The sequence below is a fragment of the Bacillus sp. USDA818B3_A genome (assembly GCF_009928415.1).
Lineage (GTDB): Bacteria > Bacillota > Bacilli > Bacillales > Cytobacillaceae > Neobacillus.
In genome coordinates, this window is sequence record NZ_JAABNN010000022.1 from 1 (window position 1) to 56938 (window position 56938).

At 41.0% G+C, this 56938-nt stretch carries 59 protein-coding genes (1 of these 59 cut by a window edge); 37 read left to right on the forward strand and 22 right to left on the reverse strand.

All coding sequences use genetic code 11. From position 1 onward, the window contains the following. Nucleotides 1-99: 99 nt before the first annotated feature. Complete coding sequence (locus GXK58_RS22705; RefSeq protein ID WP_160725473.1) at nucleotides 100-1548, reverse strand: L,D-transpeptidase family protein; 1449 nt, start codon at nucleotides 1546-1548, stop codon at nucleotides 100-102. A gap of 384 nt (nucleotides 1549-1932) precedes the next feature. Here GXK58_RS22705 and GXK58_RS22710 point away from each other — a divergent pair, with 384 nt between their 5' ends. The 10 genes from GXK58_RS22710 (at nucleotide 1933) to GXK58_RS22755 (ending at nucleotide 12620) form a co-directional block, all read left to right on the forward strand. Beyond that, complete coding sequence (locus tag GXK58_RS22710; RefSeq protein ID WP_160725474.1) at nucleotides 1933-2460, forward strand: DUF3231 family protein; 528 nt, start codon at nucleotides 1933-1935, stop codon at nucleotides 2458-2460. Between the two features lie 249 nt (nucleotides 2461-2709). Then, nucleotides 2710-4470, forward strand: coding sequence for a DUF4153 domain-containing protein (locus tag GXK58_RS22715; protein ID WP_160725475.1), 1761 nt, complete (start codon nucleotides 2710-2712; stop codon nucleotides 4468-4470). A gap of 63 nt (nucleotides 4471-4533) precedes the next feature. Next, nucleotides 4534-4959 carry an OsmC family protein gene (locus GXK58_RS22720; RefSeq protein WP_160725476.1) on the forward strand — a complete coding sequence of 142 codons (426 nt, stop codon included), beginning with the start codon at nucleotides 4534-4536 and terminating at the stop codon, nucleotides 4957-4959. Between the two features lie 159 nt (nucleotides 4960-5118). After that, nucleotides 5119-6087, forward strand: a complete 969-nt coding sequence (locus GXK58_RS22725) for an SIS domain-containing protein (RefSeq protein WP_160725477.1) — start codon at nucleotides 5119-5121, stop codon at nucleotides 6085-6087. 17 nt (nucleotides 6088-6104) lie between these two features. Then, nucleotides 6105-6923, forward strand: a complete 819-nt coding sequence (locus tag GXK58_RS22730; protein ID WP_160725478.1) for a fructoselysine 6-kinase — start codon at nucleotides 6105-6107, stop codon at nucleotides 6921-6923. Nucleotides 6924-6997: 74 nt separating this feature from the next. Beyond that, entirely contained in the window at nucleotides 6998-7711 is a 714-nt protein-coding gene (locus GXK58_RS22735; protein WP_160725479.1) for a GntR family transcriptional regulator, read from the forward strand. A gap of 295 nt (nucleotides 7712-8006) precedes the next feature. Further along, complete coding sequence (locus GXK58_RS22740; protein WP_160725480.1) at nucleotides 8007-9605, forward strand: amidohydrolase; 1599 nt, start codon at nucleotides 8007-8009, stop codon at nucleotides 9603-9605. Nucleotides 9606-9646: 41 nt separating this feature from the next. After that, nucleotides 9647-11101: a YfcC family protein gene (locus GXK58_RS22745; protein ID WP_160725481.1), complete on the forward strand. Its 1455-nt coding sequence runs from the start codon at nucleotides 9647-9649 to the stop codon at nucleotides 11099-11101. Between the two features lie 249 nt (nucleotides 11102-11350). Continuing rightward, complete coding sequence (locus GXK58_RS22750) at nucleotides 11351-11980, forward strand: FMN-dependent NADH-azoreductase (protein WP_160725482.1); 630 nt, start codon at nucleotides 11351-11353, stop codon at nucleotides 11978-11980. Between the two features lie 193 nt (nucleotides 11981-12173). Beyond that, the gene (locus tag GXK58_RS22755) at nucleotides 12174-12620 is read left to right on the forward strand and encodes a hypothetical protein (protein WP_160725483.1); all 447 of its coding nucleotides are present in this window, start codon (nucleotides 12174-12176) and stop codon (nucleotides 12618-12620) included. A gap of 40 nt (nucleotides 12621-12660) precedes the next feature. Here the strand turns inward: GXK58_RS22755 and GXK58_RS22760 are convergent, their stop codons facing one another. From GXK58_RS22760 to GXK58_RS22775, 4 genes are all read right to left on the reverse strand, one after another. Further along, entirely contained in the window at nucleotides 12661-13497 is an 837-nt protein-coding gene (locus tag GXK58_RS22760) for a glycerophosphodiester phosphodiesterase (RefSeq protein ID WP_160725484.1), read from the reverse strand. A gap of 207 nt (nucleotides 13498-13704) precedes the next feature. Then, nucleotides 13705-13848, reverse strand: a complete 144-nt coding sequence (locus tag GXK58_RS22765) for a YvrJ family protein (protein ID WP_160725485.1) — start codon at nucleotides 13846-13848, stop codon at nucleotides 13705-13707. Between the two features lie 202 nt (nucleotides 13849-14050). Beyond that, the gene (locus tag GXK58_RS22770) at nucleotides 14051-14269 is read right to left on the reverse strand and encodes a DUF2922 domain-containing protein (RefSeq protein ID WP_160725486.1); all 219 of its coding nucleotides are present in this window, start codon (nucleotides 14267-14269) and stop codon (nucleotides 14051-14053) included. Between the two features lie 57 nt (nucleotides 14270-14326). Then, complete coding sequence (locus GXK58_RS22775; protein ID WP_160725487.1) at nucleotides 14327-14545, reverse strand: DUF1659 domain-containing protein; 219 nt, start codon at nucleotides 14543-14545, stop codon at nucleotides 14327-14329. A gap of 246 nt (nucleotides 14546-14791) precedes the next feature. Between GXK58_RS22775 and GXK58_RS22780 the strand changes: the two genes are divergently transcribed. After that, entirely contained in the window at nucleotides 14792-16438 is a 1647-nt protein-coding gene (locus tag GXK58_RS22780) for a C39 family peptidase (protein ID WP_160725488.1), read from the forward strand. 479 nt (nucleotides 16439-16917) lie between these two features. Here the strand turns inward: GXK58_RS22780 and GXK58_RS22785 are convergent, their stop codons facing one another. Then, a complete protein-coding gene (locus GXK58_RS22785) occupies nucleotides 16918-17397 on the reverse strand; it encodes a sigma-70 family RNA polymerase sigma factor (protein ID WP_160725489.1) in 480 nt (159 codons plus the stop codon). Between the two features lie 269 nt (nucleotides 17398-17666). On the opposite strand from GXK58_RS22785, the gene GXK58_RS22790 reads away from it, so the two are divergent. The 3 genes from GXK58_RS22790 to GXK58_RS22800 all read left to right on the forward strand — a co-directional run bounded on the left by GXK58_RS22790 (nucleotide 17667) and on the right by GXK58_RS22800 (nucleotide 21604). Then, a complete protein-coding gene (locus GXK58_RS22790; protein WP_237389757.1) occupies nucleotides 17667-18119 on the forward strand; it encodes a DinB family protein in 453 nt (150 codons plus the stop codon). Nucleotides 18120-18451: 332 nt separating this feature from the next. After that, nucleotides 18452-20173, forward strand: coding sequence for a putative bifunctional diguanylate cyclase/phosphodiesterase (locus tag GXK58_RS22795; RefSeq protein WP_237389758.1), 1722 nt, complete (start codon nucleotides 18452-18454; stop codon nucleotides 20171-20173). A 99-nt stretch (nucleotides 20174-20272) separates the two neighbouring features. After that, on the forward strand, nucleotides 20273-21604 hold the full coding sequence (locus GXK58_RS22800; protein ID WP_160725491.1) for a hypothetical protein: 1332 nt from the start codon (nucleotides 20273-20275) through the stop codon (nucleotides 21602-21604). Between the two features lie 15 nt (nucleotides 21605-21619). Here the strand turns inward: GXK58_RS22800 and GXK58_RS22805 are convergent, their stop codons facing one another. Then, the gene (locus tag GXK58_RS22805; RefSeq protein WP_160725492.1) at nucleotides 21620-22663 is read right to left on the reverse strand and encodes a CdaR family transcriptional regulator; all 1044 of its coding nucleotides are present in this window, start codon (nucleotides 22661-22663) and stop codon (nucleotides 21620-21622) included. A 550-nt stretch (nucleotides 22664-23213) separates the two neighbouring features. On the opposite strand from GXK58_RS22805, the gene dapA reads away from it, so the two are divergent. The 6 genes from dapA to GXK58_RS22835 all read left to right on the forward strand — a co-directional run bounded on the left by dapA (nucleotide 23214) and on the right by GXK58_RS22835 (nucleotide 29990). Continuing rightward, on the forward strand, nucleotides 23214-24110 hold the full coding sequence (gene dapA, locus GXK58_RS22810; protein WP_160725493.1) for a 4-hydroxy-tetrahydrodipicolinate synthase: 897 nt from the start codon (nucleotides 23214-23216) through the stop codon (nucleotides 24108-24110). Nucleotides 24111-24135: 25 nt separating this feature from the next. Beyond that, entirely contained in the window at nucleotides 24136-25461 is a 1326-nt protein-coding gene (locus tag GXK58_RS22815; RefSeq protein WP_160725494.1) for a gluconate:H+ symporter, read from the forward strand. 145 nt (nucleotides 25462-25606) lie between these two features. Next, nucleotides 25607-26494, forward strand: coding sequence for a 2-hydroxy-3-oxopropionate reductase (garR, locus tag GXK58_RS22820; RefSeq protein ID WP_160725495.1), 888 nt, complete (start codon nucleotides 25607-25609; stop codon nucleotides 26492-26494). A 100-nt stretch (nucleotides 26495-26594) separates the two neighbouring features. After that, nucleotides 26595-27947 (forward strand): glucarate dehydratase, encoded by a 1353-nt coding sequence (gudD, locus tag GXK58_RS22825; protein WP_160725496.1) that lies wholly within the window; start codon nucleotides 26595-26597, stop codon nucleotides 27945-27947. 76 nt (nucleotides 27948-28023) lie between these two features. Then, nucleotides 28024-29151, forward strand: coding sequence for a glycerate kinase (locus GXK58_RS22830; protein ID WP_160725497.1), 1128 nt, complete (start codon nucleotides 28024-28026; stop codon nucleotides 29149-29151). 143 nt (nucleotides 29152-29294) lie between these two features. Next, a complete protein-coding gene (locus tag GXK58_RS22835) occupies nucleotides 29295-29990 on the forward strand; it encodes a FadR/GntR family transcriptional regulator (protein ID WP_160725498.1) in 696 nt (231 codons plus the stop codon). Between the two features lie 94 nt (nucleotides 29991-30084). Here the strand turns inward: GXK58_RS22835 and GXK58_RS22840 are convergent, their stop codons facing one another. Together GXK58_RS22840 and GXK58_RS22845 are read right to left on the reverse strand one after the other, a co-directional pair. Beyond that, nucleotides 30085-30384 (reverse strand): c-type cytochrome, encoded by a 300-nt coding sequence (locus tag GXK58_RS22840; RefSeq protein ID WP_160725499.1) that lies wholly within the window; start codon nucleotides 30382-30384, stop codon nucleotides 30085-30087. 208 nt (nucleotides 30385-30592) lie between these two features. Then, nucleotides 30593-30730, reverse strand: coding sequence for a hypothetical protein (locus GXK58_RS22845; RefSeq protein WP_160725500.1), 138 nt, complete (start codon nucleotides 30728-30730; stop codon nucleotides 30593-30595). 380 nt (nucleotides 30731-31110) lie between these two features. Between GXK58_RS22845 and GXK58_RS22850 the strand changes: the two genes are divergently transcribed. Further along, entirely contained in the window at nucleotides 31111-31275 is a 165-nt protein-coding gene (locus GXK58_RS22850) for an aspartyl-phosphate phosphatase Spo0E family protein (protein WP_160725501.1), read from the forward strand. Between the two features lie 180 nt (nucleotides 31276-31455). On the opposite strand, the gene GXK58_RS22855 is transcribed toward GXK58_RS22850, so the two are convergent. The 4 genes from GXK58_RS22855 to GXK58_RS22870 form a co-directional block, all read right to left on the reverse strand. Further along, nucleotides 31456-31767 carry a hypothetical protein gene (locus GXK58_RS22855; protein WP_202171439.1) on the reverse strand — a complete coding sequence of 104 codons (312 nt, stop codon included), beginning with the start codon at nucleotides 31765-31767 and terminating at the stop codon, nucleotides 31456-31458. A gap of 97 nt (nucleotides 31768-31864) precedes the next feature. After that, nucleotides 31865-32302, reverse strand: coding sequence for a MarR family winged helix-turn-helix transcriptional regulator (locus GXK58_RS22860; RefSeq protein WP_160725502.1), 438 nt, complete (start codon nucleotides 32300-32302; stop codon nucleotides 31865-31867). A gap of 10 nt (nucleotides 32303-32312) precedes the next feature. Beyond that, the gene (locus GXK58_RS22865; protein ID WP_160725503.1) at nucleotides 32313-32792 is read right to left on the reverse strand and encodes a glutathione peroxidase; all 480 of its coding nucleotides are present in this window, start codon (nucleotides 32790-32792) and stop codon (nucleotides 32313-32315) included. 69 nt (nucleotides 32793-32861) lie between these two features. Further along, on the reverse strand, nucleotides 32862-33146 hold the full coding sequence (locus GXK58_RS22870) for an HNH endonuclease (RefSeq protein WP_160725504.1): 285 nt from the start codon (nucleotides 33144-33146) through the stop codon (nucleotides 32862-32864). An 89-nt stretch (nucleotides 33147-33235) separates the two neighbouring features. Between GXK58_RS22870 and GXK58_RS22875 the strand changes: the two genes are divergently transcribed. The 3 genes from GXK58_RS22875 to GXK58_RS22885 all read left to right on the forward strand — a co-directional run bounded on the left by GXK58_RS22875 (nucleotide 33236) and on the right by GXK58_RS22885 (nucleotide 37091). Further along, nucleotides 33236-33622, forward strand: a complete 387-nt coding sequence (locus GXK58_RS22875) for an FxsA family protein (RefSeq protein WP_160725505.1) — start codon at nucleotides 33236-33238, stop codon at nucleotides 33620-33622. Nucleotides 33623-33730: 108 nt separating this feature from the next. Beyond that, nucleotides 33731-33946 (forward strand): spore germination protein, encoded by a 216-nt coding sequence (locus GXK58_RS22880; RefSeq protein ID WP_160725506.1) that lies wholly within the window; start codon nucleotides 33731-33733, stop codon nucleotides 33944-33946. 142 nt (nucleotides 33947-34088) lie between these two features. Further along, the gene (locus GXK58_RS22885) at nucleotides 34089-37091 is read left to right on the forward strand and encodes an EAL domain-containing protein (protein ID WP_160725507.1); all 3003 of its coding nucleotides are present in this window, start codon (nucleotides 34089-34091) and stop codon (nucleotides 37089-37091) included. Between the two features lie 141 nt (nucleotides 37092-37232). Here GXK58_RS22885 and GXK58_RS22890 read toward each other — a convergent pair whose 3' ends face one another. From GXK58_RS22890 to GXK58_RS22900, 3 genes are all read right to left on the reverse strand, one after another. Then, nucleotides 37233-38138 (reverse strand): DMT family transporter, encoded by a 906-nt coding sequence (locus GXK58_RS22890; RefSeq protein WP_160725508.1) that lies wholly within the window; start codon nucleotides 38136-38138, stop codon nucleotides 37233-37235. 108 nt (nucleotides 38139-38246) lie between these two features. Further along, nucleotides 38247-38759 (reverse strand): hypothetical protein, encoded by a 513-nt coding sequence (locus GXK58_RS22895; RefSeq protein WP_160725509.1) that lies wholly within the window; start codon nucleotides 38757-38759, stop codon nucleotides 38247-38249. Next, nucleotides 38759-39229 (reverse strand): hypothetical protein, encoded by a 471-nt coding sequence (locus GXK58_RS22900; RefSeq protein ID WP_160725510.1) that lies wholly within the window; start codon nucleotides 39227-39229, stop codon nucleotides 38759-38761. The genes GXK58_RS22895 and GXK58_RS22900 overlap by 1 nt, the downstream gene beginning before the upstream one ends. Nucleotides 39230-39408: 179 nt before the next feature. Between GXK58_RS22900 and galE (GXK58_RS22905) the strand changes: the two genes are divergently transcribed. The 3 genes from galE (GXK58_RS22905) (at nucleotide 39409) to GXK58_RS22915 (ending at nucleotide 41582) form a co-directional block, all read left to right on the forward strand. Next, the gene (gene galE / locus GXK58_RS22905) at nucleotides 39409-40422 is read left to right on the forward strand and encodes a UDP-glucose 4-epimerase GalE (RefSeq protein WP_160725511.1); all 1014 of its coding nucleotides are present in this window, start codon (nucleotides 39409-39411) and stop codon (nucleotides 40420-40422) included. Between the two features lie 21 nt (nucleotides 40423-40443). After that, nucleotides 40444-40920: a GNAT family N-acetyltransferase gene (locus GXK58_RS22910; RefSeq protein ID WP_160725512.1), complete on the forward strand. Its 477-nt coding sequence runs from the start codon at nucleotides 40444-40446 to the stop codon at nucleotides 40918-40920. A 173-nt stretch (nucleotides 40921-41093) separates the two neighbouring features. Next, nucleotides 41094-41582 (forward strand): hypothetical protein, encoded by a 489-nt coding sequence (locus tag GXK58_RS22915; RefSeq protein WP_160725513.1) that lies wholly within the window; start codon nucleotides 41094-41096, stop codon nucleotides 41580-41582. 58 nt (nucleotides 41583-41640) lie between these two features. On the opposite strand, the gene GXK58_RS22920 is transcribed toward GXK58_RS22915, so the two are convergent. Together GXK58_RS22920 and GXK58_RS22925 are read right to left on the reverse strand one after the other, a co-directional pair. Next, nucleotides 41641-42855, reverse strand: a complete 1215-nt coding sequence (locus tag GXK58_RS22920) for an aminotransferase (protein ID WP_160725514.1) — start codon at nucleotides 42853-42855, stop codon at nucleotides 41641-41643. Beyond that, on the reverse strand, nucleotides 42852-43358 hold the full coding sequence (locus GXK58_RS22925; RefSeq protein WP_160725515.1) for an Lrp/AsnC family transcriptional regulator: 507 nt from the start codon (nucleotides 43356-43358) through the stop codon (nucleotides 42852-42854). The genes GXK58_RS22920 and GXK58_RS22925 overlap by 4 nt, the downstream gene beginning before the upstream one ends. 328 nt (nucleotides 43359-43686) lie before the next feature. Between GXK58_RS22925 and GXK58_RS22930 the strand changes: the two genes are divergently transcribed. Then, on the forward strand, nucleotides 43687-44952 hold the full coding sequence (locus GXK58_RS22930; RefSeq protein WP_160725516.1) for an MFS transporter: 1266 nt from the start codon (nucleotides 43687-43689) through the stop codon (nucleotides 44950-44952). Between the two features lie 189 nt (nucleotides 44953-45141). Here GXK58_RS22930 and GXK58_RS22935 read toward each other — a convergent pair whose 3' ends face one another. Together GXK58_RS22935 and GXK58_RS22940 are read right to left on the reverse strand one after the other, a co-directional pair. Continuing rightward, nucleotides 45142-46440, reverse strand: a complete 1299-nt coding sequence (locus GXK58_RS22935) for an NCS2 family permease (RefSeq protein ID WP_160725517.1) — start codon at nucleotides 46438-46440, stop codon at nucleotides 45142-45144. A gap of 185 nt (nucleotides 46441-46625) precedes the next feature. Then, nucleotides 46626-47420, reverse strand: coding sequence for an N-acetylmuramoyl-L-alanine amidase (locus GXK58_RS22940; protein WP_160725518.1), 795 nt, complete (start codon nucleotides 47418-47420; stop codon nucleotides 46626-46628). A gap of 245 nt (nucleotides 47421-47665) precedes the next feature. Between GXK58_RS22940 and GXK58_RS22945 the strand changes: the two genes are divergently transcribed. Then, nucleotides 47666-48031, forward strand: coding sequence for a P-II family nitrogen regulator (locus GXK58_RS22945; RefSeq protein ID WP_160725519.1), 366 nt, complete (start codon nucleotides 47666-47668; stop codon nucleotides 48029-48031). Then, complete coding sequence (locus GXK58_RS22950) at nucleotides 48031-49350, forward strand: ammonium transporter (protein WP_160725520.1); 1320 nt, start codon at nucleotides 48031-48033, stop codon at nucleotides 49348-49350. The genes GXK58_RS22945 and GXK58_RS22950 overlap by 1 nt, the downstream gene beginning before the upstream one ends. A 38-nt stretch (nucleotides 49351-49388) precedes the next feature. Here GXK58_RS22950 and GXK58_RS22955 read toward each other — a convergent pair whose 3' ends face one another. Then, the gene (locus GXK58_RS22955; protein ID WP_160725521.1) at nucleotides 49389-50837 is read right to left on the reverse strand and encodes a GGDEF domain-containing protein; all 1449 of its coding nucleotides are present in this window, start codon (nucleotides 50835-50837) and stop codon (nucleotides 49389-49391) included. 166 nt (nucleotides 50838-51003) lie between these two features. On the opposite strand from GXK58_RS22955, the gene galE (GXK58_RS22960) reads away from it, so the two are divergent. The 4 genes from galE (GXK58_RS22960) to GXK58_RS22975 all read left to right on the forward strand — a co-directional run bounded on the left by galE (GXK58_RS22960) (nucleotide 51004) and on the right by GXK58_RS22975 (nucleotide 55086). Continuing rightward, the gene (gene galE, locus GXK58_RS22960; RefSeq protein WP_160725522.1) at nucleotides 51004-51975 is read left to right on the forward strand and encodes a UDP-glucose 4-epimerase GalE; all 972 of its coding nucleotides are present in this window, start codon (nucleotides 51004-51006) and stop codon (nucleotides 51973-51975) included. A gap of 171 nt (nucleotides 51976-52146) precedes the next feature. Next, nucleotides 52147-53451, forward strand: a complete 1305-nt coding sequence (locus GXK58_RS22965; protein WP_160725523.1) for a putative bifunctional diguanylate cyclase/phosphodiesterase — start codon at nucleotides 52147-52149, stop codon at nucleotides 53449-53451. Nucleotides 53452-53599: 148 nt separating this feature from the next. Further along, the gene (galU, locus tag GXK58_RS22970; protein WP_160725524.1) at nucleotides 53600-54505 is read left to right on the forward strand and encodes a UTP--glucose-1-phosphate uridylyltransferase GalU; all 906 of its coding nucleotides are present in this window, start codon (nucleotides 53600-53602) and stop codon (nucleotides 54503-54505) included. Nucleotides 54506-54642: 137 nt separating this feature from the next. Continuing rightward, nucleotides 54643-55086 carry a ferritin family protein gene (locus tag GXK58_RS22975; RefSeq protein WP_160725525.1) on the forward strand — a complete coding sequence of 148 codons (444 nt, stop codon included), beginning with the start codon at nucleotides 54643-54645 and terminating at the stop codon, nucleotides 55084-55086. A gap of 64 nt (nucleotides 55087-55150) precedes the next feature. Here GXK58_RS22975 and GXK58_RS22980 read toward each other — a convergent pair whose 3' ends face one another. Continuing rightward, nucleotides 55151-55414, reverse strand: coding sequence for a hypothetical protein (locus GXK58_RS22980; protein ID WP_160725526.1), 264 nt, complete (start codon nucleotides 55412-55414; stop codon nucleotides 55151-55153). 290 nt (nucleotides 55415-55704) lie between these two features. On the opposite strand from GXK58_RS22980, the gene GXK58_RS22985 reads away from it, so the two are divergent. The 3 genes in view from GXK58_RS22985 to GXK58_RS22990 are tightly spaced (each overlapping or abutting the next) and all read left to right on the forward strand, a layout consistent with a single transcriptional unit that may run on beyond the window. Then, nucleotides 55705-56322 (forward strand): transposase, encoded by a 618-nt coding sequence (locus GXK58_RS22985; RefSeq protein WP_237389759.1) that lies wholly within the window; start codon nucleotides 55705-55707, stop codon nucleotides 56320-56322. Next, complete coding sequence (locus GXK58_RS27655) at nucleotides 56307-56783, forward strand: magnesium chelatase domain-containing protein (protein ID WP_337248212.1); 477 nt, start codon at nucleotides 56307-56309, stop codon at nucleotides 56781-56783. Before GXK58_RS22985 ends, GXK58_RS27655 begins: the two co-directional genes overlap by 16 nt. Then, on the forward strand, nucleotides 56771-56938 hold the 5' end (the start) of the coding sequence (locus GXK58_RS22990) for a YifB family Mg chelatase-like AAA ATPase (RefSeq protein ID WP_337248213.1). 885 nt of this gene lie beyond the right edge of the window; 168 of the gene's 1053 nt are visible here — the first part of the coding sequence; it begins with the start codon at nucleotides 56771-56773; the stop codon falls past the right edge of the window. The genes GXK58_RS27655 and GXK58_RS22990 overlap by 13 nt, the downstream gene beginning before the upstream one ends.

Consider the following 56938-nt stretch of genomic DNA (forward strand, 5'->3'; position numbering starts at 1 on the left):
AAAGTAAAAGAGATAGCGTAAGCTATCCCTTCGAAATCAGTTTCTTACTCTACTTTAAAAAGGACGGTTCTGCCGAAGTGGAAGAACCGTCCCCATATTTTAATAGATAACTACTGGTTCATATGTGCTGAGATTTTCGTACACTATTTTCATATCGTTTGGTTTTGTGTTTACACACCCATGCGACCCATCGTTGAGATAAGCTGTGCTTGACCAATTTCCCCGCCAGCTGGCATCATGGAATCCTTGTCCATCATTCGTAAAAGGAGCCCAATAATTAACCTTTACGGAATAACTCGGTTTTCCTCCCAGTTCTCTTCCCGTTAGGGTAGATGGTGACCGTTTATAGAGAATATACCAAACACCTTTTGATGTATCGTTACCGGTGCTGTGTTTACCAGTCACGACATTGGTTGTAATGACTAATTTTCCATTTTTATAGATCCAGATACGCTGCTGTGCAATTGATACTTCGGCATATGTATCACCAATGCCATTGTTTGATGTAGTATCATAACCGTAACCTTCTCCGCCCCAGCCATGTCCGATAATATTGGACGCAGATATGGATGTTTCCCCTTTTTCAAAAGCGGTCTGAACCTGCGCTGCTTCTTTATCTACATCTAATGCCCAGCCATAACCTTGGCCTCTGACAGAAACGACTGAACCTGAATGGGTCTTAAAGTTGAAGTTTTTATTTAATGTCGATTGAGAACTATTAATTTCTTCAATTTTCGCATTTATTTCACTTGGGTCAATCGTTACCTTCATGTCTTTTGACACAGAGGCACTTTTAATTAATTCACTGGCTTTTAATGAATACACTTGATTTTGTACTTTATACTCAACGGTTTGCTGAAGGAGCGCCTGCAATTTTTCTTGTTCTTTTTTTACTGTATCACTGTCTTCTTTTACTGGCTGTATTAGTGCAGCATTAAGATGAATTTCACTGGAGTATCCCTGCTTATCGAAGTCTTTTAAGAGAGTGGCCACATCATACTGCTTACCATCTACACTTTTTGTAACGATCACTTTACCTTGTTCCAGCTTAGCTTGTGCATCTGTAGGCACTTTTAAACTCTTATTCATAGAAGCTAGTTTTTCTTCCACTTGTTTTTTCAAGCTTTGGCTGCGATAGGAATCTGCCTGGCTTGGTACTAATGTGTAATTCTTTTCCTTAGAGGAAGGGAAAAATGACTTTTGGCTTTTTAATAATTTTTCAACCTCTTTCAGGTCTGTATCTGTAAAGCCCATTTTTGTATCTTGACCATCTAAAATTTGCTGCTCTCCAACAAAGACTACGTTCGTTAAGACAGTTGATTTTAGCTTGGTTAGTGCTTCATCTGAAGTCATACCGCCAACATTTATGTCATTAATTTTGATGTTTTTATTAAAGTGGTTTGCCTGATAATAGCCGATTGCTGCTGCAATTAATGCAAAAATAAGGATAATACCTGTGGTGATAAACTTCCAGTTGGTATACCATTTCCCCTTTTTTGCCTGTCTACTGCCCAGGTCTTCCACTGTTTCGGATGCTGTACTTGCCATTACGATTCCCCCATTTACTCTTAACTTCCTTCGACATAAACCTATTGGTTTTGTAACAAGTATTACAATTATTTTACCTTATTTTTAAATTTCTGCTACTATTCTATTATATATATGACGAGAATTTTGTCACTATTTGTATGTAGATGGAATTTATTAAATTTATTGTTGTTATCTGGAAGAAACAGTTGCCAAAAAAAGGCAGACTTTCTAGTGTTATAGCGGTTCTATCATTGTTTATATAATTAAAAACTTAAATTTTCCTTAAAATGGAGACTTTGTCATCACGATTAAAAAAACACCAATTCGTTAAGCATGTTTTTCTTAAATATGGAAAAAATACATCAGAACTATATTATCCAAAGTTTGGTGGGATTTTAAGACATGAAACTATTTGATATGATGCATGATGCCTTTCAGCCTTTTATGGATGGGGAAATCAGACCATTGAATGTGATGGAGGTTTCCAACCTTTGGTTTTTTCTTTTAGCGACGGAGATCACCATGCGTAACGAAGAACTTGGCTTCAACTTGGCTCAAGATCCGGAATTGAAACAACTTTTAAAGGATATAAGAGAAACCGTTCATCTTCCCATTCGCGATGAGCTTATTGAGTTTTTGAAAAAAGAAGGAGTTCCATTGCCGAAAACAACCTCAGAAAAGCCACTTGGTGATTTTCAGAGTATACCGGAGGGGGCAAAATTGAATGATGAGGAACTGGCTAATTTAATGTCTTATAACCTGGCTTCAGGTGTAACCTATGCGGCGCGAGGCCTAACTGAGTCGATTCGTGCAGATGTTGGGCTAATGTTCTCGAAAATGATTATGAAGAAGACGATGGCAGGTTTAAGGGTTAAACAATATTTAGACCGGCACGAATGGCTTCGGATTCCTCCTTATTATCATAGCTAATTCAAGGATAACCTGCCTTCAATGCAGGTTATTTTAATTTTATGATAATTAATCCTCGAAGACAGAAGATAACAAAATTTGTAAATTATTATCGATATTATTGTAAATTCCCCAGGAAATGTGGGGGAGCTTAGAAAACATTGTCGAATGACACTGAAACTAGCGAAAAAAGAAGATGAACGCGTAATAGGAATTACCAATAAAAGTCATTAGTGCGTGATATAATTTAGGTAAAAAGGGGGGATGAAGATGAAATGGTTAACAAGGATGAATGATAAACTTACAGGCTTGAACCATGCGATTGGCCGTTTTCCATTGACGACAATCTTTCTGATCGCCACAGCTATGATTAGTTCCTATCTGGTTCACTCTCAAAAGGACAATGTAAAATTACTTTTAACCCTTGTAATGGGAGCATTCCTAAGCACGGCCGCACAAGTGGCCTTTGAACGGTTTTATTCTAAACAATCAGCCCGGTTCCTGTTAATGGGTCTAGTGATCGTGCTGACGGGAGGGTATTACCTGCTTATTCACCCAGTACCAGTGATGAGCAGGGAGATTGAAATTAGAACGTCAGTCGCTTTATTCGCCTTACTTTGGGCGTTTATTTGGATCCCTGTTATCAAAAGCCAGATTAGTTTCAATAAAAGCTTTATGATTGCATTTAAATCCCTTTTTCATTCGCTCTTTTTTTCATTTATTATTTACGGTGGAATCGCCGTTATCCTTGCCGTTTTTAGTCAGCTTATTGTTGAGATTGACGGTACCGCCTATGCTTATACAGCTAACATTGTCTTTATCCTGTTCGCCCCCATGTACTTTTTATCGCTTATTCCTAACTATCCTAGTGCAAAGGACCAGGAAGATATAAAGGGTGTGGAGGAAGCGGCCAATTGCCCGAAGTTTTTAGAAATCCTCTTATCCTATATCCTCATTCCTTTACTAGCCATTTTTACTCTCATCATCGTTCTCTACATTCTTAAAAATATTACTGGGGTATTTTGGACAGATAGCTTGCTTGAACCGATGCTGGTTTCTTATGCAGTTACCGTCATTTTGCTGTATATATTAGTAAGTGAAATTGAGAATAAATTTACCTCCTTTTTTAGAAAGATATTTCCGAAGGTGTTAGTGCCTATAGTGCTCTTTCAAATTGTTTCGTCGGTCATCAGTCTGATGGAATCGGGCGTGACGTATACCCGGTACTACGTTATTTTGTTTGGAATATTTGCTGCAGCAGCAGGAATTTTATTGAGCATCCTGCCTGTTCGGAAAAATGGATTTATTGCGGTCCTATTGATTATTTTTTCGGTTATCTCGATCGTGCCTCCTGTCGATGCATTTACAATCAGCCGCAATAGTCAGATTGCCACGCTTGAACAAGAGCTTTTAAAATACAATATGTTGGAAAATAATCGAATTAAACCGAATAATTCCGTTTCCGAACAGGATCAGAAGATTATTACAAGAACCGTTTATTATTTAGAGCAAATGGGATATATAAAAGAAATTGACTATTTTCCAAAGGATTTTAATGTTTATAACGATTTTTATGACACATTTGGCTTTAAAGAGTATCAGGAGCACTTGGGTACGGGGAATGACGGTGTTTACCTAATGACCGAACCGGGGACGACTATTAATATTGCAGGTTATGACCGATTTATACAAATGGAGCTTTTTAAATCTGACCGTAATGGCGAGGAACAAATTAGCGAATTTAAAGAAGCGGGTAAAGTTTATACGCTGTTAAAGGTCACAAAGGGTAACGAAGTTGATTTGAAACTGATGGCAGAAAACAGTCGGGAGCTAATCAGCTTTCCTACCCAAGAAATTTTCGACAAGTTCTATAACTATACTGGAACAAAGGAAACGATAACGACATCTGAGGCCACTTTTACTAAGGAAAACGACCGGGCCAAAATGACGATTGTGGTGCAAAATGTCAGTATTGAGAAGGAATACAATCAGAATAATGCGGGTATTTATATATTTGTTCAAATTAAATAGGTTACTTTAAAAATAAGCTTGGCCCCAAGTGGTAAGAATATACAGATAGAAAGGGGGATGTCGATGGAACTTACGATTAGTTGGAAAGGGAAAATGGCTTTTGCTGGAACGACTCCATCAGGCCATGAAATCAAATTGGATGCGAGTGACGAGGTCGGTGGAGAAAATACGGGAGCCAGACCGACTGAGTTATTACTTCCGGCGGTTGCGGGCTGTACTGGGATGGATATTATTTCAATCTTGCACAAAATGCGCCTCGAGCCTGCCTCGTTTCAAATCGATGTCGATGGCGATCGGGCGGAGGAGCATCCGAAGCGGTTTACGACCATTAATATCCATTATGCTTTAGACGGAGATTTGCCTGAAGACAAAGTCGTTCGGGCGATTCAATTGTCAAAAGACAAATACTGCTCGGTTTCTCATTCCTTGAATGCTGAAATCACGATGAGTTATTCCATAAATGGGGTGCAAGGGGAAAAACAACTATAGTGTTAAAAATAACTGCCTTCATTTGGGGCAGTTATTTTTATATGCCACAAATTAGTCAAACTATTATCAAAATAATTATTGACGCTCTATTTGAAAGCGGTTATATTTAATACATAATAATAACGTTATATAACGTTATGAGAAAAAGGAGAGAATTTAATGAACCCAGTAAACGTAATTAACACCATTCATTCTCAAACAGAACAAGGTATTACAGAAGTATATCTAGTTGCTTGCGGAGGATCGTTGGTAGATATGTATCCATCCAAATACTTCCTAGAAAGTGAAGCAAAAAAGATTGTAACAGGCCTATTTACGGCAAACGAATTTGTTCATGCGACACCAAAGCGGTTAAACAAGGATTCTCTTGTGATTGTTTGCTCCCATGGCGGAAATACCCCAGAATCGGTTGAAGCAGCAAAAGTTGCAAAGGAATATGGTGCCCATACAATCGGTTTAACCCATAACAATGAGGCATTCTTACTTAACTATTCGGACCATGCCTTCGTCTATGAATGGGGTGCAGACACAGATGTAAAAAATAATCCAATGGCAATCATTTTAGAATTAGTAGTCGAGGCTCTTTATGTAACTGAAGGATACGACCATTACGAGGCATTCCAAAACGGAATCGGAAAAATCAACGGAATCATTAAAAAAGGGGAACAGCAAGTAGCTGAAAGAACCAAGGAATTCGCTCAAAAATATAAAGATGAAGAGTTATTTTATATCTTATCAAGTGGTGCGTCCTACGGACATGCTTATGGGTTTGCCATCTGCTCTCTCATGGAAATGCAGTGGCTGAATGCCGCATCCATTCACTCTGGTGAATACTTCCATGGCCCGTTTGAAGTGACCGATAAAGAAACTCCATTCATCTTATTAATGAACGAGGGCCGCACACGTGCATTGGATGAAAGAGCTAGAACATTCCTTAACCAGTATGCAGAAAAAGTAGAAGTGATCGATGCGAAAGAATTAGGAATCAATACTATTGCGGATGAGGTAGTGGAATTTTTCAACCCGATTCTATTCTACAGCATCATGTGTGTCTATCGTGCCGCATTAGCTGACGTTCGCAATCATCCATTAGAGACTCGTCGTTATATGGGGAAAGTATCTTACTAAAATCGAGGGTGAAGAATATGGTAAAGGTTTTAGGTATTGGAGATAATGTCGTAGATAAATATGTTCACATCCAAACGATGTATCCAGGAGGAAATGCAGTAAACTTTAGCGTATTTGCCAAAAAGCTAGGTGTTGAGGCAGCTTTTATTGGGACGTTCGGTGATGATCGAGAAGCGGAACACGTTGAAAGTGTTTTAAGAGAATTAGAGATTGACTTATCCCATTGCCGCCGCTTCAGCGGTGAAAACGGCTGTGCCCGTGTCACATTGGAGGATGGGGACCGAGTCTTTTTAGGAAGCAATGCAGGAGGCGTCACCCGTGAGAACCCATTCCAGTTAACGGAGGCGGATCTTGAATACATCAAAGGATTCTCGTTGATGCATACTGGATTGTACAGCCATACGGGGCATATTTTAGAACAGTTAAGCACGCTAGGGGTCCCATTATCATTTGATTTTTCGGATGACTTTCAGCAGGAAGAAATTGATAGGAATATCTCCTATGTCAACTATGCGTTCTTCTCTTGCAGCCACCTCTCCCATGAGGGAACAGAGCAATTTTTAAAGGCTAATTGTAAGAAGGAAGGGCAGATTCTCGTTGCTACCCGCGGAAGTGACCCGGCCATCGCCTTTGACGGTGTAAAGTATTATTATCAGGCGCCTGATTATGTGAAGGCAGTCGATACGATGGGGGCAGGAGATTCATTCATTACCGCCTTCCTGCTGCATTTTTTAAAAAGTAATGATATTGCCGCATCCATGAAAGAGGCTTCAGGCTTTGCTGCAAAAATCTGCTTGGTAGAGGGCTCCTTTGGATACGGGGTTCCTTATAATTAATTTGTGATACCGCAAGCCCTTTGGTTCTCTTCTGTTATAATAGTGATATAACGTTATATACAAGGGGGTACCCCATGCTAAACGCTGAGAACCAAGAACCATTATATATACAACTAAAAAAGGCACTCCAGGCCGCAATTTTAAATGATACGTACCAACAGGGTGAAAAAATCCCAACGGAACCGGAATTAAGCGAGCAGTACAATGTCAGCCGAATCACTGTGAGAAAGGCGGTTGAGGAGCTCGTAAAAGAAGGGTACCTCATTAAGCAGCAGGGAAAAGGGACATTTGTCCATCGGCCAAAAATTGATCGTAAAATTGAGCATGTCATGGGTTTTACCGCTGCCTGCGAGGCCAATGGATTTAGTTCTCACAGTGAGGTAACGAAAAAAGAACTTATCCAAGCGGATGCAGGTCTTCGGGAGGCACTGCAGCTGGGGGAAAATGAACAGGTGATTTACATTCAAAGGAAGAGATACGCAGGCGATCATCCTTTAATGCTTGAAAATAATTATTACCCTTTCAATCGCTATTCATTTTTACTTGATGAACCGCTGGAAGGCTCACTCTATGATTTATTAAGAGAAAAGTATGATATCCATCCCGACCAATCTGGTAAAACTACATTGGAGATTGTATTAGCGGATGAGGATCAGGCTAAAGTGTTAGAGACAAGTATTGGTAAGCCATTGTTTTATATGAACACGCTTATATATGATCAAGAAGGCCGGCCTGTACATGTTGGGAAGCAGTATATTATCGGTGACCGCTATCAATTTACTTTATAGTGAATTTGATGGATTTCTTTCCCCTTAGTGATAACGTTTTATATCGTTATTTACTAAGGGGGAGTTTTATACAAAAAATGACAACGCTTTATCGGATTTGCTGATGAAATTCGGTAAGTGCCGATAAAATCCAAAAAGTGCCGATAAACCCTTAAAAAGTGCCGATAAACTGGCTAAATGTGCCGATAAAATCCGGGAACGACTATTTTTCAAGAAATGTTCAGAGTAATTTTATTGATTCTATGAAAAAAACTGCCGCTGAATTGTCTATTCTATTAGAATGAAGGTGCTTTTGATGAAAATCAGCCAAATCACTGCTGATACTATACTCGTTTCGAATGTTATTTTTACAAGCACAGAAGACAAACCAATTTCAGGGTTTATTGCCATTAAGGAAAACCAAATCATTGCTGTAGGAAATCAGGACGAACACAAGCAATGGGTTGGCCCGCAAACAAAGGTCTATGAGCTGGGAGACCGGCTGGTTATGCCGGGAATCCATGACAATCACGTCTTTTTCACCGGATATATGTCGATGAACAGAGGCGTGGACTTATCTAGTGCCTCATCGGCTGAGGAGGCGTTAGCTTTATTAGCCGATCACTCGAAATACCTAGATGCTTCGCAAAATCTATATGGATTTGGCTGGGATAAAGAGGTATGGGGGCATGTGCCGGGGCGGGAGCTATTGGATGAAGCATTCCCTGACAGAGCAGTCATTGCCATTAACTCAAACAAGAGCTATTGTTGGATGAATCAGCTCGCAATCGATAAATATCAATTTACTCCAGATAGCTGCAGTGCGGAATCAAGGGCACTTTTATTAAAAGAAATGCTTCAAGACCTGCAATTGGTCAAAGAGGAGTTCTTGGCCTTTTGTCAGCTTTTAGCATCTAGAGGTGTGACATCAATCAAAGATATTGGTTTTGACGAGTACGAACTGCTCCCGGTATTAACCGAATTAAATGAAGAGGGCCGGCTGCCGTTACGCGTTCATTTCGTCCTAGAGCCTGTATTAGAGCCACTTAACACAGATGTTGGACAAGCATATAAGAATCAATATCAGGACGATCACCTCCGCTTTCAAGGCTACAAGATCATGGTGGATGGGGTGGTCGCTGACCATACGGGTGATATGCTTGAACCTTATGCAGACATGCCAGGTGTGCGGAACCTTCGGTTGATAAATTATGAAAATATTGAAAATTCCGTTTTAAAGGCGGATAGCTATGGGTTAAAATGTTGTTTAACAGCTGAAGGAGATGCGGCGATTCGGCAGGCAGTGAGAATTCTAGAAAAATGCCGCCAGGTTAACGGACCGCGTGATGCCAGGCATTCTATTAGTGATTTAGAGTATCCGCATCCGTATGATTTGAAACGGATGGGTGAACTAGGTATTTTTGCAGAGGTTTATGCGCAAATTCTGCTGCTGAATCCTTCTTATCATAAGGCCTATATGGGTGAGGTGGTCGATAAGAAGTACGAAAATCGCTTTTATAATTATAAGACGATGCTGGATGAAGGTATCACCGTAACTGCGGGGACGGACTTACCTTTATTTATGACGAGTGTTCCAGATTCGATTTATGCGACCTGCCAACGTTTATTTCCGGATGGTTCTCCTGAGGGCGGCTGGTTTCCGGAGCTGGGAATGCCGGTAGCTGAAATGTTGAAGGCTTGGACAATTAACGGAGCGAAGCATCAGTTTATGGAGGACAAGACCGGTTCGATTGAAGTGGGGAAACTTGCTGATATTGCTGTCTATGATAGGAATCTATTTGAAACGTCTGCCCAGGAACTTAGGGATGCCAAAGTCGTACTGACAATGGCAGATGGAAAAGTTGTTTATGACCTTACTAAAGTAAAAGAACATTCGTTTCTTAGTTTCAGGTAATACGTTATAAAACGTCATTTAAAGGGAAATGGGGAACCACAATGGAAGCAGCCAAAAAATTGCAGCCAAAGGTTATCGAAAAGCGAAAAAAATGGGCATTGCCGCACAGTTACACTCTTATTTTTATTATTATTATTGCAGTTGCCCTTCTGACTTGGATTATTCCAAGCGGTCAATTTGACCGTAAAGAAGTGACTGTAGATGGATCAGCACGAACGGTCATTGTCCCAGGAACCTTCCACACGATTTCCAAGGTTGGAGAAAATGGTGATTTACGGCAAGGATTATCAGGAATCTTAAGTGCACCAATGGCTGGAGTAATAAATGCCGCAGATGTGGTCGCGTTTGTACTTATTGTCGGCGGAGCATTCGGAATTATTTTACAAACAGGTGCAATTGACAGGGGACTGATTGCCCTTGCAAGGCGTATGAAGAATAAAGGAATTTTTGTCATTCCCATCTCTATGATCATCTTCAGTTTAGGTGGATCGACGTTCGGGATGAGTGAGGAGACGATTCCTCTTTACGCCATTTTTATTTCATTGATGTTTGTTTTAAAGTTTGACTCGATTACAGCTATTTTAATTTTATTTTTAGGCACACAAATTGGTTATGTTGGTTCCACCTTAAATCCGTTTTCCGTGCTCATCGCTCAGGGAGTTTCTGGGGTGGAAGGCAACCCGCAGTTATGGCTAAGGTTTATAGAATGGATCGTCTTTACTGGGGTATCGATTGGGTTTACAATGTGGTACGCAAATCGAGTGAGGAAGGACCCTAAGAAATCGGTGGTTTATAAAAACGACTTGGAAAACCGCGAACGTTTTATTAAAACGGATGGCGGTCGTGATATCGTCTTCTCAAGACGAGATAAATTGATTCTTTCAGGGTTTGTGGTTGCGCTTGGTTTAATTGTTTGGGGGATTCTTTCTAAAGGCTGGTACATGACGGAGATTGGTGCTGTATTTGTAGGATTAGGTCTCTTCTCCGGTGTTGTAGCGAAAATGAATCAAAAGGACTTAGCTGAAAACTTCGTTAAAGGCTGTGGTGAGTTTGTTTATGCCGCTGTCATTATTGGGCTGTCCCGCGGCATTTTAGTCCTTGCGGAAAATGGTATGATCATTGATACAATCTTAAATTCTCTTGCCAATATGATGGAAGGACTGCCGAAGTTTGCTTTTACGACCATTATGCTTATCGCACATAATGTGATTACCTTCTTTGTCCCTTCCTCCTCTGGTGAGGCTGCTCTGACCATGCCGGTTATGGCGCCGTTGGCAGAGTTGGTTGGCATTAATAGGGAAGCGGCCGTTACGGCTTATCAATTTGGTAATGGATTAACAAATCTAATCTCTCCAACTGGTGGTGTTCTTTTAGCTGGTCTAGCAATTGCACGAATTAGTTTTGGACAGTGGATTAAATTAATCATGAAATTGTTCCCGGTTCTTTGGGTAATTGCTGCTGTCTTTGGAGCAATATCTGCTTATGTTGGGATGTAATGAAATCTTTGAGAAGAAGTGCAGATGCACTTCTTCTTCTTTGCTATTAAAGGCATGGATTATATTAATAGTTCTTTTTGTATAGGTGTATTTCTTATTCTAGGATAATTATACTATTTTGCTTATTTATAAATCAGTGCATAAATACTAGCGTTCTCTGAGCACATTTGTTGCTATTTCCACTATTTTTATATATTATCAATTCGAGATATTTATTTTCAAGATTACTTAAAAGGAGATTTTAAATAAATGAATGTATTAGTTATAAAAGCAAACAACCGTCCAGCTTCTGAAGCTGTGTCTAGTAAAATGTACGAGACTTTCATGGAGAACCTAGAAGGTGTGAACGTAACCACTTATGATGTATTTGCCGAAGATATGCCTTACTTTGGTCAGGATCTATTCAACGCTTTCGGTAAATTACAATCTGGCGAAGAGTTAACTGATGTTGAACAGCGCATTGTAGCAGCAAAACAAAAAGCAATGGATGCACTATCTGCAGCAGATGTTGTCGTATTTGCATTCCCATTATGGAACTTAACCATCCCAGCAAAATTGCATACATTCTTCGATTATGTAGCTGGAGCAGGCTTCACTTTCAAATACACTGAAGCTGGTGCAGTGGGCTTGATGTCTGATAAAAAGGCGATTATCCTTTCTGCACGCGGCGGTGTTTACTCTACTCCTGAAGCAGCTCCTATGGAAATGGCAGCTACTTATGTTAAAAATATGGCTGGCGGCTTATTCGGAATGGAAATCGTTGATGAAATCATCATCGAAGGCCATAACGCAGCTCCAGACCAAGCGAAAGACATTATTGCTGCAGGCTTAGAAAAAGTGGCAGAAGCAGCAAAACGTTTATCAACAGTTAAAGCTTAATATAGCTTAGATTCACTAGCACCCTTTGTTTTCGAACAAAGGGTGCTTTTTTTTTCATTCCAAAAATATTTCAATTAGAACTTCTATATTCAAAAATAATGCAATTATGATAAACCTGCCTTGTTTTAATGAGGTAGGTTTTTCCTTTGATATGGGAATAATTATGAAAAAGGGGTTTCGGAGGATTTTTAGTATGGCTGAATTAAAATATTTAGAACCGACTGAGCTGCTTGAAAAAATTTATTCCACGTTGTGCTCGGAATATGAAGATGCGGAACATTACAAAGATGAAAAGGATCAGAAGGAAATAGATGTCACGAAGAGCCGGTTAACGAAGAAAATTTTCAATGAGTTTGTGGTGGATGAAGAGTATTTTCTTACAATGGATTCGGAGTTGTTTAATGAGAGATACCATTTGTATGAGGAGGATTTTTTAAGGCTAATCAAGCAATGCAGTGAGAACCGGGTTGAGTATGAGACGTTTATCCAGATTATTGATGATCTGATTGCCAGTGCAAAATTTCGGCTCCATGCGTTTGAACAATTAACGGAGGAGATTCAAAAAATTCAAGTGGAGGATGCAGCGGAGGAGACGGTGACTGAGGAAGAAGAGGAATTAGAGCAAGAAGAGGAGGAATAGCCGCTTCCACTTTTTATGGGTGGAGGCGGCCCTTTTTCTGTTACTTCCGAGGGTCGACAAAGTCAGGATAGTCTGTGATAATCGCGTCGACGTTCATATCAAATAGGAACTGTGCGGCTTCGTGGCTTCTTACAGTCCAAGAGGAGATCCCCATGCCAAGTCCATGAACTTTATCTACTAACTCCTTTGAGACAATCCCATAGCTTGGATTAAAATAATCTGCGTATGTAGCGAACTCCTTCAATGCCGCATCTGTTGTATCTGCCTTTGAGGAGGTAAGGACACCCATAGGGACATCTGGTAGAAGCTGACTCATTTTTTTGACTGAATCAAAATTGAAGGATTGGACTATAATTTTATCATTCTGTGGTTTATCGAGATTCCGCTTCTTTAGTTCTTCCACGACCATTTCTTCAATCCCAGGATAAAGCTCTGGTGATTTCATTTCTATTAAGATACCAATTTTCCCGTGGTACCGGTCGAGGACTTCTTCAAATGTCGGGATCTTTTCACCCTTGAATTGTTCCCCTTTAAAGCTTCCTGCATCAAGGTTCTCTAGTTGTTCAAAGGTTAGGTCTTTCACATTGCCAGTACCATCTGTGGTTCGGTTTACTGTTGTATCATGAATGATGACTAACCTTCCGTCTTTGCTGCGCTGGACATCGATTTCAATGTAGTCGGCTTTCATGTCGAGTGCTTTGTCAAAGGCTGCAATGGTGTTTTCTGGAGCATATCCGGAAGCTCCCCGGTGTGCAACCGTATCGATTTGTCTTTTTTCTCCTGTGGTCAGTTCAGAGGCGAATGCCTGCTGGAAGGGGCTGAACAAGAGGGTAAATGCAAAACCTGCTCCAAGTAATGTTTTCTTCATTTTCTTCATCTCCCTGTTTAAGTTATGTACAAGGATAGTTTATAAAAGGATTATTAAGGGAGTTTTATATTCTTGTGTGGTTAAGGTTATAAGAATATAAAGAAAAAGGTTTAGATTTTCCTAGTTTTATTTACAGATAAAAAGGAATATATTACTATTTTCGGGAGATACCCTGCGTTTACTGTGGCAGAGCAGAGAGCACGCAGGGATTGCCGTTTATGCGCGTTCCCTCATTTTGTCCGGCAGGTTCTGGATCGACTGAACGACTAAATCAAGTTTCGATTCAATCCGATAAAGCAAATAAAGGGTCACGACGATTGGGAATCCTACTTCGCTAATGAGAGGAATGATTTGCTCCATTCTGAGTCCTCCTTTCTGTTTTAGGAATGATATAGATAGAAAAGGCCGGTTTCGCTACGAATCCGGCCTCCTTGTTACTCGTCCAGCTCCAGCGCCTAGCCCCTCGAGGTCATAAGTCACTCATGGAATGAAGGCAAAGAACGCCTTCTTTCCATGAGCGCCTTATGCTTGTCGGGGCTGTTCAAGGCGCTTGCGCTTTTGTTTAAACAAGTTCATAATCTGTTACGTTACGATCGACTACTCTTGCTCCTTTTGAGGACACTAACTTGCCACTCGCGGTCGTAAATACTTCAGCGGCAATAATTTGAGCCATTGATAACTTAACTACTTCCTCATCAATCGGTTCCTTTGGGTTATCAATCGAGATCCGGGCTGTCTTCCCAAACTCTGTTGCAAACTGCAATTCCAACGTCTTCGCCATCTAAAATCACCTCCTTTTCCTTATGTTGATAGTACTAATGGTGCCTGTCACCATTTATTAAGCTAGGATTTCAGAGCTGTCTGTGCGTTCTACTTTGTTCAGTGTGTCTGTGCATAGGGTGGATATTGCCTGGGCTGCCTGGAATAGCTGGTCAACGGTTGCCTCCTTTTTGATGTTGTTGAAGGTTCTTGATTTCAGGATGGGGTTGCCTTCGTTGTCGATACCTGCATCGAATACCAATCGAAGTTTTGTTCCTTCTAGTAATGCTTGTGCCATGTCCATCACCTCCTTTCGCCTTATATATATAGATGAAGAGGCAATAAGGACAGGCAGAGGGAAAATATATTTTGAGACTTTCCGGAAGTCCCTAATGCAGGTTCTGGCAAAGTTATATAAAACCTATGATGACCAGCAAATTCCTGCTAGAATAGTAGTAACTACAAGGTGATTTTTCCAGATAAGGATAAATAGAGTAATTGTTGATACATAAAATATTGAGTTATCTAAAAGGAGATCGATCAAGTGAATCGTTTGAAAAAGAGAATCCTATCTTCTGCCTTTGCTCTAGGGATGCTAAGTGCAGCTAGTTTTCTATTGCCTTCCACCTCTTATGCCCGAACTCCCTTAAACGTACCGCTAATCTCTCAATTACCAGAATTAAGAAATGGCTGTGAGGTTACTAGTTTAACCATGCTGCTTCGTTACAAAGGGATTAATGTTTCGAAAATGACGCTGGCTAATCAAGTCAAAAAGGACGCGACCCCTTACCGGGTTTCCGGAAATACAACTTACTGGGGTAATCCGAACACTGGCTTCGTCGGGGACATTACCGGTCGTTCGAAAGGCTATGCTGTTTATCATGGCCCTGTCTATCAATTAGCTAACAAATATACGAATGCGATTGATTTAACTGGAAGCTCTTTTGATGTGATCTCAAAACAATTAGACAGAGGAAAACCGATCTGGGTTATTTCTACTAGTACCTTTAATACGGTGCCGAGCAGTCAATGGAAAACCATTCAAACGCCTAAAGGGCCGCTTAGAATCACTTTCCATGAGCATAGTGTCCTGCTTACTGGTTATGACCAAAACTATGTCTACTTTAATGATCCGCTGGCCAATGTTAAAAATCGTAAAATTTCCCGCTCGTCCTTTATTAGAGGATGGGAGCAATTTGGCAGACAAGCGATTACCTTGGGCTCATCAAAGGGTGTCCTAGATAAACCAGGTACAGGTTCAACTATTAATGAAACTTACAATCTATCAGGATGGTTTTTAGATGAAAGTGGTGTAGCTAAGATTGAAGTAATGGTGGATGGAAAAGTAGTCGGCCGTGCTTCCTATGGTGACCCTAGAGCCGATGTGAAAAAGGCCTATCCGGAATACAATAATGGAAATGCAGGCTATCACTATAGCTTAGACACGAAACGATTGAGTAATGGAAAACATACCATAACTGTTAGGGAAACAGGCAAAAATGGCTGGACCCAAACATCACCTGGCAAGGTAATCAACGTGGCAAATGCTAAAGGTGTATTGGATACTCCTGCCGCAAATGAAAAAGTTAAGGGGCAATATAACGTTAAAGGCTGGTATTTAGATGGAAGCGGCGTTTCTAAGATTGAAATTTTGGTAGATGGAAAGGTTACGGGCCAAGCTGTCTATGGTGATTTGAGATTAGATGTGAAAAAGGCATATCCTGCTTACAACAATGCCAATGCTGGTTATCATTATGTGCTGGATACAAAGAAATTAGCAGATGGAGTCCATTCGATTACTGTTAGGGAAACTGGGAAGAATGGTCTGGTGTCAACGCTGTCCAAAAAGTCCTTTACGATTTCTAATATCAGGGGCAGTCTTGATCAGCCTGCACCGGGCAGTACTATCAGTGGAAGCAAAACGATCTCAGGCTGGTTTTTAGATGAAAACGGCATCTCTAAAGTTGAGGTATTGGTGGATGGAAAGTTGGTCGGGCAGGTGGTTTACGGTGATGTCCGGGGAGATGTCCTAAGGGCGTATCCTGAATTTCATAATGGAAATGCTGGGTACCACTATGCAGTAGACACGAAGAGGTTTAGTAATGGCAAGCATACGATTACTATCAGGGAAACAGGAAAAACTGGCAGAGTGACAACACTGCCAGGCAGAGTGGTAACGATAGCTAACTAATTAAAGAAGAGGGTGGATTCAAGGAGAATCCAGCTTGAAATAAAGAGCTCTCGGTAGATAAGAACGGTTTATAACGATAAGAAATTCAATTCGAGAATTGGCCAGCTCCAGCGTCTAGCCCTAGGGTGACAAGTTTATCTAGTTGTAAAAAATTCCTATGTTGGTAGACATAGAGCTCATTGGCGACCGGCCAACTCAAAAAACTTCCGTCTCGGTAGACAATAGAGCTCATTGGCGACCGGCCAATTTAAAAAACTTCCATCTCGGTAGACAATAGAGCTCATTGGCGACCGGTCAATTAAAAAAACTTCCGTCTCGGTAGACAATAGAGCTCATTGGCACTGACCAACTTTGGTACCTTGGAAATTTAGACGCAAGCCTCCCACTGATAGAAGGACAAAAGCGCCTTCTTGCAGGGGGAGGCTTATTATAGAGTTCCAATTCAATATCGAAGGACCAAGGTGTTTTCGCTTTTCGTATTACAAATTGTTAGCCCTCAATTTCTTAAGAGCCCCCATTTTCCACTGCTTGACGGCAGACACTGAAACATGTTCGCGCAAGGCAATTTCTTTTACCGATAAATCTTCCAGAAAGGCTGCCACGACCCATTTGGTTTCCTTTTCTGATAAACCTTCACAATAGGAGAGGAGTTGTTCTTCTTCGAGTGGTTTTTCCGAGAAGCCATCCTCCACGACTTCCCAATATTCCTCTTTTGGACACACATTTCTGGTTTCATAACGGTTCCGTCTCGTTAATTCCAGTAATAGCTTCCCTTTAATATAGGTATAAGCATAATTTGTGAAGGTACCTTTTTGGGCGTCAAAGCCCTTTTGTGCTTCCCAGAGTCCAATTAAAGCAGTTTGATAGAATTCTTCCCGATTACGATAAATCGATAATGACTTCAAAATTCGATAAATCATCGGCTTATATTGTTCAACTAACTCCTCAAAGCTATCCACAACTAGATCCTCTCGTAGGATCCGCGCGCGTTCCAATTCATTCCTAGGTAGCTCTACCATAACGGGAAAAACAGCATTCATCGAATTTCACTTTTTTTAATTTGAAGAGGAAAAAGGGGATAAACTGATGGATTTATGGGTGGAAATTAGAAATTTCGTTATGATTTATGCAAAGATGGTTGAATTTAGTATGAATTAATATTTCTTTCATTTTTTATTGGAATAATTAGAAAATCATTTGAATAATCTGAGGTCTATGAAGGAGTGAGATGATGGAGACCATTATTAAGATGTATCAGCATTTAGATTGGGCTAATCAGCGGATAATAGAGACACTGCAAAGAATGGGTGATCAAAGTAACCAAGCCAAACAATTATTTTCACATCTATTACTTGCCGAAGAGGTTTGGGTTAATAGATTAAAAGGTTTAGATAGCAATCCTCAGGCGATTTGGACAGAACTCAGTTTGGCAGAGTGCGCCAATCTAGTTGAAAAAAATAAACAAAACTATGCCGGGCTGCTTACTGGTTTAACGGAGCGCCAGCTTAAGGAGGTTATTGTTTATAAAACTAGCAGCGGTATAGAGTTCTCCACGCCAGTTGGTGATATCCTTACGCATGTGGCGCTTCATGGGCAATATCATCGCGGCCAGATTAACCAGAGGCTGAGGGAAGAGGGCCATGAACCCATTAATGTGGATTATATAATGTTTGTTCGATAAGTAGTCATCTTCCGACAGATTTTTTACCAACCTAAAGGTTAAACTGCTACTAGCAGAGCTATTTTAGGTTAATCCTAATTAAACGTTTGGTTAGTTCTAAATCCAATAAATTTTTGTCAAAAAGACACAGATTATGTGACTTTTTAAACTGTAAGACACCGGGTATTTCGCTATGATAAGACTGAAACCCAAAATCCGCTGAAGGGAGCCCTCTATGAGATATCAAGGCAAGTACTCCGACTTAAAGTCCTTTATTCAATCTTTTCAGTCCATTCTGCTAAACCTGCCGTTCCCCTGTTATATTCTTGATTTAGAAACGGATTCTAGGCATTATGGTTGAACAGGTCCAAATAAGAAACACAAACATTTTGCCTCACTGGGAGCAAATGATGAATGATATTCCTATCTGTTTATGGTCAGTAGACGCGAAATCCAAGAAAACTCTGCAGATCTCCAGTGCCTGCCGGCCTATCTTGGGATATACGCAGCAGGAATTTATCGATAATGAACGCCTGTGGGAGGACAATCTACATCCGGATGATAAAGATAAGGTATTTAACCAGCTTGAATCCATACCTAATAGACAGCCGGTTAAACTTGAATACCGAGTTCGTACACCCTACGAGGGAGAAAAATGGATTCTTGATTATATCACCCCCGTTTACGAGGAAGATACAGATCGTCTTTTACGTTATGACCGGGTTGTCATGGATATCGACCAGCGAAAAAAGACCGAAGAGGAATTGAACCACTTAGCCTTTCATGACACCCTAACAGGATTGCCAAACCGGAGAAAATTGGAAAGCGAGCTCCAAAAGGCCCTCATTGAGGCTGATAACAATAATTGTTATGTTGGAATATTATTTATAGATATTGACCGATTTAAAGATATCAATGATTCGTTGGGCCATAAAATGGGTGACAAATTTATTCAAACAATGGCAAATCGACTAAGGGAAAATTTACAATCAGATGCTGTCATCTCGCGCCAGGGCGGTGACGAGTTTGTCATTTTATTAAAAAACTTACCCAAAGCTGAAGCAATTGAGGTCATCGCGGAACGAATCACAGAAGTCATCGGCAAACCAATCCAGCTGCTGGATCATGAATACCGCCTAAGTGTCAGCATAGGGACAAGTATTTTTCCAGACCATGGCCAGGAAGCAGACGTCCTCATGATGAGGGCAGACCATGCGATGTATTTGGCAAAAGAAACTAGAACTGGAATACAGCAGTACCAAATAGGCATGTCGAAAAGCCTATCGAGAAGAATGCTGCTTGAGCAGTACCTCCACCGGGCCATTGAAAAAGATGAGCTTTATTTAGAATATCAGCCGATTATCGATGTCGAAACGAAGCAGATCATCGGACTGGAGGCACTGCTTCGCTGGATGCATCCAGTTTTAGGAAAAGTTTCGCCAGGGGAATTTATTCAAATTGCTGAGGAATCGGACCTCATCATCAAATTAAGTAATTGGGTATTAGTTACGGTGTGCAGGCAGCGCCGGGCTTGGATGGATATGGGGTTAGCTCCGTTTTATATTTCTATTAATGTCCCTGCCCGCCAAATCCATCAGGATCATTTTATTGACACGATTAAACGAGCGTTGAAACAGTACGAGCTCCCCGCTGAATTTTTAAAAATAGAGATTACGGAACGAACGGCGATGACTGACGTGGAGAAAACACTGACCACAATGAGGGAACTGCAAGAGTTTGGGGTGGATATCATTTTAGATGATTTCGGCATCGGTTTTTCGTCAATCAGTTATCTGGTCCAGTATCCTTTTAATACGATTAAAATTGATAAGTCGTTTATCCAAGATCTGAGCGATAACGCTAACCAAAAGTCCGTTTGCCGCTCCTTGGTGGCAATGGGTAAAAATCTTGGAATGAACGTGGTTGCTGAGGGGGTGGAGGAGCTCGAACAATATGATTATTTATGCAGCATTGGCTGTGATAAGATGCAAGGTTATTATTTTAGTAAACCAATTTCCCTTGAATTGGTTGCGAGTTTTACTAAAAGACAGGTATCTTTGTTAACCAAATGTTAACTTTTTTCAACATAAATATCTTGTATTGTCATTTTTCTGGGATTACTATAAAGCATGACTATATCAAACTATAAAGTTCTTAAGCAGGAGAGGTGCAGCATGCGAAGTTATCTCATATTGGGAATGTGCGCTTTATTTTTAATCCAATATTTTGTGGAGTGGCAATGGCTTGAATTTATTGTAGTAGGACTTTCTTTATTGGCCTTTTTAGGAAGTGCTTTCAAAGCCGATCGGTTTCCGCGCTGGCTTGGTATCATCATGATGACTGCTGGAATCGTCATCGAATGGAGAAAAGGGACAGGGGTTGAAGGAATCAGCGAAGGGCTCTTTCTAATTCTGCCCTTGATTTGCCTGCTGACACTTGCACCGCTGCTTTCCATTCCTTTAAGGCTCAGCGGTTACTTTCAATCTATCGCCGTATTACTCCGAAATCTTATGTCTCAGCCGAAAAAATTATATGCTGGAATTACGGGTACGCTCTTTCTTTTAGCCCCGGTCCTAAACCTGGGGTCCGTACGGATTCTCAATGAATTCCTTGAGGAAGTTAAGCTGCCTTCTGCGATGTCGGCAAAAAGCTATCTAGTTGGGTTTTCTACTGCCGTTATGTGGTCGCCGTACTTTGCGTCTGTATCACTTGTGCTGCATTATCTCAATATCTCGTTCAAAGAGTATATTTTATATGGAATAGGCCTATCGTTATTGTCTTTAGTCGTCGGCAATATTTTGTTTGCCCTTTGGGAAAAACGGCATCCGCTGACAGAAGCATCAACACCTGTGGCAGCAATCAAAAAGGGCAACCGCCAGCAGATCATCAAACTTGCATTATTTGTGGTCATTTTAATGAGTACCTGTCTCGCAGTGGAGAATTTTACTCACTGGTCCATGATTGTGATCGTATGCTTGATGTCGATTCTGGTTCCAGCTATATATGGCATCGTGTCTAAGGATTGGAAGCGAATGGCCGCGCCATTAAAAGACTTCCGTGATCGGACCGTACCAATGATGAATAATGAGATTATGCTGTTTATGAGTGCAGGGATGCTGGCGTTTGCGATGAAGGGCACTGACGCTGCAAATGGGGTTAGTACATTCCTTGAATCTTTGGCCCAACAGTCGTTCCTCTTGTTTGCTTTAGCTATTATGGCCATTGTCTTAAGTATCACCTATATTGGCATCCACCAAATCGCTGCCGTCGGGGCCTTGGCGATGCAATTAAATCCTGCTGAATTAGGGATGAGTAATCTTGGCTTAGCTTTACTTCTGCTTCTTACTTGGTCCATTTCTACCGCCCTCAGTCCTTTTTCAGGTCTCAATCTGATGGTGAGCCGATTTGCAGGGATTTCCGGCGTCCAAACGGGTCTTCGTGCCAATGGACTGCATTTGTCCATTCTTGCCCTCATCGGGATCGCGATCATTTCCTTTATCGGTTAGTAAAAAAACAGCCTTCTAGGGCTGTTTTTTCATTTTGTATAAAATATATCCGGTGAATAACTGAAACAGGTCCATAAAGTTTTTTGGATTTTTGTTGGTGAGGACCTCAATTCTTTGCAAGCGGTAGGCTAGACTGTTTCGATGAATATGGAGTTCCTTCGAGATTGCATTCATGTCGCCGCTGTTATTGATATAACAAATCAGCGTCTCAATTAATTCCTGCCCTTTTGGATTTTCATCAAGCTCCTTAAAAAATGTAGTGATTTCTTCAAAGGAGATATCCTTATTTGTCAAATAATCAATAAATTTTAATTCCTGATACTGACAAAGCGTTTGCGGGAGCTCCATTCGTTCGGCTATTTCAATCGCACGTCTAGCCTCTTCAACTGATTTAGACACAAGTGTATAGCAGCCGCCGATTCCGATTTTGACCTCATTGGCTGAATGTAAAGCCTCAATTCTCTTTACGAGATCACTCTCACTTGGAACCACATAAAGCATGCTGTTCTGGTTAAGGCGGAAATAGTATTCCTGCTCCATTAAATAGGGGTCCTTTGGAAGGCGGCCTTTTACTACAATGGCTTTTCGCTCAATCGTCAGCTTAATTCCAAGTGCTTCCCCATTATTGATAATGGAGGTATCATATGCCTCCTTACGAAAAACCCATTGATATAAAAATTCTTCCTTCATTTGTTCTTGAATCCGGCGTTCTCTAAACATAAATTCTTGATTGATTAATAGTTCAGCGGTCACGCGGACTAGTTCTGCAAATGGTCCGACAATGTTGGGGCCGCCCGAGATTCCAATTACGCCAATGATTCTATCCCGAAAATGGATCGGGATGTTGACCCCTGGCTTAGAGGCACCCTCTGATTGGTAAATAGAAACGATGGTGCCTTGTTCAATGGCGGAAACGGCCCCTTGATGGTAGGTGCCAATTCTATTTTGATCACCTGAGCCAATAATTAAGCCGATCTCATCCATGATATTTACATTATAGGGAATGACGTTCATTACTTTATCTGCAATCTCTTGTGCAAGAATTTGATTGATTTTCATCCATTTCTCCCTCCGTCCATCCGGTTATATAAGTCTTATTTGTAAATGTTGTTTATTTGCCCAAAAAACTATATTAATAATTAGTTGTTTGAATGATGATTTATTTGTAAGACAATTATACAATGAAAATGTAAACGGTTACTAGAAATAAACAAAAAGTTTTAAATTTGGACGATAAAACGTCAAAAAATAGTCACTTGACTAACAAAGGATTATAAAACTAAATAGCTTTTTGGTCAAATGACTAAAAACAACTAGAAGAAATTTATCAAACTGAACGAAGATATTTTTGCAGAAACCGTTTACGATAGATATGTGAAGTGATTCACGAAATAAAAAAATGAATCATTACATGTCATTAATTTGTCATACCAATCACATATTTTTTAACGGATATAGGTTATTATGATTACGAAGTTTGAAATAGTGGAAGTCGTAAGAAGTGATAATCTTTTATAGAAATAAAATATGTGAAGAGATTCACAAATGCATTATTTTTATAACCTTCTTGTCCAAGGCAAGGATTTTAAAAGGTAGGAGGAGTTTAACCATGTTTCAGCCAAAAGGGGTCATCCCCGCACTAGTCACACCATTAGATAAAAACGGTCAATTGATGGAAGATGCACTGCGAAAAGTAATCGATTACACCATTGCGGGTGGTGTCCATGGATTGTTTATCCTGGGATCGAGCGGTGAAATTTACGGATTAACACCGGAGCAAAAACGCCGTGTCGTAGAAGTAACAGTGGAGCACACTGCTGGAAGAGTTCCTGTTTATTGTGGGGCTAGTGAAATCACTACGAGAGACTGTATTCAAACAGCTCAAATGGTTGAGAAAATTGGCGGTGTGGCAGCGCTATCTGTCCTAACTCCATATTTCATGTCACCAACACAAACTGAGTTAGCTGATCACTTTAAGGCAATCGCCAAGTCTACTAATCTACCAGTTATCCTTTATGGTAATGAAGCTCGTACCCAGGTGAAGATTGATGTGAAGACTTGCGAAGAACTTAGTAAGGTTGACAATATTATCGGAATTAAAGACTCAAGCGGCGATATGACAAAAACAGCTGAGTACCTGCGGGTAACCAATCGAGAGTCATTCTCCGTATTACTTGGACGTGACACACTCATTTATGCAGGTCTATGTCATGGAGCCACTGGTGCGATTGCCAGCACAGGAAATATTGCTCCTAAATTAGTTTCTGATATTTACAACACATTTGTGGCTGGCGACTATCAGAAATCACTAGAACTGCAGTTTAAACTTGCTCCATTACGCCTGGCAGTGGACAAAGCAACATTCCCTGTTGTGTTAAAAGAAGGATTAAGAATGGTAGGAATCGATGTTGGTTATGCATTTGGTCCTGCAGCAGAAATGAATCCAGAAAGCAAGAAACTATTAGAAAATGTTTTAAAGGATTTAGAACTCTACCAAATTTATTAATTTCCTAAGGGAAGGAAGAAATAACATGCCATTATTGTATGTTGCCTTAGCAGTTGTCCTTTTACTAGTTTTAATGATTCCGCTTAAAATGAACGGTTTCATTGCACTTCTTTTAACTTCTATATTTGTCGGTTTGCTTGTCGGAATGCCATTGGATCAAATTTGGGAAACCATTGGTGATGGTCTTGGCGGCCAACTGGGCGGCACGGCCCTTATTGTTGGTATCGGTGCGATGCTTGGAACCGTTATGGCTGATGCCGGTGCAGCACAGCGTATTGCCACTAGTTTAGTAGACAAAATGGGGATTAAACGTATTCAAATTTCAATCTTAATTGCTGCCTTTGTTCTTGGTATCACAATGTTCTTTGAAGTAGCGTTTGTCTTATTGATTCCACTAGTATTTGTTATTGCTCGTCAAACAAAGTTAAATCTATTATGGGTTGCTTTACCAATGTCAGTCGGGTTATCCACTTGTCACAGTTTTCTTCCGCCGCACCCTGGACCAGCAGCAGTTGCTGACGTCTTCCATGCTGACATGGGACTAACGCTTTTATACGGTTTAATCATTGCCATACCTGCGGCTACTTTTATCGCCCTTACTTGGACTAGATTACCATTTATTAAAAAAATTAATCCAGCCATTCCTGAAGGGATTGTTACGAACAAAACGTTTAAAGAAGAAGAAATGCCATCCTTTGGATCAAGTCTTTTCGTTGCTCTTATTCCAGTAATCCTTATGGCAATTGATGCTTTCTCGACTGTATTTCTACCAGAAGGCAACAAATTTAGACACGCAATGGATTTCTTTGGTTCGTCAGAAATGGCACTATTAATCGCTCTATTAATCTCTATGTGGCTGCTTGGACCAAAAATCGGCCGTCCACTAAAAGATGTAATGCAATCTTGTTCCAATGCGGTTAAGCCAATGGCCATGATCATTTTGGTAATTGGTGCAGGCGGTGCCTTTAAGCAAGTGCTTGTTGATGGGGGAATTGCCGATTACATCAAGGATATCACATCTGGCTGGAACATGTCTCCAATCATACTTGCATGGATTATCGCTGCTCTCTTACGTATTGCGCTTGGTTCTGCAACGGTTGCCGTTATGACTGCTTCAGGGGTTGTACTTCCTATCGCTCAAAGCTCAGGAATCCCAATGGAATTAATGACACTTGCTGTTACATGCGGAAGTATTGCTTTCTCTCACGTAACCGACCCAGGATTCTGGATGTTTAAGGAATACCTCAATTTATCGGTACCTGAAGCATTAAAAATAAGAACCACTTATACAACCGCACTTGCCGTCATTGGTTTGATCGGTGTATTACTTTTAAATATGATTGTAGGTTAATAAAGTTCTTTTGAGTCAACCGGGCAGTAAATCCATAAATCATGTCCCATTCACTTGGGAATTTGCTGCCCGCCATGGTTTCAAAATTATCTATAAGAGAGTTTCTACTCTTTTAATAAAAAAAACTTGTAGGAGTGAATGAATAATGAAGAAAATTGGATTTATCGGACTAGGAATTATGGGTAAACCGATGAGTAAGAACTTGATCAAAGCTGGATATCAGTTAATCGTTAGTGATTTTAATAAAGACGCAGTAAATGAACTTGCACAATTAGGTGCAGAAGTAGAAACAACTCCAAAAGCGATTGCAGAAAAAGCAGATATCGTGATCACGATGCTTCCAAACTCTCCAAACGTTAAGGCTGTTGCACTAGGAGAAAACGGATTGATCGAAGGTGCACGCGAAGGATTAATCTTCATCGATATGAGCTCAATTGCACCTGCTGCTTCACAAGAAATTAATCGTGTATTAGTAGAAAAAGGCGTTGACATGCTAGATGCTCCTGTCAGCGGCGGAGAGCCAAAGGCAATCGATGGAACCATCTCTGTTATGGTTGGCGGTAAGATAGAAGTATTTGAAGAAGTGAAAGATGTACTAGAAGCAATGGCTGGTTCTGTTGTCCATGTTGGTGAAATCGGTGCAGGTAACGTAACAAAGCTTGCTAACCAAGTAATTGTTGCCCTAAACATCGCAGCTGTATCGGAAGCATTTGTTTTAGCTCAAAAAGCTGGTGTAAACCCAGAAGCTGTATACCAAGCAATCCGCGGCGGTTTAGCAGGAAGTACCGTTCTAGATGCAAAAGCACCGATGATGTTAGACCGTAACTTCAACCCTGGTTTCCGTATCAATTTACACATTAAAGATTTAACAAACGCAATGGAAACGAGCCACGAGTTCGGTGCTCCAGCTCCGTTAACTGCAGCTGTTCTTGAAATGATGTATGCATTGAAAGAAGACGGACATGAATTCGATGACCACAGCAGCCTATTAAAATACTATGAAAAATTAGCTAACGTAGAAATTTCACGTTAATCCAAAGTTATTTTTTAAAAACATTATAGAGAACGTGATAATAGGATTGTCCGTTCTCTCCTTTAAACAAACTAAACCATTATGATTGGAGATCATCCACATGAATACAGTTGAGAAAGTAACTAACGCAACTCCAGTTGTCACAGAAATGGAAGTATATCCGGTTGCCGGCCGCGACAGTATGTTAATGAACCTTAGCGGCGCACACGGTGCTTATTTTACAAGAAATATTGTCATCTTAAAGGACAGCAACGGTAATGTTGGTGTTGGTGAAGTACCTGGCGGCGAAGGCATCCGTAAAACCCTTGAAGATGCAAGAGCGATTGTAGTCGGTTCTTCCATCGGTAATTATAACAATATCTTAAATAAGGTAAGACAAGAATTTGCTGGCCGTGATTCTGCTGGCCGTGGATTGCAAACATTTGACTTACGTATTACGATCCATGCTGTTACAGCCATTGAAGCAGCATTACTTGACCTGTTAGGAAAGCACTTAAATGTTCCTGTTGCCGCTCTACTTGGTGAAGGCCAGCAGCGTGATAAAGTAAAAACACTTGGATACCTATTCTATGTGGGCGACCGCAACCGGACTGATATGCCTTATTACAGCAATCCTGATTCTGATGTGGAATGGTACCGTATCCGCCACGAAGAAGCGTTAACACCGGAAGCAGTTGTACGTCTAGCTGAAGCATCACAAGCTCTTTATGGCTTCAAAGACTTCAAACTTAAAGGCGGCGTGTTAGAAGGTAAAGAAGAAGTTAAAGCAATTAGAGCGTTGAAAGAAAGATTCCCTGATGCAAGAATTACCCTTGACCCAAATGGTGCTTGGTCATTGAAAGAAGCGGTTGAGCTTTGCAAAGATTTACATGGAGTTCTAGCTTATGCGGAGGATCCATGTGGTGCGGAAAATGGCTTTTCTGGCCGTGAAGTAATGGCTGAGTTCAGAAGACAAACAGGTCTTCCTACTGCAACTAACATGATTGCAACTGACTGGCGACAAATGGGTCATACGATTTCTCTTCAATCAGTGGATATCCCGCTTGCTGACCCGCACTTCTGGACGATGCAAGGTTCTGTACGCGTGGCGCAAATGTGTAATGATTGGGGCTTAACTTGGGGCTCTCACTCTAACAACCACTTTGATATTTCACTAGCGATGTTTACACATGTTGCTGCTGCGGCTCCTGGTGAAATCACAGCAATTGATACTCACTGGATCTGGCAGGAAGGCATTGAACGCTTAACAAAGGATCCTTACCAAATTGTTGATGGCCACTTAAGCATTCCTGATAAGCCAGGTTTGGGTGTTGAAGTGGATATGGATCAGATCTTGAGGGCTCATGAATTATATAACAACATGGGACTAAATTCTCGCGATGATTCAGTTGGTATGCAAGCTTACATTCCAGGCTGGAAGTTCGATAACAAGCGTCCTTGCCTAGTACGTTAATCATTAGACACAATTAGGGTGACTGCTTGGTCACCCTAATCTTATAAATAACAATAACCGTAAAGGACAGATTATTATGAAGTTTGTGCTAGCGCCTGATTCGTTCAAAGAAAGCATGACGGCGAAAAATGCTGCCCTTGCTATGGAAAGAGGAATCCGAAAAGTTTTTCCTGATGCAGAATGTGTGATCGTTCCTATGGCTGACGGCGGGGAAGGTACAGTTGAATCCCTCGTGAGTATGACAAATGGGGAAATCATAAAGACCGAGGTGCTTGGTCCGCTTGGTGAAAAGGTCGTTGCAGAATACGGTCTATTAGGAGAAGGGCAAACCGCTGTTATTGAAATGGCAAGTGCGAGTGGGCTGGAATTACTTAAACCGGAAGAGCGGGATCCATTATTAACGACTACTTATGGAACAGGACAATTAATTAAACATGCTTTAGATAAAGGAGTCAGCCGATTTTTAATCGGAATTGGCGGAAGTGCGACAAATGATGGCGGGGCAGGAATGCTTCAGGCACTAGGTGTTTCATTTAAAAATGAAAATGGGGAAGAACTGCCATTTGGCGGCGGTGCCTTGGACCGACTGCATACCATTGATTTGAGCGGCTTAGATGAAAGAATCAAAGATGTAAAAATTGATGTAGCCTGTGATGTGACCAATCCTTTAATAGGTGAAAACGGGGCCTCTGCTATATTTGGTCCACAAAAGGGTGCCACTCCTGAAATCGTAAAGACTCTGGACCAAAATTTGGCGCATTATGCTGAAGTAATGAAAGTGCAATTGGGTAAAGATATTGCTCATACGGAAGGAGCCGGGGCGGCAGGCGGTCTTGGTGCTGGTCTGATGGCCTTTTTAAACGCTGAGCTGAAAAAAGGCGTTGATTTAGTAATCGAGTATACAGGTCTTGAATCGTTTGTTCAAGTTGCTGATTATGTGTTTACAGGTGAGGGCAGTATTGACGGGCAGACACTTTTTGGTAAGACTCCGTATGGGGTAGCGACAGTTGCTCAAAAGTATTCGATTCCAGTGATTGCTTTTGCCGGCCGAATTGGAAAAGGTGTGGAGCCATTGTATGATAATGGGTTTACTGCGATTGTTGGTATTTTAACAGGGGTAACCTCTTTGGAGGATGCGCTAAAAGATGGTGAAACAAATATTGAGTTCGCTGCAGAAAATATCTGCCGCCTATTAAAGATATAACTTTGATGATGCTGCCAAGTTTCTCTTGGCAGCTCTTTTTATAGGAGCCGAAGGAAAATGTCAAAATATATCCGCTTGAACCTTTGGGTATTAAAGGTAATAATGGAAGAGTGTATATAAGAATGTATCTAAGGAGCCTTGAGATGAAAGATCCTTCGAAGAAAATAAATGTGGAAACAGTTAGTCGAAATACGTTATCAAAACAGGTTATGGAAAGTATTGTCCAGCTATTGGTTAGCGGTCAATTAAAACCCGGGGACAGACTGCCGACCGAAATGGAGTTAATAGGGAGTTTAGATGTCAGCCGTCCAGTCCTTCGTGAAGCGCTTAGTTCGCTGGAATCTCTGGGGGTTATTAATCGAAAAACAAGGGAAGGGACTTTTTTTAATAATAAGATCTCAAGTCACCCTTTTTCGGTGATGCTGGCATTAGCGCATGATAATTTGCAGGCGATGGTAGAAGCGCGGATGGCGTTGGAGCTGGGGCTGATTACGATGGCTGCGGAAAAAATCAGTGAGGAAGAACTCGCAAGACTTAAAAGTACGATTGATTTTATTGCTAATTGTAAAGACGGTAACTATGGAGAAGCGGATATTGAGTTTCACCGGATTATTGCAATGAGTGCCAATAATCCGATTGTCGAGGGGATGATTGACTCGTTAATTGTGACGCATGTGAAGATTAATAGTGAAATTAAGGTCCGTGAACCTGAAAGAACGGTCCGCCATCATACCGCCATCTACGAAGCACTCGCAAAGCGCGACCCATTCGAAGCCTTCCACCAGATGTACCTCCACCTTGACTACGTCCGCCAAAAAGTCCTAAAGGACATTAAATAGTTAAAGGTGTTATTAAAGGTGTCAGGCACCATGTGAAGAATTCACATGGTGCCTGACACCTTTATTGGTATTTACACAGTGTTCATATGGGTACTTATTTTTTCGCCAGTAACCACTTCGTGACGATTCTGGATTCTTCATCTGTTAGAAGGTGGCCAGGCATTTTGTCAGTACCCTCGGTGATCATTTTAAATAGTTCGTCTTCTGAGTATTTACTGCTCATATTTAATACGGACGGTCCCACAGCACCTTTTAAATTCTCCCCATGACACGCTAAACATTTATTTCCATAGAGTGTTTCCCCATTCATTGCTTCCTGCTTATCATCGCCGCTCGATGAACAACCTGCTAACAATAGAAGAGATACCCCTGTCACTGCCAAGAGCTTTTTCATATATAAATCCTCCATCATTTAAAATAGTAAAAAAGGTTCCTAACAAGATTATAAAGTGTATAAAGATGGGAATAGGGATTAAAACATGAAAGTTTTCGTACAATTGGGTTGAGTGGGGAAAGGGACACTCGTAAGTATTTAAAAGTGTGATAAATGGAAAAAAATCCCTTAAAAAAGACCGTCACCCAAACAGGTAACGGTCTTTGGTCTATGGTTGAACTTCTGACTTATGCACCAGCTGGATATTGAATCTGTTGCTCTTTTCTTTTATTTCCCAATATCCCGAACTATATTTATAGATTACAATAAAAACTTTCCCGTCATAAAGCACTGTTTCTGTTTCCATCACCATACCACCCTTATATTTATTGAGTGATATATCTATATTCCATTATTCGCTACAATATGACGAAAACCAACCAAATAACCGGCTCTTTGGCGTAGGATAACTATAAACATTGTCAAAAGCGTAAAAATGGTGACAGGCACCACTCTAGCAAAGCCAAATTTAATAGATTAAAAGTTTTTTCCCAAGTTCGCCAAAATCCGAGGATTTCTGTGACGGATTTTAGGGTCAGAGCATGAATAGTGAAGTGTCATGTAATGAATCAAAGGCTTGGTCTCAAAGTCTGTCGATATTTGATGAGAGAAACTAGTTCCTTGAATTCGCTTACAATTAGTAAACTAATGTCACAGGGAGTTTTTAATATTAAGGGGTTATCGATAATGACAAATGAAGACTTATTTATCCAAATTGAAAATCTACGATTAAAAATGATATCAGTGGGGCTCTCTAAGGGGTTTACATCAGCTGAAACCGTAAGACTCAGTGAGAGACTTGATCGATTAATCAACCTGCAAATGGGTTTAATAGAAGAACTAACAGCATGATTGTTTACATAGATATGAAGATATTTTCCCAACATCAGGGGATTGACAGATAAAGGTGAATCGTAATTTTTCAAAACTAAAAAAAGACCGGCTTGCAATGGTTATATTGCGAGCCGGCCTTTTTTTCTACATTTGTTAGCGCGTTGTCCTCGACCTTAGGACCACACAATTTATTATCAATTAATAATATGGGTAACCGCCATAACCTGGGTAACCGCCATAGCCCGGATAGCCGCCATAATAAGGGTATGGTGCAGGGTATGGATAGCCATAACCGCCTGCGGCAGTAGTTAAGGCTCCTGCGGTTAACCCGCCGAGTAATCCACCGATAAATGGGGAACCAAAACCGCCGTAGCCGCCATATCCACCATAGCCGCCCCCATGATAATGTCCATGATGATAACCACCGTGGCCTCCGTGACCTCCGTGGCCTCCGTGGCCTCCGTGACCATGACCACCATGACCATGTCCTCCGCCGAATCCTCCAAACATGTGCATACATCTCCTTTTCTCTTTATACAAAAGTAAGAATAGAATCTTACTACCTGTAATGTATGCATGATAGATGTCCAGTGAATGGGCGAATCCTTTAGGAATTTGGCTGCCGCAGCTTATGCTGTAATATGTTTAATTGCTCCATCAGCTGCTCATACTCGTTTAACTCAATGTGACAGGTCTCAATTTTTTCACTGACCTTTTGCGTAATCAAAGGCTTACCCTCTAATGCCTTCTTTTCTAAAAAAATATACACTTTTCGTTCATCCTTGGTGGAGCGTTCCTTACGAAGCCAGCCGTTGCCTTCCATCCTTGTAATCATCGGGGTTAAGGTCCCTGTGCCAAGATTTAATCTCTCACCTAAAACCTTTACCGTAACACCATCCTGTTCCCATAATGCTAATAGGACTAAGTACTGCGGATAGGTTAACCCAAATGATTGAAGTACATTTGTATATAGTTTCGTAAATTCACTTGCCGTTTCATAGATGGCGAAGCAAAGTTGATTATCTAACGTGAAGAAGTCTTTCAAATGATCACCTTTAAGAAAATAATTTCTTTACATCCTGTTCCATTTTGCTTGGATCCACTGTTGGTGCATAACGCTCGACGACTTGGCCATTCGCATCGACCAGAAACTTTGTGAAATTCCATTTAATATTTCTTGAGAGAAGCCCTTTTTTCTGGTCCTTTAAAAAGGTAAATAAAGGATCTGCCTTTTCTCCATTCACATCAATCTTGGCAAACATCGGGAAAGATACCCCGTAGTTTAATTGGCAAAATTGAGTCGTTTCGTCGATATCAGCAAATTCTTGATTGTTAAATTGGTCGCAGGGGAATCCTAAAATCTCAAGGCCTTCGTCTTTATATTTTTCATATAAGCTTTGAAGCCCCTTAAATTGAGGTGTAAATCCACATTTACTGGCAGTATTGACAATAATTAATGGTTTTCCTTCATATTCTTTCAATGACTTCTTTTCCCCATTGGGCATTCCTACAGTAAAGTCATAAACAGTTGTCATGTTTTTCCCTCCCAAATCAAAATTAATCGTACACAACTTAATCGTACACGACTGAAATAGATATTGCAATTATCTTCGTCTTCGTTCTTTGGACTTTTTAATTTTCATCAATTTAGTAGCAGGCTGTTTGCGAATCCACTTGATAAAACTTGCCAGCTTTTCATCTGCTCGAAGTTCAGGCAGGGTGGATAGCCGTGCAGCAATTTCTTCATTCGTATAGAGGGCGTGAATTTGTTTGTGACAGGGAATGCACAAATTCGCGGTTGCTCCAAATGTCCCGCCCATTTCTTTTGGCAGCAGATGATGGACCGTTGTCTCGACCTGCTGCCGTCCGCAAAGTTCACAAATCCCCATAGTTTTTTCCCTCCCGTTATTTTGGTACTATTATTAACAAGAAGTGGTATGGGAATTCCGGTTTGGATTGATATAGGAAGGAGCATTCGATGCGTTATTTATTTTTGGCAATCATTGTGATCCCAGCAGCAGACATTGGGTTTTTGCTTTTATCTGGAAAGACGATTGGCTTTTGGCCTACCCTGCTTATGATCTTACTAACTGGGGTCATTGGGGCTTATTTAGCGAAGAGAGAAGGGCTGCAAACGATTCGGAGGGTCCAAGAAAGTTTAAGCCGCGGCCAGCTTCCCGGTGATGCGCTTTTGGATGGGGTTTGTATCTTAATTGGGGGGACCCTTTTACTAACCCCCGGTTTTATAACTGACATTATTGGCTTTCTCATGCTTTTTCCCCCGACAAGGAAGTTATTTAAGCTAATAATTATGTATTTGTTTAAAAAGCGGATCCATCCGAGCGGCCGGAAGATTATTAAATAAAAAAGGTTGCACCATTGGGACAAAAAGAAAAGAATGTCTGAAAAATACACACGAAACTCTTGGCGGGCATAAAGTAAAATAGGAAATTGTTCAGGAAGGATGTTTACTATGTCATTTAATCCGCCCGTCAAGATTGATACCGTAAGCGGAGGGGTCGTACAATTTGGAGGGGCGCTGTTTGTATCTCCGAAAAGTGTTTCTAAAACCGTTTTTGGTGCAGGGTCTTCCAATACTGGTGCACATGTGACAACAATCAGCGGGTGCAGTACAACCAACACCGTTGATACCGATGTCATTGACCAGCCGATTGCTCAAGATATGTAATATATTTAGGGAAAAGGGCACGGACCAAATACACGTGCCCTTTTTCCTATGTGGAAATAATTTTACAGTGAGGTTTGAACAATAAATTGCTATAGTAAATTAAAGAAAAGTTACTTTAGAAATGTATTGTGGGGGGACCATCTTGGTAAACGCACTTGTTATTTTATTCATCGTTCTTCTTTTGATTATAGCCATAAAAATAATGATGGCAGTTGCCAGTGGTGTAACCATGCGGAAGCAAACAGAACGGGAATTAATTGAAAGTGAGCACCGCTATCGCAGTTTAGTTGAAGTTTCGCCTAAGGCTATTTTAGTCTTTCAAAAATATAAAATTATTTATTCCAATCCGGCTGCGATGCATATGTTCGGTGCGGTAAGTGAAGATGAACTGCTTGGAAAAAGTATATTTGATCTCATTCATGTGGACAGCCGGGACGAATTGATTTTCTACCTAAAAAAACTATCGAAAAATGAGGCCGTGGCGATTCGAGAATATCAATTTCAGACATTGGATGGAAGAAATATCTTTGTCGAATCAGTTGGGGCCAATATTATGTTTAATGGGAGCCCTGCACTGATGGCAGTTGGAAACGATGTCACCGAAAAAAAGAGCCTTCTGGGACAATTAAAAATAAACGAACAGCGTTATAAATCCTTATTTGATTACCACTCTGATGCTGTTTACTCCCTGGATTTAACAGGGAATTTTACAAGTGCCAACAGGATTTGTGAAACCGTTTCTGGTTATAGCCCTGAAGAACTGATGGATAAGAATTTTTCGGAACTGATTTATGAGGAAGATCTTGCTGAGACGGTAAGAATTTTTCATTTAACGATTCAGGATGGGGGAAGCCAGCAGAACAATAAATTTCGTCTCATCCGGAAAACAGGAGAAATTATTAATTTGGATACGACGACCATTCCGATTATTGTCGATGGACAAATCGTCGGAGTATATGGGATTGCTAAAGATATTACAGGGCAAATAAAGAGCCAGGAAATGATTAAGCATCTGGCCTTTCATGATTATTTGACCGGGCTGCCAAATCGGAATATGTTAGAATCCATTCTCTCTAACGGATGTATGGCAGTAAAGGATATTGCCGTTTTATTTATCGATCTTGACCGGTTCAAGATTATCAATGACACGCTCGGGCACTCCATGGGGGATCAGCTTCTAAAAAAGGTGGCTGACCGGTTAAAAAATTCACTCACCGATAAGGATTTAATTTTTAGACAAGGCGGTGATGAGTTTATTGTTATTTTAAAAGATGCGGACAGGGAAAAGGCTGCTGCTGTAGCTAATCAAATCATCGATGCGCTGTCCACGCCGTTTAAATTAAATGCAACCGAAGTTTTTTCCTCTCCAAGCATTGGAATCAGTTTAGCCCGGGAAGATGGTGAAACGGTCGAGGCACTGATTAAACATGCAGATTTTGCTATGTATCAGGCCAAAAAGGCAGGGAAAAAGACCTATCGTTTTTACTCTTGCATCAAGTACCAAGGAGATTTCAATCCATTGACAATGGAAATGGAACTTCATAAAGCGATCAAACAGAAAGATTTTTACCTGTATTATCAACCAAAAGTGAATTTAAGAACAGGAAAAATGTTCGGTGTAGAAGCATTGATTCGCTGGAATCACGTCGATTGGGGGATAGTTGCACCCTCCAAATTTATTCCGATTGCAGAGGAATCGGGTCTAATCATTTCAATTGGAGAATGGGTTTTAAGGCAGGCGTGTACCCAAAATAAATCCTGGCAGGAAAAGGGATATCCTCCATTGGTGATTTCCGTTAATCTATCCGCCCTTCAGTTCTCTCATCCAGGAATCGTTTCAACAATTGAAAAAGTCCTAAAGGAAACTGGGTTGGATCCGCAATATTTAGAACTTGAGATTACAGAAAGTATGACTATTGATATTGAACATACGATTTCTACTTTGCACGAATTGAAAAAACTGGGTGTTTCTATTAGTATTGATGATTTCGGAACGGGTTTTAGTTCGTTGAATTATTTAAAACAGTTTCCGGTGGATACCTTAAAGATTGATCAGTCTTTCGTGCGGGAACTACTAAATAATACTAATGACGACACCATTGTAAAAACGATTATCTCTATGGCACACCATCTCCAATTGAAAGTGGTGGCTGAGGGGATTGAGACTAGGGAGCAATTAGTCTTTTTGCAGCAGCATCTTTGTGATGAGGGACAAGGTTATTTCTTTAGTAACGCCCTTTCTGCTGAAAAATTGCCTGAAGCATGGAACGGGATTGAACGGCTTGTTTTGGAATTCGGTATTTCACAGGACGTCAATGAACAAATGTGGGCAGAGGAATCCTATCGCATTGCCAGACAGGAATTACAGGATACCTTAAGCGGTCAGCAGGGATTGACGTTGAAATTTAAAGAAATCGACGGCCAGTTTATTCATACGTGGTGTGAGGGCAGCCTTTTATATAAGATGGGTATAACAAAGGATAGAATAGTAGGTAAGCAATTAGATGAAATTATTCCGTTGAAACACGCGATAGAGAAAGCTAAAATATACAAAAGAGCATGGGACGGCGAACAGAATTTATCCTATGAAGCTGAAGTCAATGGGGTTCATTATTTGGCTGCTTTAAGTCCGATTAAAAGATACGGAAAAGTAGTCGAGGTGATTGTTTCTTGCATAGACATCTCTTCATTAAAAATAACCGAAAAGGCACTGCGCGAAAGCCGGGAAATGTATCGATTAATGGCCGAAAATATGACTGATTTAATTACGATTTTTGATACGACAGGAAAAGTAATCTATGCTTCTCCTTCCCATAGCACCATTCTCGGACTTCCATCTAGTTATTATGAAGGCAGGACGTTTGTTGCTGATTTAGCGCCAGGAGATCAAGCTGATTTTCCAGCTATTATAAATGTAATCTCAAAGAAAAAGCAGTCATATCATCTTGAATTTAACATGTCTGGCAAGGATGGCACTTACAAGTTATTTAAGTCCATGTTGACCCCTATATTGGATAAGGATGGAGAAGTTAAGCATATTATCGGTGTGGCAAGGGATATCACCGACATGAAGAAAGCTGAAGCATTGGCATGGCAGATTGGAACAGGGGTCCATTCTGAGAGTCATCATCGTTTACTATTATAACCTTTATAAAAGAAGAAGACTTTCTAATCTGGTCTCCTTCTTTTTTTGAGCTCTGGAGGAAGTCTAACAAATATATCAGTAAGAGTGAGATAACTAAGCTTCAGCTGTATTCAAAAACCCCTTGAAAAAGGGGTCTTTGTGTTAATTATATGTTTCTTCCTTAATTGCTTGTGGTATAGGCTTTTGCTTTTGAGTCAAAAAGAAAAAGACCCCAAGTAAAACGAGCAGACCGCCAACGATTTGCCAACCTGCTAGATTTTCATGCAACAAAAAGAAAGCTAAAATTGTCGCACCAACGGGTTCCCCTAAGATACTCATCGAAATCGTAGTTGCATTGACATAGTTTAATAGCCAATTATTTATGACATGGCTCACTGTCGGAACAGTCGCAAGCAAAAGGAAAATCCCCCATTCTTTAGCGGGATAACCCATTACAGCAATACCTGCCGAAAGATTATAGATGGTAAGCACCACTGCTGCTGAGAGAAAGACGCAGAAACTGTACAGCCAATGGGAAACAGATTTAACCGTCGACTGACCGATTAAGAGGTAACCAACAACAGAAATAACACTTAAAAAGGAGAGAATGTCTCCCATGATCGCTCCCTTGCTTAACCCAAAGTCACCCCAGCCAATCATCATGGCACCAATAATCGCAATGCCCATCGTCATTAAGGCCGAAAGGGTCGTGCGTTCTTTATATAAAAAGAATCCGCCCACTAATGACACGATCGGTTGAAGCGCAAGGATAATCGTGGAGCTTGCAACCGTCGTTAATTTTAATGAACCAAACCAAAGAACAAAATGAAAAGCTAAAAAAAGGCCGGAAAAAAATAATAAAGTCCAATCTTTTTTTACAAACTTATTAAATTCTTGACGCTTTTTCCATACGATTGGCAGCATTAAGATACTGGCAAACCACATCCGGTACATGCTGAGAATCGAGGCCGGAGCGTCAGACCATTTTACAAAAATAGCCGAAAACGAGATCGCAATGATCGAAATTGTCAGCGGCAGGGCAAAGGATCTAGAACCTTCCTGTTTCATGAGCTCCTCCTATATAGATAACTAAAGTTCAAACTCTTCCTATTATACTCGTGTTTCTTTAACCTCTCAACGACTTTCCAAAAAGTAACCATATTATAAGCCGGTTTTTTACTCAACCGGCTTTCTTAATTTTTTTAAACTATTAAACGTACTCCTTATATAAAGGAAGAACAACAGATAAAGGCATAAGGTGAGAAGATAGACGGGGTAGGAGTAGGTGAATTTCCAGCCATAATAGGTGAACATATGAAATTTCAGACTAATCCATTCAACCACCATGGCGATTAATGACCAGCCGAAAATATACCAAAAGAGCTGCCTGCCGTGAAGTGACCACTTATCGAGGCAGTAAATAAAAAAATAGCCAAAAGGTGGGTAGATAAACCAGCCAATCCAATCGAACAACTCATACTCTGCATAGTCATTGATATCATAGGTATTATAGCTTATACCGGCTAAAATGTGGTCGACGACTTGAACATAGCCCATTCCGAAGAGCAGGAGCATCAAGGTAATTGTGCGCGGAAATCTTTTGGGAAGTTTGATGATCAAAAGATAAGTAAGAATCAGCGAGAGGGTAATGAACCATTCGTTTGCATCAAATTGATTAGGCAGCAGCATTAGTGCTTCAACTCCTTTAAGACTAATTTTCGAAAAAGAGAATGAAGGTAGTAAGTGATCAAATAAATACACAGCCATTGTATCAAATCATAGGACCAATGCCAGTGATTATAGGTTAGTACCTTTGATAATTTTAACCCTTGTTCCAATCCAACGATGGAAAACACCGCTGCAAGTATAATAAGGACTTTTATAAACTTAATTTGGACTTTCCTGATATGATCCATACTACAGGCAATAATTAACGGATATAAAACGATAAACGTAAGGTAAAAAGTAAACCGGGCAGAATTTGTAGTACCTAAGACAATCCTTTTATAATTTAGCATCAAAATGTCCATCATATTGCTATCTAAATACATAACTAAAAGAAATATCATCATCAACTCGATGGTGTTTAGAATCTTTGGCCTTACTGTACAATAAATCACGGCAAGCAGACTGATGGTGGAATAAATGGTTAAAGACATAAAGTTCCCCTTTATTCGACATTTTCATTTATTATGTCCGAACTTTTGCTAACTTTTTCACAAAGGGGAGAAAAAGTTCCGCATTTCTTTTTTAAGTATTTGTATTTATTTGACAACATTTTTGGTACTATAGATGTAGTTTACAAAAGGTAAAGGACCAAAACAAAGGAGAGATTTTTATGGCAATATTAGTAACAGGCGGAGCCGGCTATATCGGCAGCCATACCTGTATCGAGTTATTACAGGCAGGTCACGAGATTATCGTCGTGGATAATTATTCCAACAGTAAACCAGAATCCTTACAACGTGTAAAAGAGATCACGGGTAAGGATGTTGCTTTTTATGAAGTGGACTTGCTGGACCGGGCAGGCCTTGAGAAGGTATTTGCGGAAAACAAAATAGAAGCCGTTATCCATTTTGCTGGTTTAAAGGCGGTGGGTGAATCGGTTTCAATCCCGCTTCACTATTATCATAATAACATTACGGGAACCCTGATTCTTTGTGATGTGATGAAGCAATATGGCGTGAAGAACCTTGTCTTCAGTTCCTCTGCGACCGTGTACGGAATGCCTGAGCGTGTGCCGATTTCTGAGGATTTCCCACTTAGTGCGACAAACCCCTATGGCCGTACGAAATTAATGATTGAAGAAATATTAAGGGATTTATATGTGTCCGATCAAGAGTGGAGCATTGCACTATTACGTTATTTCAATCCAATTGGTGCCCACGAAAGCGGACGAATAGGCGAAGATCCAAATGGAATCCCGAATAATTTAATGCCTTTCATTACTCAGGTGGCCGTTGGAAAATTGAAGCAATTGCAGGTTTTTGGCAATGATTATCCAACAGTCGATGGCACAGGTGTCCGCGATTATATTCATGTGGTCGATTTGGCTAATGGTCATTTGAAGGCACTTGAAAAAATTCTGCCTGCCACTGGTGTGGAGGCATATAATCTTGGAACGGGTACGGGTTATAGTGTACTTCAGATTGTCCAAGCTTTTGAAAAGGCTGCTGGAGTTGATATCCCTTATAAAATTGTTGATCGCAGACCGGGAGATGTGGCTGTTTGCTACGCTGACCCATCAAAGGCAAAAAATGAGCTGGGCTGGACGGCTGCTAAGGGAATTGAGCAGATGTGTGAAGACTCATGGAGATGGCAGAAGAATAATCCGAATGGGTATGAGGATTAGTAAGCTGGCAGGTGGCGTTTTATGCTGATAAAATTAGATGATCTTTCCGGACCGGAAGTAAGGGAATTGATTCGCGAGCATTTACACAGTATGACATTGCATTCTCCGCCTGAGAGTATCCACGCGCTAGGAATTGAAAAGCTGTGTGCTCCAGGGGTTACTTTTTGGAGTGCTTGGGACGATTCGGATTTACTTGGATGCGGGGCGTTGAAAGAGCTTGACCGGATGCATGGGGAGATCAAGTCAATGCGCACCTCTTCGCATCACCTGAGGAAGGGTGTCGCTAGACGGATGTTGCAGCACATAATCGATGAGGCCAAGCTGCGCGGCTATCGGCGTTTGAGTCTGGAAACAGGGTCTATGGATGCTTTTATGCCTGCAAGGGATCTGTATGTTAGTTTTGGCTTTCAATATTGTGAGCCGTTTGCCTATTATACGGAAGATCCCAATAGTGTATTTATGAAGTTAGAAATATCTTCAAAGGGTTTAACCCTTTGAAGCAAAACCCGCCACAGAATAAGTGGCGGGTTTTCTTTGTTTTATATGACTTAAAAAGGATCCATAAAAACGAAACGGATAGTAAAGAGTCTTACAGGTAAAAATACGAATGAATTAGATTTCAGGACTTATAACATGCATACCATATATATTTGAAATGTTGGGGGACTATAATGAAACAAAAGTGGAAAATGTATCTATTGCTCATTCTGCCTTGGTTATCCTTATTTAAGTTTGGTAAATCTTCCTTCATTCGCTTCTTGCCTACGATTGTCTTTAGTGACTTGCTTATTGCGTTAATAAGCGAGCTATCCAGGGAATTTAAATGGTGGAAAGTGAAAAATCCAATTTTCCCAAAGTTGGCAACCGATGTATCATTTGTATTTGGTCCATTTACGATCCTAAACTTATGGATTTTCAAATTAACGTACAAAAGATTCTGGCTTTATCTTTTGACTAATATTTTTGCTGACTACTTATTTGCTTATCCTATAAGCACCATAGCAGAAAAATTAGGAATATATAAAATGGTAAAAATGAGCCGCAAGCAGCTCTTTTTTCTAAGTGTTGTGGTAGCGATTGTTAATTACTTTTATCAGTTCTTAGTTATTGAACCGCTAAGAAAACAAAAAACGGTTTGTCAAAATACCCAAGATAAATAAAAGCAGATGACGTGTTGATTACGTCATCTGCTTTTGCCTTTGGCTCGTCAGCTTTGTCTTATTCTACTTCTACTTTGTTCTCTCGTGCCTCAGCAGCGTAAACGCCTTTTGACGCGATAAAGCGCTGAATTCGTTTCAGTGCTTCCTGGAGATGTTCCATGGAGGCAGCGTAACTGCAGCGAATATAGCCTTCACCACTTTCTCCAAAAACATGACCCGGCACGACAGCCACTTTTTCCTGCATTAAGAGTTCCTCGGCAAATTGTTCAGAGCTTAAGCCGGTTGCACGAATGGATGGAAATACATAAAAAGCGCCGCCAGGATTGTGACAATCGAGGCCCATCTGATTCAGTGTCTGCACCATGTAATTTCGTCTGCGCCGATAGCTGTTGCGCATGGATATGACTTCATCATAAGTATTACGAAGAGCCTCAATCGCGCCATGTTGAAGCATATGCGGTGCACACATGGTAGTATATTGGTGGATTTTTAACATCACTCCGACTAATTCCTCAGGTCCGGCAAGGAAACCTAAACGCCAGCCGGTCATGGCAAATCCTTTGGAAAAACCATTAATTAGAATGGTACGCTCATACATGCCTTTGATCGCTGGCACACTGCAAAACTCTTCATCATAGGAAAGTTCGGCGTAAATCTCATCTGAGACCACAAGCAGGTCATGCTTACGAATGACTTCGGCGATTTCGACAAGTTCCTTCTTGGTAAGCATACTTCCGGTCGGATTGTTTGGTGAGCACAAAAGGATCGCTTTTGTTCTTGGTGTAATGGCAGCCTCAATCTGCTCTGGTGTTACTTTAAATCCGTTTTCTGGAGACGTAGAAACCGGGACTGGTTTCCCGCCTGCGATCGCCACGAGCGGTCCATAGGAAACGAAGGCAGGTTCAACTATTAAGACCTCATCGCCTTGGTTTAGAATGGCACGAAAGGCGAGATCAATCCCTTGGCTTGCTCCAATTGTAACGATGACTTGATTTTTCGGATTATAGTGAACGCCAAATCTCGTATCTAAGTAGTTGGTGATTTCTTCCCGCAATTCAAGCAGACCTGCGTTAGCTGTATAAGAGGTGTAGCCTTGTTCAAGTGATAAAATCGTTGCTTCGCGAATGCTCCACGGGGTGGTGAAATCCGGTTCACCGACACCGAGTGAAATGACTCCTTCCATGCTTGCGGCAAGGTCGAAAAACTTTCTTATCCCCGAAGGCTGCAGTTCTTTGGCGGTTTGGGAAAGATAGTGGTCAAGCTCGTGCCTCATGGTGTAACCACCATCCTGCGGTCTTTGTCATCCGTCCCATCATGAAAAATAACTCCATCATGTTTGTATTTTTTTAACATGAAATGGGTGGTGGTAGAAATGACATTTTCGATCGTCGATAACTTTTCAGAAACAAATTGAGAGATTTGAATCATCGATTTTCCTTCGACGGTGATCGACAGGTCGTATGCACCGGACATTAGGTAAAGCGATGACACCTCTGGGAATCGGCTAATTCGCTGGGCAACCTCATCAAAGCCGACACCGCGTTTTGGTGTCACTTTGACATCGATCATCGCGATGACGTTTTCCTGGCCTTCGACTTTGCTCCAATCGATTAAGGTTGGGTAGCTCATGATAATTTGTGCTTGTTCTAATTTTTCGATGGTGGATTTTACGGTTTCTTGACTGCACATTGCCATAAGCGCGATCGATTCGACAGGTAATTTATGATTTTCTTCAATAATTTTTAAAATTTCAAGTTCCTCATTGCTAAGCTGCATGTGGATATCCTCCTCAACTTCTTTTGCTTAATGATGATTGTAATCCTATTTACGTTCTCTGTCACGTGAAGTTGATAAATATTTTGTATTTTTCAGAAAGTAAGATTTGGAAGAGTGTCTGCTTTAGAGAAAAATCTAATATGAAATAGTAATCTGACAGGGTTTTCTGGAAGAAAAACGGTTAAGAAAATAAAGAAAATGACAATTTCTATAAGACTAAATCATTATTTTTACATTGCAAACGTTATCAAGCTACATTTAGTAAAATCTTATCAAATTATTGGAGTATAATAGGAAATAGATTAACGCAACGGGAGTAGAGAGCATAATGGAAAAACAAACTAGCAAGTTCAGGTGGATCGTTTTTGTCTCGGTCTTGTTCGCCTATTTTTTAATTGTCAGCCAGCGGACAGCTCCTGGCTTAATTACTGACCAGTTGATGAAAGATTTTCATTTAACGGCTGCGACAATAGGATTGATGACAAGCATACAATTCTTAGCCTATGCAGGCTTCCAGGTTCCTATCGGCATTTTGTCGGATCGCTATGGACCGAATTTCTTCCTTATTATCGGTGCCTTACTGAACGGAATCGGAACCTTAATTTATAGCCTGGCACCCAATGAATATTTTCTTCTTTTTGCAAGATTATTGGCAGGTTTGGGAGATGCAACGATTTGGGTGAATTTAGTTCTAATCTTAAGCCAATGGTTTCGGGTTAAGGAATTTGTCGGATTACTCGGTATCGCGGGAATGGCCGGAAGCTTCGGTTTTCTGTTAGCTACCGTTCCTTTTTCAGCATGGATATCCTTTGCGGGCTGGCGGACGCCATTTTTTATAACGGGAATCTTTTTGGTTCTAAGTGCTGTGCTGCTTTACTTTGTTCTAGAGAGAAAGTCCAAGCAGTTATTCGGGCATCAATCAGTTAAAAATAAACAAAAGAAACCGCGTGAAAAAACAATGGTCGTACTAAGAAGAATTTTTTCAAGCCGGCAGGCATGGGCTGCTTTCTTCTGCCATTTTGGACTTGTTGGCACGTATGTCGGATTTATCGGTTCATGGGCTGTTCCCTATGGAATGCATGTGTATGATATGACACGTTCACAATCCAGCCAGCTGGTTATGATTGGTCTGATTGGTGCGCTAGTCGGTGCGCCGCTGACAAGCTGGATTTCTAGCAGGTTCGATTCTATTAAACGTCCATTTGTTGTCGTTCATGTTATTGCTTTTATCAGCTGGCTAGTCTTATTTTATACTGGAAAACCGCCATACTACATGCTTATCATCATCTTTTTACTGATTGGTTACGGAAATGGCTCCAGTTCTTTAACGTTTGCAGTGGTTCGAAAATCATTTGATATCAAGGAAGTCGGTGTGGTATCTGGATTTGCCAATACGGGGGGCTTTTTAAGTGCGGTGCTCCTGCCAAGTGTTTTTGGGAAGGTATTAGACCATTTTCAGGCATCTCCTGCAAGTACAGGTTATCATTATGGGTTTTTAATTCCCGTTATTTTCTCGCTGATTGGGCTGATTGGCGGAATACTTGTAAAAGAACATCACCAAGAGGCTGAACAGCATAGTGAAGTAACGGTTTAAAAAAGAGGCAGGATTTCACCTTCGAAATCCTGCCTCTTTCTTTATTTGGAACTTTCGTTTTTTATCGTCTAGCTACAGCGCCTAGGGGCTCGGGGTTATAAGCCAAGCCGACAATAAGGTTAAAAAACAACCTTCTCGCCGGCTTGTCTTATACCTGTCGCCCCTGTGCAAGGCGCTTCCGCTTTGGGGTTAATGCTGTAAAAATGCTAATTGAATAAAGAACAATACTGCAAATACATACAATAATGGGTGAACTTCACGCCATTTTCCTTTAACCAATTTCAATAGTGGAAAACTGATAAATCCTAGGGCAATCCCTGTTGCGATACTCGAAGTCAGCGGCATACTTAAAACGGTTAAGAAGGCCGGAAAGGCTTCATCTAATTCATTCCAGTTAATTTTAGCGATACTTCCCATCATTAAACTGCCGACAATAATTAGGGCAGGTGAGGTAATCGCGGCAATTCCCGACACGCTGCTTACTAGCGGACCAAAGAAAGCTGAAATGACAAACAAAGCTGCAACCGTTACAGAGGTTAAACCAGTACGGCCTCCAGCGGCAACCCCTGAAGTTGATTCAATGAATGCTGTTGTCGGGCTTGTCCCAAAGATCGATCCAACCATTGTCGCAATCGAATCGGACAGCAGTGCCTGACGGGCACGAGGGAGTTTGTCATTCTTCATTAAACCTGCTTGGTTTGCTACCCCGATCATCGTTCCAGTGGTATCAAAAATAGTCACCAAAATAAAAGAAAAGACAACGGCATAAAGACCGTGTTGAATGACATCTCCAAAGGCTGTGAAAGGATTACCAATCATAAGTCCTTCCGGAAGGGATGGGAGCGACATAAATCCTTTATCAAAGGAGAGCTGCCCCGTAAAGTATGCAATCACTCCAGTTATTATCATTCCAAAAAACAAGGCTCCATTGACTCTAAGAGTCATTAAGATTAATGTTACCGCAAGTCCAACGATGGCTAATAGCGCCTCTGGAGAATGCAAGTCACCTAAACCAACAAGATTGGAAGGGTGAGCCGTAATGATTTTGGTTTGACGAAGACCGATAAACGCGATAAACAGACCAATTCCTGCCGTAATTCCGTATTTTAAATTATTTGGTATCGACTCAATCAATTTTTCTCGGAATGGTGTCAATGATAAGATGACAAATATAATTCCTGCAACGAATACAGCGGCGAAAGCGGTATGGTAGGTAATTCCCTGGCCGCCGACAACTGAATAGGCAAAGTAGGCGTTCAATCCCATTCCTGGCGCAATCGCAATTGGGTAATTAGCGAAAAGCCCCATCCAAAGGGTACCAATCAAAGCCGCGATGATGGTGGCAGTAAAAACCTGTTCAAAGGGGACACCGGCATCTGCAAGAATAACCGGATTTACTACAACGATATAAACCATGGTAAAAAAGGTTGTAATCCCTGCCATCAATTCCGTTTTGGTATTTGTATGGTTTTCTTTCAATCTAAACATCAGGATTCCTCCAAAATACGAACAATTTTTTAACAACTTTTATATATTATTCGTTTTTAGTGTGACTTTCAATAGTTAATTTTTATTTTCCCCCAATATGCTTCCTGCTAAGCAGGAGGGATGTCATAAAAAGTTCATTTTTGACAAAAGAAAGCCTTCATTGTTTAGATGAAGGAGGAATACCATTATTCGGTCATAATGAAAGCATCGGTAATGCCGACCTGTTTAAGCTCGTCTAAGCGGTCTTCAGCATTTTCCCTGCTGGTGTAAGCACCCGCTTGGACACGGTACCAGGTTTGTCCATTGATGGTGACTGTATTCACAAAGGAGTCTATTCCTTTTGCGGACAGGTAAGTGACACGTTCATCCGCATTTTCTCTTGATTGAAAAGAACCAGCAATCACTTTATATAGAGTGCCTGTCCCAGGATCGGCCGCTTTTCTTTTTAGATTAAACGCTCGTGCTAATCCGTTTGCATGGCCTTGGGCAACGTTTTGCCGCCAGCTGCTCAGTTTCATTAATGCAGCATCATGAGCATTATCGATAAAGCCGTTTTCTGTCAAAAGCGCAGGCATATTCGATTCACGTAACACATGGAAGTTGGCTTTTTTCTGGCCTCGGTCTTGAAGACTATTCAATTTCATAACCTCTGCGTGAATGAGATCTTGGTAATGAGCGGTCGTAGAAGAGTCAGACAGTCCGCTATAAATATAATCCTCGTATCCTTGGCCTCCGCCTGAATTGATATGAATCGACAGGTAAAAGTCCGCTCCCCAGTTGTTCGCCTCGCTGGTGCGTGCGCTTAAACTTTTAGTTATATCAGTGGTCCTGCTCATCTTCACTTCGACACCCTCATACTGATTAAGCAGGATGGATCGTAGTTTAAGAGCAATATCTAATGTCACATTTTTTTCGTTTAAACCATTCCCTTGTGCCCCCGGGTCATTACCTCCGTGCCCCGGATCCAAATAAAGCTTCATTAATATATCTCCTCCTTTTTTAAGAATGGTTTGTACATATTAGTATATTAGGATAAGCCCGTTTGTGTTTGTGTGTTTACCATAAAACGCAAAAAACCAAGCCCAATCGTTGACTTTTTATCGCTGTTTAATTTTTGATAATTCAGAATGTAAAAACTGGTTAAAAAAATTAATTGACGCTGAGTGGTTGAGTGGTATATATTTTAACATATCGGTGTTAGGAAATATAACATGGAGGTGTATCCATGAAAAAAATAGAGGCGATTATTAGGCCCGAACGGCTTACAGAGACAATAAAGGGACTAAAAAGAATTGGGATCACAGGATTCACTGTTTCACAGGTAGTTGGAAGAGGGAAGCAGAAGGATACGAAAGGGGTTTATCGCGGAAAAAATTATCAGGTGACACTGCACCCAAAAGTAAAACTAGAAATTGTTCTATCGGATTACCTAGTGGATTTGACAATTAAGACAGTGATTGAAGCTGCGCAAACCGGTGAAGAAGGCGATGGGAAAATCTATGTCTATCCTATTCTAGAAGCCTATAACATTCGGACAGGTACGTTTGATTATGATATCGATGATTTAGCTAATAGAGAGGAGGGAATCTAATGGAGCTTACATACATCAATACCGTCTGGGTTGTCCTTGCGGCAGCGATGGTTTTGTTTATGGAGGGCGGATTCAGCCTCCTTGAAGCGGGATTTGTCCGGACGAAGAATGCCGTGAATGTGACCATGAAGATTTTTGTTGATTTAACCGTCGGGGCTCTGGCGTTTTGGATGATCGGATTTGGCGTTATGTATGGCAAGGGTGCCTTTGGTATCATCGGAACTAGTCTTTTCGGAAGCCCGGAGAAAATCCATCTTTCGATTCATTTGCCAAGTGTGGCTTTTGTTCTTTTTCAAATGGGATTTGCTGTGGCGAGTATCTCAATTGTTTCGGGTGCTGTTGCCGAGCGGATGAATTTTAAGGCATATGTGGTGACAGCGGCTTTGATTTGTACGGTTATTTATCCAATGAGCGGACACTGGATTTGGAATAGTGAGGGCTGGTTAGCTCGGCTTGGGATGAAAGATTTCGCTGGATCGGCAGCGATTCATGCTTTAGGCGGTTTTTGTGCTTTGGCAATGGCTAAATGGCTTGGACCAAGGAAGGGGAGATTTAACTCGGATGGCAGTGTGAACGTGTTTGCACCAAGTAATATTCCGTTAGCCTCTGCAGGAGCTTTTATCCTTTGGTTTGGCTGGTTTGCTTTTAATGCGGGAAGTACACTGGATGCTTCTAGTGCTTCGCTGGCTCCGATTGCGATTAATACGATGCTTGCTGGAGCAAGCGGAGGGGCAGCTGCCTTATTTTTAACGATGAATAAGTTCGGTAAAGCGGACCCGAGCATGACGATTAACGGCGTGTTGGCTGGATTAGTGTCAATTACGGCAGGATGTGCGTATGTATCGGAGTGGTCGGCGATTTTGATTGGTACGGTTAGTGGGATATTGGTGATTTATGCAACGCTTTTTGTGGATTTTTTAAAAGTTGATGATCCGGTTGGTGCGGTGGCCGTCCATGGGTTTGGCGGTGTATTTGGAACGATTGCCGTTGGACTATTTGATAAGACGGAGGGGTTGTTGACGACTGGTCATGTAACGCTTATCCTCGTTCAGTTATTAGGAGCGGCCGTTGTGATTGTATGGGGGCTTGCCGGCGGAACTTTTATGGCGAAAGTGTGCGAAAAGACAGTTGGTTTCCGGGCTTCTGAGCGGGAGGAAGAAGAAGGCTTGGATATGTCCTATCACGGAATTCCAGCCTATAATGAGCTTGAGCGGTTTACCGACTTGCCAACAAGTTTGTTTAATTTTGAAGAAACGACAGGTATTACGGTGGCACCGCCATCGGGCAGTAAAGTGAAAGCAGCAGGTAAGGCGTTTTAATAGGAAGGCTGGGTTCCAATTAGGAATCCAGCCTTTTCTTATACGTGAGCCTTTTTCAATGTTTTTACTTTATACATTTCTTGGTCAGCGTGTTCTAGTAATTCCTCAACGGTAATTGAAGTCCCTGGTTTATAGTGATAGAATCCAAGGCTTGCGGAAAGTTGATAGGGCTTTGATTGAGACTGATTAATGGTTTGGAAATCCAGTTCAATCTGAGCCCAGAGCTGTTGAACTTCTTCCATCTGCTTTTTAAAAAAGAGAATAATAAACTCGTCACCGCCAATGCGGAAAAGGATGTCTATGGATGATAGTTGGCTGTTGATCACTTGGCAGCAGGTTTTAATTAAATCATCACCAGTAGAATGACCAAAGGTATCGTTGACTATCTTTAGATTGTTAATATCGATATAGCAAAGAATAAATTCCTGTGACTGCTGGAGTTGTTCACGGATGATCTCGATGCCGCAGCGGCGGTTTCTCACACCAGTCAGTATATCAATCGAAGCGTGTTTGAAAAGTTCTGCTTCTTTTTCTTTTATTTCTGTAATATCCGTGGTATCGATGAGGATACAGGTGGTATCCAAGTATTCAATTAACTCAAGATGAAGTAAGGACCATCTTTTTTTATCCTCGGTCATTTGCTGTTCGGTTACATAGTTTTTAATCCTTTTTTCTTTTGTCAGTCTAGTTAAAATTTCAAGCCTTTCCTCTAAATTAGGGAACAAGAAACTTCCGTTATAGGGTTCTTTGCCTTTTGGGGGCAGCTGGTAGTATTCGATGGCCTGTTTATTTAAAAGAATGATTTCAAAGTCTGCTAGTTTCATAAGAACGAGCGGTTTGGGATTTCTATTAAATAAACTTTGGAAGCTTTCCACACTTTTGCTTAATCTTTGCCTGTTAATAAAATCACTTCTTCGGAAAGTGTAGAAAGCAAGCGCAATCGTAAAAGCAATAACGACCGTACCAGTCGAGTTCACTAACATCGATAAATAAGTAAAGTGATTGGGCTCCATCGTTTTTAATGCAATTAAAAAGCCAGCTTGGACAAGCGTATATTGAATAAATAAATTCCTTGGGTTGATGGGGAGGATGACAGCAACGCCAAGTATGATAATAATATACGCATAGATATTCTTAGTGAATAACTGACTGTTAATGGAGGAGCCAGCCCCGATGATTAAAAAAAGCAGGACATAGGTATGTACCACAAAACTTTTGGAAGCTAGTTTGTCCTTCCTTCGATAGAGAATAATAAAAATAATCGAAATCAACGCTCCGAATAGGTGGATCGTTATTAGGAAGGACTTGAACACAGGATGATCGAGTCCGCTAAATAGGACAAAGTCGACGATGAAAAAACAAGGATAGGTGAAAATTAACATATAAGAGACAAGTTTGAGTCGTTCAAACAATTGCTCATCATTGAAGAGGTCAAATTCTTTTTGTGCCATAGTTTTTTGAAAAAGATTCGCAGTAATGGATTTCATTTCCACAATCACCTTTATATTATTATTTCGAAATTTTAGCATAGTTTTGTCTTTTGTCATAGAGATGAAATAATGGCAATAATTGCAAAGGTCCTATTGTCAGCTGTTTTTTTACAAAAATGTTATAATAGATAAGGTTTTTAATTCTAGCTAAGGGGAAATGAATATGATTCTCGTCGTTGGCGGAGCTGGTTACATTGGCAGCCATCTCGTAAAGGAATTAGTAGAAAAAGAGGATGTTGTCGTCCTGGATAACCTATCTACAGGCCACCGTGAAGCGATTGATAAGCGAGCGGTCTTTGTCAAAGGGGACCTCGGTAATGAGGAAGACCTGTATATGATATTCAGAAGTTATCCTATTAAAGCCGTCATGCATTTTGCTGCATATAGCTTGGTCGGGGAGTCGGTCATTGACCCATTAAGATATTATGAAAATAATGTCGCTGCCACTTTGACATTGCTTAAAGTAATGATGAAGTTTAAGGTGAAGAACTTTATTTTTTCTTCCACTGCCGCTACCTATGGTATTCCGGATGTTGATTTGATTGATGAAGAGAGTAAGACTGCGCCAATCAATCCCTATGGACAATCTAAGCTGATGGTGGAGCAGATGCTTGCTGATTTTTCAAAATCGTATGGCTTAAATTATGTGGTGCTGCGTTACTTTAATGCGGCAGGTGCCCATGAATCAACGGCTATTGGAGAAAGTCATGACCCAGAAACCCATCTAATTCCGATTATATTACAGCAGCTTTTAGGTGCCCGGGAAAAGATTTCTGTGTTTGGTTCGGATTATGATACACCGGATGGCACCTGTATCCGTGATTATATTCATGTCACGGATTTGGCCAAGGCACATATTCTTGCCCTCGAAGCCTTGTTGTCAGGAGAGAAATCTGCTGAGATTTATAATCTAGGAAACGGTCTCGGGTATTCGGTGAAGGAAGTTATTGAGACTTGTGAAAGGGTAACGGGAATCAAGGCCAATGTGGTAATGGCAGAACGCCGGGCAGGCGATCCTGCTAGATTGGTAGCTTCATCCCAAAAAATTTACACTGAACTAGGCTGGAAAGCAGAACGGAACTTAGAAAAAATAATTGCTGATGCATGGAAGTGGCATCAGAAACAACCATATTAATTTGAATAAAGCAATGCCTCTACAAGGGGCATTGCTTTTTTGTGGTGCCTGTCACCATTAACAACACTAACAACTTATAAATGCTGGTAAGATATAGGAGGCTGGTTGTTTGAGGTGTTTTGGGTTACACTTATGATGGAGATTCGCGCAAGGATAAGAGGTGGTTTATGGATGGATGAGAAGCTGAAAGTAAATGATGATGGGGATTTTAAGATAGAAAGGCTGAAGGAACGCCTTGGTATGACCCTGGCTTTTAGCAAGCGGTATCAAATGTCAGCGGCTGTTTGTTATCTAAGAATCCATATCCCGCCGGAAATGATGCCCTATAAAAACCATCAGGTGGTGTCGGTTCTGCTCCAAAAGATGGTGACAAGGCTGAAAAATTCTATCAGGGAAATTGATACGGTCATAGAAGTAAATCAGACTGATTTTGTCATCATATTAACGGATATCACTGAGCATTATTGCCGGAATATCTGCGAACGGATTATTGGCGTTGTTTCGGAACCGTTCACTGTAGATTTTCATCAGATTACTGTTGGCAGCAATATAGGAATCTGTCTGTATCCGTATGGGACCGAAAACGCCGAGGAATTATTGTTGATTGCAAAGGTACAAATGTATGAGGCGGAAAGGGACGGAGAAAACAGCTGCTCCTTGTATACCGGAAAGCTTGACCCCGCTTCCCACCGTAAAATGCTGATCGAGAATGATCTCCCATATGCTCTTAAAAAAGGCCAGTTGGAGGTGCAATTTCAGCCTCAATATAGTTTAACTGATAAAAGGGTAACAGGCGTTGAAGCCTTGATCCGGTGGAACCACCCAAGTTTAGGTATCATCTCCCCGGGTGAATTTATTGACTATGCGGAAGAAGCGGGTGTCATGAATCGCCTGTTCTTTTGGATATTGGAGCAGACTTGTAAAAAAATAACCGCTTGGAAAAATGACCAATCAGTTAAAGTCTCCATTAACCTTGCCGTAAATCAGCTTTTATTAGATCACTTCCTTACTGAAATCACCAAGTATCTAGCAAAATACTCCGTTCAAGCGGGGCAGATTACATTCGAAATCACTGAGAATATTAAAATTTACACTCTAAAAATAGTGAATGAACGACTGCATTCCTTAAAAGAACTTGGGTTCTCTATTGCTTTAGATGACTTTGGCAACGGCTATTTTTCGTTTTCCGATTTCCTTAAACTCCCTCTTGATTATATAAAGCTCGATCGGAATTTTGTTTCAAGCTTAATGAAAGATAAAAAACATATCGGTGTGATCTCTCCTATCATTCAAATGGCGCATCATTTAGGTTTACAGGTTATTATTGAAGGAATTGAGGAGCAGTCACAGTTCATGGAATGGGCTGGGTTAGGCTGTGATTTCATTCAGGGCTATTATATCAGCAGACCGATTCGTTATGAGGATTTAGCTGATTGCTCTGTTAAAATTGAGAAGCGAATACAGGATGGCTCTTGATCATCAGGATTTTTTCATAGTGAAAAACCGCTTCAATAAAATGGAAGTTGATCAAACGCTTAATCATTTTTATATGGTATAATTTTTTTCAAGGTAAGCCATTTATCATTATTACATACTTTGAATTGATGCAAAGGAGAGACGGGCTGTGAAGAAGGTACGTAAAGCAATTATCCCGGCCGCCGGTCTGGGAACGCGATTTTTACCGGCTACTAAGGCAATGCCAAAAGAGATGCTCCCAATTGTGGATAAGCCGACGATTCAATATATCGTAGAAGAAGCGATTGCTTCAGGAATTGAGGATATTATTATTGTTACTGGCAAAGGGAAACGTGCGATTGAGGACCATTTTGACTTTGCTCCAGAACTTGAGAAAAATTTAATGGAAAAAGAAAAATGGGATTTATTAAGCAAGGTCAACTATACCTCCAACCTTGCTGATATCCACTATATCCGCCAGAAGGAGCCAAAGGGCTTAGGGCACGCGGTTTGGTGTGCACGGAACTTTATTGGTGATGAACCGTTTGCTGTTTTATTGGGTGATGATATTGTTCAAAGTGAAACGCCTTGTTTAAAGCAGCTGATTGATCAATATGAAAAGACCTTCTCTTCCATTATAGGGGTTCAGCATGTTCCGGAAGATGAGACCCACCGTTACGGTATTGTCGATCCGCTTGAGCAGAATGGCAGACGATATCAGGTTAAAAACTTTGTGGAAAAGCCAGCAGCTGGAACGGCCCCATCCAATCTTGCCATTATGGGGAGATACATTCTAACACCGGAAATATTTATGTATTTGGATTCGCAGGAGGCGGGTGCAGGTGGGGAAATCCAGTTAACTGATGCGATTCATAAGCTCAACCAGATTCAGCGCGTATTTGCCTACAATTTCGAAGGAAAACGTTTTGACGTCGGTGAAAAAATCGGATTCGTAAAAACCACCATCGAATTCGCCTTACAGCAAGAAGAACTCCATGCCGACCTCATCGACTTCCTAAAAAAACTCATCGAAGGAAACGAAAATAAACAGGAAACCAACATCCAAGAAGTATAAATGGTGACAGGCACCAGCCGTGGCAAGCAGCCACGGCTTTTCATTTTGTTAGATTCTATTATTTTGAATATGGCATGGCACTTAAATGATTGTTGATTCATAGGATGGGTATGAGGTGAGATAAGGAGGTTTTTTCTATGTATCCTTTTACCAATTACCATGATGCCTTATATAGACAAACGAATGCATTGATTCAAGAAGTTGAACAGGCTATCAATGGGGAATATAGTGCCATAGAATGTTATACGAGACTGGCTAATTTGGCTCCAAATCAGAAGGAGAGGGAACAGATTCTAGAGATTCGGGAGGATGAGGTCAATCATTATCAACAATTTGTCCATATTTATCAAAGACTGACGGGGAGACCGCCGCAGCCGAAGATCGTGGAAGATTGTCCGAATAGTTACATGAAGGGATTAGAGTCAGCGATTGAGGATGAACAGAAGACGGTGGATTTTTATATGGGAATCGCCGATAAGTCCACCGATCCGATGATTCAAGGGGCATTCAGGAGAGCTGCGTCAGATGAGCAGAATCATGCGGTTTGGTTTTTGTACTTTTTTTCTAAAGCGAAAGCCTAGGAATCAATGCTCCCATTAAGTTGAAATGGGAGCATTGGTGTTCAGATCATTTGGTTGGTAAGGACTAGTCATCACTTCCTCCGCCGGAATCATTGCTTTCGTATGTGTGATCATGGTCAGAGGAGGATTCTTCGTTGTGGTCATAATAGTCGTTGTGCGTACGGTGGTTCTTACCTTTTCCTTTATTAATAGTTGGGAAAATTAAAAAGGCTAAAATAATTAAGATTGTACCAAAGAATTCCTGTGTACCGAAAATGAGGTAAACTCCATAAACAAGAAGCAGGACACCTATAATACGCTGAATCATCCTTACTATTTTCAGAGACATCCCCCCATAGTCAAAGTAGATAAGAACAACATCCACTATTCTTTAAATAAATATTATGGCTTAGGACTTTTTATACGTTCCTGTCGAAAATCAAGCCTGGTCATCTTTCAAAATAAACTCCCTGTTAAGCTGGATCCCCATCACACTATGAACATTTTGTTACATCTCCATAAATTAACGGCTTATAAGGAGAAAGATAGTATAATAAAGATGGTGCCTGTCACCAATTGTGCCATATACATCATGTAAACCACTGAAATGGTGCCTGTCACTAATATCCAAAAAAAGGAATGATTGATTTGGTGCGAAATGTGCGTGTGTGGTATGAGGGTGCGAAGTATCATGTGACGAGCAGGGGGAACCGGAAGAGCTCGTTGTTTTTGGAGGATGAGGATTATAAAAGATATTTAGATATAATAGAAGAAACAAAGGTGCGTTTCCCGTTTGATCTCCATTCTTTCTGCTTAATGACCAACCATACCCATCTCCAGGTTAAGACCCTCGAAACTCCCCTTAGTACGATCATGAGTATTCTCAATACCAAATATGCGAAGTATTTTAACAAAAAGTATGAGTTAACCGGCCATGTATTCGAAAAACGTTATGGTGCGGAGCTGATCAACTCTCGTGAATACGAGATTGATGTCAGTAAATATATTCACCTAAATCCGGTAGAGGCCGGATTGTCTGCATACCCTGAAGATTACCCCTGGAGCAGCTATCGGACTTATATTTATGGAGAAGTCCATCCACTCATAGACCCCAAACCTATTCTCTCCTACTTTCCCTCCCCTCCAGCTCAATTTTATCAGGAGTACATGAATGCGTTACCAACCGATCGATTTTTCTGGGAAGATGGAAAAATTCTGAAGAGGGAAGGAGTGTGGTTCCGATGTGGGCAAGAGTAACGAGTATTGGCTTAAAAGGGATGGAAGGTTACCGTGTGAATGTGGAAGTAGGTACATATGTGGGAAATGACTCGTTTAAAATTGTCGGATTGCCGGATGCTGCTGTGAAAGAGTCGAAGGAAAGAATTGTTGCTGCCCTTGGTTCTCTAGGGTATATCCTGCATGGGAACAAAATTATTATTAATCTATCACCCGCAGACCAAAAGAAAATCGGTCCTATGTTTGATTTCCCGATGGCGATTGGTCTACTGCTTAGTTTGCATGAGTTAGAGGCAGTCATTCCAGAGGATGCCGGGTTTCTAGGGGCCTTATCACTTAGTGGGGCGGTTCATCCCGTGGAAGGGATGCTACCAGCCATATTAGCCTCTCGGAAGTTAGGAATAAAGAGGCTTTATGTTCCGGTTGATGACCATCTGAGCTTGATTTTGCCGATTTGGAAATTATTCATGTGGCATCCCTAAAGGAGACTATTGGTCATCTGACCGGCCAATGGAATCCGCCTGCTTTGAAAAAGGCAGGAGCGGGAACGTGTTATGTAGAAAATCGATATTTAGATTTTCAACAGATAGTTGGTCAAGAGGATGCGAAACATGCTCTGGAAGTAGCAGCGGCGGGT

Bases quoted from the DNA above. Each gene is read 5' to 3' on its own strand.
- GXK58_RS22890 (WP_160725508.1), bottom strand. From the start codon at position 38,138: ATGAAACAGGAAGGTTCTAGATCCTTTGCCCTGCCGCTGACAATTTCG.
- GXK58_RS27655 (WP_337248212.1), top strand. From the start codon at position 56,307: ATGTGGGCAAGAGTAACGAGTATTGGCTTAAAAGGGATGGAAGGTTAC.
- GXK58_RS22850 (WP_160725501.1), top strand. From the start codon at position 31,111: ATGACAAATGAAGACTTATTTATCCAAATTGAAAATCTACGATTAAAA.
- GXK58_RS22750 (WP_160725482.1), top strand. From the start codon at position 11,351: ATGAATGTATTAGTTATAAAAGCAAACAACCGTCCAGCTTCTGAAGCT.
- GXK58_RS22800 (WP_160725491.1), top strand. From the start codon at position 20,273: ATGCGAAGTTATCTCATATTGGGAATGTGCGCTTTATTTTTAATCCAA.
- GXK58_RS22915 (WP_160725513.1), top strand. From the start codon at position 41,094: ATGAAACAAAAGTGGAAAATGTATCTATTGCTCATTCTGCCTTGGTTA.
- GXK58_RS22710 (WP_160725474.1), top strand. From the start codon at position 1,933: ATGAAACTATTTGATATGATGCATGATGCCTTTCAGCCTTTTATGGAT.
- GXK58_RS22955 (WP_160725521.1), bottom strand. From the start codon at position 50,837: ATGAAATCCATTACTGCGAATCTTTTTCAAAAAACTATGGCACAAAAA.
- galE (WP_160725522.1), top strand. From the start codon at position 51,004: ATGATTCTCGTCGTTGGCGGAGCTGGTTACATTGGCAGCCATCTCGTA.
- GXK58_RS22975 (WP_160725525.1), top strand. From the start codon at position 54,643: ATGTATCCTTTTACCAATTACCATGATGCCTTATATAGACAAACGAAT.
- GXK58_RS22790 (WP_237389757.1), top strand. From the start codon at position 17,667: ATGATGGAGACCATTATTAAGATGTATCAGCATTTAGATTGGGCTAAT.
- GXK58_RS22950 (WP_160725520.1), top strand. From the start codon at position 48,031: ATGGAGCTTACATACATCAATACCGTCTGGGTTGTCCTTGCGGCAGCG.
- GXK58_RS22720 (WP_160725476.1), top strand. From the start codon at position 4,534: ATGGAACTTACGATTAGTTGGAAAGGGAAAATGGCTTTTGCTGGAACG.
- GXK58_RS22740 (WP_160725480.1), top strand. From the start codon at position 8,007: ATGAAAATCAGCCAAATCACTGCTGATACTATACTCGTTTCGAATGTT.
- GXK58_RS22705 (WP_160725473.1), bottom strand. From the start codon at position 1,548: ATGGCAAGTACAGCATCCGAAACAGTGGAAGACCTGGGCAGTAGACAG.
- GXK58_RS22765 (WP_160725485.1), bottom strand. From the start codon at position 13,848: ATGGAGCAAATCATTCCTCTCATTAGCGAAGTAGGATTCCCAATCGTC.
- dapA (WP_160725493.1), top strand. From the start codon at position 23,214: ATGTTTCAGCCAAAAGGGGTCATCCCCGCACTAGTCACACCATTAGAT.
- GXK58_RS22845 (WP_160725500.1), bottom strand. From the start codon at position 30,730: ATGGAAACAGAAACAGTGCTTTATGACGGGAAAGTTTTTATTGTAATC.
- GXK58_RS22870 (WP_160725504.1), bottom strand. From the start codon at position 33,146: ATGGGGATTTGTGAACTTTGCGGACGGCAGCAGGTCGAGACAACGGTC.
- GXK58_RS22925 (WP_160725515.1), bottom strand. From the start codon at position 43,358: ATGCAGCTTAGCAATGAGGAACTTGAAATTTTAAAAATTATTGAAGAA.
- GXK58_RS22965 (WP_160725523.1), top strand. From the start codon at position 52,147: ATGGATGAGAAGCTGAAAGTAAATGATGATGGGGATTTTAAGATAGAA.
- GXK58_RS22760 (WP_160725484.1), bottom strand. From the start codon at position 13,497: ATGAAGAAAATGAAGAAAACATTACTTGGAGCAGGTTTTGCATTTACC.
- GXK58_RS22835 (WP_160725498.1), top strand. From the start codon at position 29,295: ATGAAAGATCCTTCGAAGAAAATAAATGTGGAAACAGTTAGTCGAAAT.
- GXK58_RS22940 (WP_160725518.1), bottom strand. From the start codon at position 47,420: ATGAAGCTTTATTTGGATCCGGGGCACGGAGGTAATGACCCGGGGGCA.
- GXK58_RS22715 (WP_160725475.1), top strand. From the start codon at position 2,710: ATGAAATGGTTAACAAGGATGAATGATAAACTTACAGGCTTGAACCAT.
- GXK58_RS22910 (WP_160725512.1), top strand. From the start codon at position 40,444: ATGCTGATAAAATTAGATGATCTTTCCGGACCGGAAGTAAGGGAATTG.
- gudD (WP_160725496.1), top strand. From the start codon at position 26,595: ATGAATACAGTTGAGAAAGTAACTAACGCAACTCCAGTTGTCACAGAA.
- GXK58_RS22840 (WP_160725499.1), bottom strand. From the start codon at position 30,384: ATGAAAAAGCTCTTGGCAGTGACAGGGGTATCTCTTCTATTGTTAGCA.
- GXK58_RS22730 (WP_160725478.1), top strand. From the start codon at position 6,105: ATGGTAAAGGTTTTAGGTATTGGAGATAATGTCGTAGATAAATATGTT.
- GXK58_RS22930 (WP_160725516.1), top strand. From the start codon at position 43,687: ATGGAAAAACAAACTAGCAAGTTCAGGTGGATCGTTTTTGTCTCGGTC.
- GXK58_RS22795 (WP_237389758.1), top strand. From the start codon at position 18,452: ATGGTTGAACAGGTCCAAATAAGAAACACAAACATTTTGCCTCACTGG.
- GXK58_RS22900 (WP_160725510.1), bottom strand. From the start codon at position 39,229: ATGTCTTTAACCATTTATTCCACCATCAGTCTGCTTGCCGTGATTTAT.
- GXK58_RS22935 (WP_160725517.1), bottom strand. From the start codon at position 46,440: ATGTTTAGATTGAAAGAAAACCATACAAATACCAAAACGGAATTGATG.
- GXK58_RS22945 (WP_160725519.1), top strand. From the start codon at position 47,666: ATGAAAAAAATAGAGGCGATTATTAGGCCCGAACGGCTTACAGAGACA.
- GXK58_RS22735 (WP_160725479.1), top strand. From the start codon at position 6,998: ATGCTAAACGCTGAGAACCAAGAACCATTATATATACAACTAAAAAAG.
- GXK58_RS22755 (WP_160725483.1), top strand. From the start codon at position 12,174: ATGGCTGAATTAAAATATTTAGAACCGACTGAGCTGCTTGAAAAAATT.
- GXK58_RS22880 (WP_160725506.1), top strand. From the start codon at position 33,731: ATGTCATTTAATCCGCCCGTCAAGATTGATACCGTAAGCGGAGGGGTC.
- GXK58_RS22865 (WP_160725503.1), bottom strand. From the start codon at position 32,792: ATGACAACTGTTTATGACTTTACTGTAGGAATGCCCAATGGGGAAAAG.
- GXK58_RS22725 (WP_160725477.1), top strand. From the start codon at position 5,119: ATGAACCCAGTAAACGTAATTAACACCATTCATTCTCAAACAGAACAA.
- garR (WP_160725495.1), top strand. From the start codon at position 25,607: ATGAAGAAAATTGGATTTATCGGACTAGGAATTATGGGTAAACCGATG.
- GXK58_RS22830 (WP_160725497.1), top strand. From the start codon at position 28,024: ATGAAGTTTGTGCTAGCGCCTGATTCGTTCAAAGAAAGCATGACGGCG.
- GXK58_RS22775 (WP_160725487.1), bottom strand. From the start codon at position 14,545: ATGGCACAAGCATTACTAGAAGGAACAAAACTTCGATTGGTATTCGAT.
- galE (WP_160725511.1), top strand. From the start codon at position 39,409: ATGGCAATATTAGTAACAGGCGGAGCCGGCTATATCGGCAGCCATACC.
- GXK58_RS22815 (WP_160725494.1), top strand. From the start codon at position 24,136: ATGCCATTATTGTATGTTGCCTTAGCAGTTGTCCTTTTACTAGTTTTA.
- GXK58_RS22920 (WP_160725514.1), bottom strand. From the start codon at position 42,855: ATGAGGCACGAGCTTGACCACTATCTTTCCCAAACCGCCAAAGAACTG.
- GXK58_RS22980 (WP_160725526.1), bottom strand. From the start codon at position 55,414: ATGTCTCTGAAAATAGTAAGGATGATTCAGCGTATTATAGGTGTCCTG.
- GXK58_RS22855 (WP_202171439.1), bottom strand. From the start codon at position 31,767: ATGTTTGGAGGATTCGGCGGAGGACATGGTCATGGTGGTCATGGTCAC.
- GXK58_RS22895 (WP_160725509.1), bottom strand. From the start codon at position 38,759: ATGCTGCTGCCTAATCAATTTGATGCAAACGAATGGTTCATTACCCTC.
- GXK58_RS22745 (WP_160725481.1), top strand. From the start codon at position 9,647: ATGGAAGCAGCCAAAAAATTGCAGCCAAAGGTTATCGAAAAGCGAAAA.
- GXK58_RS22805 (WP_160725492.1), bottom strand. From the start codon at position 22,663: ATGAAAATCAATCAAATTCTTGCACAAGAGATTGCAGATAAAGTAATG.
- GXK58_RS22875 (WP_160725505.1), top strand. From the start codon at position 33,236: ATGCGTTATTTATTTTTGGCAATCATTGTGATCCCAGCAGCAGACATT.
- GXK58_RS22770 (WP_160725486.1), bottom strand. From the start codon at position 14,269: ATGGCGAAGACGTTGGAATTGCAGTTTGCAACAGAGTTTGGGAAGACA.
- GXK58_RS22985 (WP_237389759.1), top strand. From the start codon at position 55,705: ATGATTGATTTGGTGCGAAATGTGCGTGTGTGGTATGAGGGTGCGAAG.